The organism is Ramlibacter pinisoli (assembly GCF_009758015.1).
Taxonomy (GTDB): Bacteria; Pseudomonadota; Gammaproteobacteria; order Burkholderiales; family Burkholderiaceae_C; genus Ramlibacter; species Ramlibacter pinisoli.
In genome coordinates this window covers 1336482-1392173 of the sequence record NZ_WSEL01000009.1, presented here as the reverse complement: position 1 = coordinate 1392173, position 55692 = coordinate 1336482, and the positions used below count along the sequence as shown (strand labels likewise).

General features: G+C 71.7%; 51 protein-coding genes and 2 pseudogenes (2 of these 53 running past the window's edge). 32 read left to right on the top strand and 21 right to left on the bottom strand.

Going from position 1 to position 55692, the window contains the following annotated elements; all coding sequences use genetic code 11:
• Positions 1-1353, top strand: partial view of an MFS transporter gene (locus GON04_RS21045; protein WP_157399950.1) — the 3' portion only. 231 nt of this gene lie to the left of the window's left edge; the window shows 1353 of its 1584 coding nt (coding positions 232-1584); the start codon falls outside the window, past its left edge; the stop codon is at positions 1351-1353.
• 34 nt (positions 1354-1387) lie between these two features.
• On the opposite strand, the gene GON04_RS21040 is transcribed toward GON04_RS21045, so the two are convergent.
• From GON04_RS21040 to GON04_RS21025, 4 genes are all read right to left on the bottom strand, one after another.
• Entirely contained in the window at positions 1388-2050 is a 663-nt protein-coding gene (locus GON04_RS21040) for a phosphoribosyltransferase (RefSeq protein ID WP_157399949.1), read from the bottom strand.
• A gap of 22 nt (positions 2051-2072) precedes the next feature.
• Positions 2073-3317, bottom strand: a complete 1245-nt coding sequence (gene serA / locus GON04_RS21035) for a phosphoglycerate dehydrogenase (RefSeq protein WP_157399948.1) — start codon at positions 3315-3317, stop codon at positions 2073-2075.
• Positions 3314-3592 carry a hypothetical protein gene (locus GON04_RS21030; RefSeq protein WP_157399947.1) on the bottom strand — a complete coding sequence of 93 codons (279 nt, stop codon included), beginning with the start codon at positions 3590-3592 and terminating at the stop codon, positions 3314-3316. Before GON04_RS21030 ends, serA begins: the two co-directional genes overlap by 4 nt.
• A 166-nt stretch (positions 3593-3758) precedes the next feature.
• On the bottom strand, positions 3759-4199 hold the full coding sequence (locus GON04_RS21025; RefSeq protein ID WP_157399946.1) for a hemerythrin domain-containing protein: 441 nt from the start codon (positions 4197-4199) through the stop codon (positions 3759-3761).
• Between the two features lie 657 nt (positions 4200-4856).
• Between GON04_RS21025 and GON04_RS21020 the strand changes: the two genes are divergently transcribed.
• Together GON04_RS21020 and GON04_RS21015 are read left to right on the top strand one after the other, a co-directional pair.
• Positions 4857-5717: an HTD2 family dehydratase gene (locus tag GON04_RS21020; RefSeq protein ID WP_157399945.1), complete on the top strand. Its 861-nt coding sequence runs from the start codon at positions 4857-4859 to the stop codon at positions 5715-5717.
• A 95-nt stretch (positions 5718-5812) separates the two neighbouring features.
• Entirely contained in the window at positions 5813-7159 is a 1347-nt protein-coding gene (locus GON04_RS21015; RefSeq protein ID WP_157399944.1) for a class-II fumarase/aspartase family protein, read from the top strand.
• Between the two features lie 25 nt (positions 7160-7184).
• On the opposite strand, the gene GON04_RS21010 is transcribed toward GON04_RS21015, so the two are convergent.
• Entirely contained in the window at positions 7185-8219 is a 1035-nt protein-coding gene (locus GON04_RS21010) for a D-2-hydroxyacid dehydrogenase family protein (protein WP_157399943.1), read from the bottom strand.
• Between the two features lie 108 nt (positions 8220-8327).
• Between GON04_RS21010 and GON04_RS21005 the strand changes: the two genes are divergently transcribed.
• The 11 genes from GON04_RS21005 (at position 8328) to GON04_RS20955 (ending at position 18816) form a co-directional block, all read left to right on the top strand.
• Positions 8328-9041 (top strand): RraA family protein, encoded by a 714-nt coding sequence (locus GON04_RS21005; RefSeq protein ID WP_198349367.1) that lies wholly within the window; start codon positions 8328-8330, stop codon positions 9039-9041.
• Entirely contained in the window at positions 9038-10012 is a 975-nt protein-coding gene (locus GON04_RS21000; RefSeq protein WP_157399941.1) for a tripartite tricarboxylate transporter substrate-binding protein, read from the top strand. The genes GON04_RS21005 and GON04_RS21000 overlap by 4 nt, the downstream gene beginning before the upstream one ends.
• A 20-nt stretch (positions 10013-10032) precedes the next feature.
• On the top strand, positions 10033-10983 hold the full coding sequence (locus tag GON04_RS20995; protein WP_157399940.1) for a TauD/TfdA dioxygenase family protein: 951 nt from the start codon (positions 10033-10035) through the stop codon (positions 10981-10983).
• A 33-nt stretch (positions 10984-11016) separates the two neighbouring features.
• Entirely contained in the window at positions 11017-11922 is a 906-nt protein-coding gene (locus GON04_RS20990; protein WP_157399939.1) for a TauD/TfdA dioxygenase family protein, read from the top strand.
• 17 nt (positions 11923-11939) lie between these two features.
• The gene (locus GON04_RS20985) at positions 11940-12920 is read left to right on the top strand and encodes a Bug family tripartite tricarboxylate transporter substrate binding protein (RefSeq protein WP_157399938.1); all 981 of its coding nucleotides are present in this window, start codon (positions 11940-11942) and stop codon (positions 12918-12920) included.
• A 22-nt stretch (positions 12921-12942) separates the two neighbouring features.
• Entirely contained in the window at positions 12943-13851 is a 909-nt protein-coding gene (locus tag GON04_RS20980; RefSeq protein WP_157399937.1) for a TauD/TfdA family dioxygenase, read from the top strand.
• 26 nt (positions 13852-13877) lie between these two features.
• Positions 13878-14861: a LysR family transcriptional regulator gene (locus GON04_RS20975; protein WP_157399936.1), complete on the top strand. Its 984-nt coding sequence runs from the start codon at positions 13878-13880 to the stop codon at positions 14859-14861.
• A 43-nt stretch (positions 14862-14904) separates the two neighbouring features.
• Positions 14905-15759, top strand: a complete 855-nt coding sequence (locus GON04_RS20970) for a TauD/TfdA dioxygenase family protein (protein ID WP_157399935.1) — start codon at positions 14905-14907, stop codon at positions 15757-15759.
• A 1-nt stretch (position 15760) separates the two neighbouring features.
• Complete coding sequence (locus GON04_RS20965) at positions 15761-16753, top strand: tripartite tricarboxylate transporter substrate-binding protein (protein WP_157399934.1); 993 nt, start codon at positions 15761-15763, stop codon at positions 16751-16753.
• Positions 16754-16779: 26 nt separating this feature from the next.
• Positions 16780-17748: a Bug family tripartite tricarboxylate transporter substrate binding protein gene (locus tag GON04_RS20960; protein WP_157399933.1), complete on the top strand. Its 969-nt coding sequence runs from the start codon at positions 16780-16782 to the stop codon at positions 17746-17748.
• A 141-nt stretch (positions 17749-17889) separates the two neighbouring features.
• On the top strand, positions 17890-18816 hold the full coding sequence (locus GON04_RS20955; protein WP_157399932.1) for a hypothetical protein: 927 nt from the start codon (positions 17890-17892) through the stop codon (positions 18814-18816).
• 9 nt (positions 18817-18825) lie between these two features.
• On the opposite strand, the gene GON04_RS20950 is transcribed toward GON04_RS20955, so the two are convergent.
• Entirely contained in the window at positions 18826-19641 is an 816-nt protein-coding gene (locus GON04_RS20950; RefSeq protein WP_157399931.1) for an IclR family transcriptional regulator, read from the bottom strand.
• A gap of 8 nt (positions 19642-19649) precedes the next feature.
• Positions 19650-20519, bottom strand: a complete 870-nt coding sequence (locus GON04_RS20945) for a carbon-nitrogen hydrolase family protein (protein ID WP_157399930.1) — start codon at positions 20517-20519, stop codon at positions 19650-19652.
• A gap of 119 nt (positions 20520-20638) precedes the next feature.
• On the opposite strand from GON04_RS20945, the gene GON04_RS20940 reads away from it, so the two are divergent.
• The 5 genes from GON04_RS20940 (at position 20639) to GON04_RS20920 (ending at position 25904) form a co-directional block, all read left to right on the top strand.
• Positions 20639-21610, top strand: a complete 972-nt coding sequence (locus GON04_RS20940) for a Bug family tripartite tricarboxylate transporter substrate binding protein (protein WP_157399929.1) — start codon at positions 20639-20641, stop codon at positions 21608-21610.
• Between the two features lie 20 nt (positions 21611-21630).
• Positions 21631-22848: an amidohydrolase family protein gene (locus tag GON04_RS20935; RefSeq protein ID WP_157399928.1), complete on the top strand. Its 1218-nt coding sequence runs from the start codon at positions 21631-21633 to the stop codon at positions 22846-22848.
• Complete coding sequence (locus tag GON04_RS20930) at positions 22848-24104, top strand: NAD(P)/FAD-dependent oxidoreductase (protein WP_157399927.1); 1257 nt, start codon at positions 22848-22850, stop codon at positions 24102-24104. Before GON04_RS20935 ends, GON04_RS20930 begins: the two co-directional genes overlap by 1 nt.
• 28 nt (positions 24105-24132) lie before the next feature.
• Positions 24133-25104, top strand: a complete 972-nt coding sequence (locus GON04_RS20925) for a Bug family tripartite tricarboxylate transporter substrate binding protein (RefSeq protein WP_157399926.1) — start codon at positions 24133-24135, stop codon at positions 25102-25104.
• A gap of 437 nt (positions 25105-25541) precedes the next feature.
• A complete protein-coding gene (locus GON04_RS20920) occupies positions 25542-25904 on the top strand; it encodes a hypothetical protein (protein WP_181653692.1) in 363 nt (120 codons plus the stop codon).
• 3 nt (positions 25905-25907) lie between these two features.
• Here the strand turns inward: GON04_RS20920 and GON04_RS20915 are convergent, their stop codons facing one another.
• The 4 genes and pseudogenes from GON04_RS20915 to GON04_RS26895 all read right to left on the bottom strand — a co-directional run.
• Positions 25908-26837 carry an AEC family transporter gene (locus GON04_RS20915; RefSeq protein ID WP_157399924.1) on the bottom strand — a complete coding sequence of 310 codons (930 nt, stop codon included), beginning with the start codon at positions 26835-26837 and terminating at the stop codon, positions 25908-25910.
• Between the two features lie 475 nt (positions 26838-27312).
• Entirely contained in the window at positions 27313-28977 is a 1665-nt protein-coding gene (locus GON04_RS20910) for a hypothetical protein (RefSeq protein ID WP_157399923.1), read from the bottom strand.
• A 494-nt stretch (positions 28978-29471) separates the two neighbouring features.
• Complete coding sequence (locus GON04_RS20905) at positions 29472-30494, bottom strand: Bug family tripartite tricarboxylate transporter substrate binding protein (protein ID WP_157399922.1); 1023 nt, start codon at positions 30492-30494, stop codon at positions 29472-29474.
• A gap of 229 nt (positions 30495-30723) precedes the next feature.
• A pseudogene (locus GON04_RS26895) lies at positions 30724-31107 on the bottom strand (carboxymuconolactone decarboxylase family protein); the annotation flags it as partial.
• A gap of 549 nt (positions 31108-31656) precedes the next feature.
• Between GON04_RS26895 and GON04_RS20895 the strand changes: the two are divergent.
• A complete protein-coding gene (locus tag GON04_RS20895; protein ID WP_157399920.1) occupies positions 31657-32646 on the top strand; it encodes an LLM class flavin-dependent oxidoreductase in 990 nt (329 codons plus the stop codon).
• A 126-nt stretch (positions 32647-32772) separates the two neighbouring features.
• On the top strand, positions 32773-32979 hold the full coding sequence (locus tag GON04_RS20890) for a hypothetical protein (RefSeq protein WP_157399919.1): 207 nt from the start codon (positions 32773-32775) through the stop codon (positions 32977-32979).
• 218 nt (positions 32980-33197) lie between these two features.
• On the opposite strand, the gene pncB is transcribed toward GON04_RS20890, so the two are convergent.
• The gene (pncB, locus tag GON04_RS20885) at positions 33198-34394 is read right to left on the bottom strand and encodes a nicotinate phosphoribosyltransferase (RefSeq protein WP_157399918.1); all 1197 of its coding nucleotides are present in this window, start codon (positions 34392-34394) and stop codon (positions 33198-33200) included.
• A 436-nt stretch (positions 34395-34830) separates the two neighbouring features.
• Between pncB and GON04_RS20880 the strand changes: the two genes are divergently transcribed.
• On the top strand, positions 34831-35421 hold the full coding sequence (locus GON04_RS20880; RefSeq protein WP_157399917.1) for a cupin domain-containing protein: 591 nt from the start codon (positions 34831-34833) through the stop codon (positions 35419-35421).
• Between the two features lie 9 nt (positions 35422-35430).
• On the opposite strand, the gene GON04_RS27330 is transcribed toward GON04_RS20880, so the two are convergent.
• Positions 35431-35895 carry a sensor histidine kinase gene (locus GON04_RS27330; RefSeq protein ID WP_458334852.1) on the bottom strand — a complete coding sequence of 155 codons (465 nt, stop codon included), beginning with the start codon at positions 35893-35895 and terminating at the stop codon, positions 35431-35433.
• Positions 35896-35904: 9 nt separating this feature from the next.
• Positions 35905-36930 (bottom strand): annotated as a pseudogene (locus tag GON04_RS20875) (PAS domain-containing sensor histidine kinase); the annotation flags it as partial.
• 188 nt (positions 36931-37118) lie between these two features.
• Between GON04_RS20875 and GON04_RS20870 the strand changes: the two are divergent.
• Positions 37119-38315 (top strand): DNA topoisomerase IB, encoded by a 1197-nt coding sequence (locus GON04_RS20870; RefSeq protein WP_157399915.1) that lies wholly within the window; start codon positions 37119-37121, stop codon positions 38313-38315.
• 15 nt (positions 38316-38330) lie between these two features.
• On the opposite strand, the gene GON04_RS20865 is transcribed toward GON04_RS20870, so the two are convergent.
• The 5 genes from GON04_RS20865 to GON04_RS20845 all read right to left on the bottom strand — a co-directional run bounded on the left by GON04_RS20865 (position 38331) and on the right by GON04_RS20845 (position 44707).
• Positions 38331-39782, bottom strand: a complete 1452-nt coding sequence (locus GON04_RS20865; protein ID WP_157399914.1) for a Do family serine endopeptidase — start codon at positions 39780-39782, stop codon at positions 38331-38333.
• A gap of 419 nt (positions 39783-40201) precedes the next feature.
• Positions 40202-41512, bottom strand: coding sequence for an ATP-binding protein (locus GON04_RS20860; protein WP_157399913.1), 1311 nt, complete (start codon positions 41510-41512; stop codon positions 40202-40204).
• The gene (locus tag GON04_RS20855; protein WP_157399912.1) at positions 41509-42168 is read right to left on the bottom strand and encodes a response regulator; all 660 of its coding nucleotides are present in this window, start codon (positions 42166-42168) and stop codon (positions 41509-41511) included. Before GON04_RS20855 ends, GON04_RS20860 begins: the two co-directional genes overlap by 4 nt.
• 102 nt (positions 42169-42270) lie before the next feature.
• Positions 42271-43743 (bottom strand): anion permease, encoded by a 1473-nt coding sequence (locus tag GON04_RS20850; protein ID WP_157399911.1) that lies wholly within the window; start codon positions 43741-43743, stop codon positions 42271-42273.
• Between the two features lie 19 nt (positions 43744-43762).
• Complete coding sequence (locus GON04_RS20845; protein ID WP_157399910.1) at positions 43763-44707, bottom strand: lactate/malate family dehydrogenase; 945 nt, start codon at positions 44705-44707, stop codon at positions 43763-43765.
• A gap of 252 nt (positions 44708-44959) precedes the next feature.
• Between GON04_RS20845 and GON04_RS20840 the strand changes: the two genes are divergently transcribed.
• The 4 genes from GON04_RS20840 to GON04_RS20825 all read left to right on the top strand — a co-directional run bounded on the left by GON04_RS20840 (position 44960) and on the right by GON04_RS20825 (position 48463).
• Positions 44960-45439 carry an acyl-CoA thioesterase gene (locus GON04_RS20840; RefSeq protein ID WP_157399909.1) on the top strand — a complete coding sequence of 160 codons (480 nt, stop codon included), beginning with the start codon at positions 44960-44962 and terminating at the stop codon, positions 45437-45439.
• 14 nt (positions 45440-45453) lie between these two features.
• A complete protein-coding gene (otnK, locus tag GON04_RS20835; RefSeq protein ID WP_157399908.1) occupies positions 45454-46716 on the top strand; it encodes a 3-oxo-tetronate kinase in 1263 nt (420 codons plus the stop codon).
• A complete protein-coding gene (locus GON04_RS20830) occupies positions 46713-47378 on the top strand; it encodes a class II aldolase/adducin family protein (RefSeq protein ID WP_157399907.1) in 666 nt (221 codons plus the stop codon). Before otnK ends, GON04_RS20830 begins: the two co-directional genes overlap by 4 nt.
• 428 nt (positions 47379-47806) lie before the next feature.
• The gene (locus GON04_RS20825) at positions 47807-48463 is read left to right on the top strand and encodes a DUF4136 domain-containing protein (protein ID WP_157399906.1); all 657 of its coding nucleotides are present in this window, start codon (positions 47807-47809) and stop codon (positions 48461-48463) included.
• A 347-nt stretch (positions 48464-48810) separates the two neighbouring features.
• Here the strand turns inward: GON04_RS20825 and GON04_RS20820 are convergent, their stop codons facing one another.
• Positions 48811-49617 carry an IclR family transcriptional regulator domain-containing protein gene (locus GON04_RS20820; RefSeq protein WP_157399905.1) on the bottom strand — a complete coding sequence of 269 codons (807 nt, stop codon included), beginning with the start codon at positions 49615-49617 and terminating at the stop codon, positions 48811-48813.
• 77 nt (positions 49618-49694) lie between these two features.
• On the opposite strand from GON04_RS20820, the gene GON04_RS20815 reads away from it, so the two are divergent.
• From GON04_RS20815 to GON04_RS20795, 5 genes are read left to right on the top strand one after another with little or no spacing between them, the layout of a single operon-like run.
• On the top strand, positions 49695-50669 hold the full coding sequence (locus GON04_RS20815) for a Bug family tripartite tricarboxylate transporter substrate binding protein (protein WP_157399904.1): 975 nt from the start codon (positions 49695-49697) through the stop codon (positions 50667-50669).
• Position 50670: 1 nt separating this feature from the next.
• Positions 50671-51915: an aromatic ring-hydroxylating dioxygenase subunit alpha gene (locus GON04_RS20810; RefSeq protein ID WP_157399903.1), complete on the top strand. Its 1245-nt coding sequence runs from the start codon at positions 50671-50673 to the stop codon at positions 51913-51915.
• A complete protein-coding gene (locus GON04_RS20805; RefSeq protein ID WP_157399902.1) occupies positions 51912-52376 on the top strand; it encodes an aromatic-ring-hydroxylating dioxygenase subunit beta in 465 nt (154 codons plus the stop codon). The genes GON04_RS20810 and GON04_RS20805 overlap by 4 nt, the downstream gene beginning before the upstream one ends.
• A gap of 13 nt (positions 52377-52389) precedes the next feature.
• Complete coding sequence (locus tag GON04_RS20800) at positions 52390-53334, top strand: PdxA family dehydrogenase (RefSeq protein WP_157399901.1); 945 nt, start codon at positions 52390-52392, stop codon at positions 53332-53334.
• Positions 53335-53342: 8 nt separating this feature from the next.
• A complete protein-coding gene (locus GON04_RS20795; protein WP_157399900.1) occupies positions 53343-54344 on the top strand; it encodes a 2Fe-2S iron-sulfur cluster-binding protein in 1002 nt (333 codons plus the stop codon).
• Between the two features lie 475 nt (positions 54345-54819).
• On the opposite strand, the gene GON04_RS20790 is transcribed toward GON04_RS20795, so the two are convergent.
• Positions 54820-55692, bottom strand: the 3' portion of a protein-coding gene (locus tag GON04_RS20790; RefSeq protein WP_157399899.1) for an MFS transporter. The gene runs 348 nt beyond the window's last position; only the last 873 of its 1221 coding nucleotides appear in the window; its start codon lies beyond the right edge, outside the window; its stop codon occupies positions 54820-54822.

Genomic DNA, 55692 nt, shown 5'->3' with positions numbered 1-55692 from the left:
CTGGCCGCGTTGCTGCTGCTGGGCGGTGCACTGAGTGACCGGCTGGGACGGCGGCGCGTGTTCATCGCCGGCGTGCTGCTGTTCGCGGCCGGCTCGGCGGCCTGCGCGTTCGCCGCCAGCGTGGGCCAGCTGATCGCGGCGCGCGCGCTGCAGGGGGCCGGTGCGGCGCTGCTGGTGCCCGGCAGCATGGCGCTGATCAGCGCCAACTTCCCGCAGGCCGAACGCGGCCGCGCCTTCGGGTTGTGGACCGGCATCAGCGGCGTGACCTCCGCCCTCGGCCCGCTGCTGGGCGGCTGGCTGGTCGACCAGTTCTCCTGGCGCTGGGCGTTCGCGGTCAACCTGCCGGTGGCCGCCGCGGTGGTCGCGATCGCCTGGTGGCGCGTGCCCGAGAGTCCGCCGCCAGCCGCCACCACGCGACTGGACATCGGCGGCGCGGCGCTGGCCACGCTGGCCCTCGGCGGCGCCGCCTTCGCGTTCACCGAGGCGCCCACCCGCGGCTGGACCGCGCCCGAAGTGCTGGGAGCGCTGCTGCTGGCGGTCGCCGCGCTGCCGGCCTTCGTCGCCGTCGAACGCCGCCATCCGGCGCCCATGGTGCCGCTGGGCCTGCTGCGCAACCGCACCTTCGCCGGCGCCAATGCGCTCACGCTGCTGCTGTACGCCGGCCTGGGCGGCGGGCTGTTCTTCCTGCCGCTCAACCTGGTGCAGGTGCAGGGCTACTCGGCCACCGCCGCCGGCGCGGCCCTGCTGCCCTTCATCCTGATCCTGTTCGTGCTCTCGCGCTGGGCCGGCGGCCTGGTCGAGCGCCACGGCGCGCGCGGCCCGCTGGTGGTGGGCCCGCTCATCGCCGCCGGCGGCTTCGCGCTGCTGGCCCTGCCGGGCCGCGCGGCCGACTACTGGAGCGGCTTCCTGCCCGGTGTGGCCGTGCTCGGGCTGGGCATGGCGATCACCATCGCGCCGCTCACCACCACCGTGATGAACGCGGTGGACGCGCAGGCCGCCGGCGTCGCGTCCGGCGTCAACAACGCGGTCTCGCGCGTGGCCGGCCTGCTGGCCGTGGCGGTGTTCGGCTGGGTGATGGGGCTGGTGTTCGGGCCGGCCCTGCAGCAGGGCCTGCGCGACGCCGCACTGGCGCCGGCGCTGGTCGAGGCGGCCTGGGCCCAGCGCGACCGCTGGGGCGCGCTGCGGCTGGACGGCCTGGATGCGCCGGCGGCGCAGGCCGTGCAGGCGGCCGTGCAGCAGGCCTTCGTCGCCGGCTACCGCTGGATCATGTCGGCCAGCGCCGTGCTGGCCATGCTGGGCGCCCTCGTCGCGGCGTCGACCCTGGCGCGCCACCAGCCCGCCGCGGCGCGCTGAGGACGCGCGCGGAAGGGAGGCGAGGCGATGCGGGTCAGCGGCCCGCTTGCACGGGGGCGGCGAGTTCGCGCAGCAGGTCCTGCACTTCCTCGTCGGCCGTCTGCGGGAACTCGCGGTAGAACTGGCTGACGGCGTGGAAGGGCTCGGGCATGGCCGGGCAGACCAGGTCGTCGACCAGCGGGCGCAGGTGGTCGCAGCTGCTGCGCGCGCCCACCGGCACCGCGACGCACAGGCGCTGCGGCGTGCCGTGGCGCGCGGACAGGATGGCCGCTTCAAGGGTCGAGCCGGTGGCCAGGCCGTCGTCGACCAGGACCACGGTGCGGCTGGCCAGAACGGGGGCCGGGCGGCCGGCGCGGTACGCCTGCTCGCGCCGCAGCAGCTCGTCCTGTTCGCGCAGCACCACCCGGGCCACGTCCTCGTCCGTCACCGGCACGCCGGGCAGCGGCCGCAGCACGCGCACGCCGCCGGGCCCGATGGCGCCCATGGCGTACTCTTCGTGCCCCGGGTAGCCGAGCTTGCGGACGACCAGGACGTCGAGCGGCGCCGCCAGGGCCCGCGCGACCTCGGCCGCGACCGGGACGCCGCCGCGTGGCAGCCCCAGCACCAACAGCCCCGGCGCACCGCGCAGGAACTCGAGGTGGGCGGCGAGCCGCTGGCCGGCTTCGCGCCGGTCGCGGTAGGGCAGGTCGGAATGCATGGCCGGTCTCCTCGCGGCACCTTCAGTACAGGACCCGGCAACGGATCGTGCCGGGGATGCCGCACAGGTGGTCGAGCGCTTCCTGCGGCGCGGTGCCGTCGACGTCGATCACGACGTAGCCCACCTCCTCGTTGGTGCGCAGGTACTGGCCAGCGATGTTGATGCCGGCCGACGAGAAGCGCTCGTTGATGCGGGCCAGGATGCCGGGCACGTTGCGGTGGATGTGCAGCAGCCGGCTGCGGCCGGTGTGTTCGGGCAGCGCCACCTCGGGGAAGTTCACGGCCGTCACCGTCGAGCCGTTGTCGGAGTAGCGCACCAGCTTGGCGGCCACCTCGCGGCCGATGTTCTCCTGCGCCTCCTGGGTCGAGCCGCCGATGTGCGGCGTGAGCAGCACGTTGTCGAATTCGACCAGCGGCGAGGCGAAGCGGGCATCGTTGCCCTTCGGCTCGGCCGGGAAGACGTCGATGGCGGCGCCGGCGACGTGGCCGCTGCGCAGCGCCTGCGCCAGCGCGTCGATGTCGACCACCTTGCCGCGCGAGGCATTGATCAGGTGGCTGCCCGGCCGCATGCGGGCCAGCGCGGCAGCGTCGACCATGCCGCGCGTGGCGTCCGTGTCGGGCACGTGCAGCGTCACCACGTCGGCGGCGTCCAGCACTGCCGCCAGCGAGGGCAGCTGCCGTGCATTGCCCAGCGGCAGCCGGGTCTCGATGTCGGCGAACACCACCTGCATGCCCAGGTGCTCGGCCAGCACGCCGACCTGGGTGCCGATGTGGCCGTAGCCCACGATGCCCAGCGTCTTGCCGCGCACCTCGCGCGACCCCTCGGCGCTCTTGACCCAGCCGCCGCGGTGCAGCACCGCGTTCTTGTACGGGATGCCGCGCATCAGCATCACGATCTCGGCCAGCACGAGCTCGGCCACGCTGCGCGTGTTGGAGAACGGCGCGTTGAACACCGGGATGCCGCGCCGCATCGCGGCCGCCAGGTCGACCTGGTCGGTGCCGATGCAGAACGCGCCGACGGCCACCAGCCGGGGCGCGTGCTCCAGCACCTCGGCCGTGAGCTGCGTGCGCGAACGGATGCCGACGAAATGCGCATCGGCGATGGCGTCCACCAGGTCGGCGCCGGCCAGCGCCCGCGGCACGGCGGCGATCTGCGTGTAGCCCTCGGTGCGCAGCAGGTCCAGCGCCGACGGGTGGATGCCTTCGAGCAGGACGACGCGGATCCTGTCCTTGGGCAAGGACACGCGGCCGGGCGGGCGATCGGTCATGCAGCGGCCTGGCGTCCCGACCCCCGGTTGTGGCGCGTGGCCTCGACGCAGCGCGACAGGGTCGGGCCGTGCGGCGGGTCGTAGAAGCCCTGGTGCAGGTGACGGATGAACCGGCTGGTCCAGCCCTCCAGCGGGTAGTACGCGGCAGCGGTGCTGTTGCGAACGGCAATGGAGGCGTCCGCCAGGACGAAGGCCTCGTAGCCGTGCGCGTCGCGTCCGGTCAGTCGAACGAGGTTCTGGACAAGCTTGCTGACGTCGGGTGATGGGTTCTTCATGGCGCCCTTGCAGGGGGCGAGCACGCGCCGCCCGGCCACCCTGGCCGCGGTGTCGCTTCGAGTCCGCCCTTGTTGATCTGCGCTCCATGGTGGGGCGCGACCGGTGCGTCGCCAATAGGACGCGTCCTACGCCAAATGGCCGACCGGCCCGGCTGGGCCAAGTGCCTCAGGCCGGGTGCCCGGCCAGCAGCTCGGACTTGCGCTGTTCCAGCTGCTGGCCCAGCTGCAGCAGGTCGAGCCCGCGGGTCTTGCGCGCCTGCGGGAACATCTTCTGGCGTTCGTCGCCGATGTGGTGCGCGATCGCGCCCTCCAGCTCCAGCATCACGCGGTCGTCGACCTGCTTGGCCTCCAGCTTCGCGATCAGCTCGCGGGCCTCGCGGTGTTCGCGCTCGGCGTCCTGCAGTAGGGCGTCGTTCCCGGTCGCCTGGCGGAAGGCGGGGTAGAAGATCTCTTCCTCGATCCGGGTGTGCACCGACAGCTCGTGGCAGATCCGCTGGGTCAGCATGCGCTTGGCGGTGGCATCGCCTGCGGACTTGTACTGGGCGAAGAGGCGTTCGACCTGGATGTGGTCGTCCTCGAGCAGGGTCACTGCGTCCTGTTGGGCCATGGCGGTCTCCTGGGGGCAAAGGTCCACGGTAGGCTGGCCGGGCGAAAGCGGAAGCTGCCCGGGGCGCCGATTCCTGTAGTCGCGAACCTACCCGCCGGGTGTCGCTGGCGACCGTGGGCACGCGGGGCGCACCTTGCAGACTCGTCATGCCGGGCTCGACCCGGCATCCATGCCCGCAACGAGGCCGCACCCGAACCGCAGTTGGGAGATGGATTGCGGGTCAAGCCCGCAATGACGGGGGAGGGTGAGCGGGTTGCGGGCCAGGAGCTTGCACTCCTTGATCCAGCAGAGCCTGCCCACGCGGCAGGTGGTGCCTGGCGGGGACGATTTGTGGGACGGCGGAGACGGACCGGGCCGGGCGGAGCGCGCGCCAGCGCGCATCGTGAACTGGCTCCGGCGCCTTGTCTGAACGGAGCGCGTAGCGCGCAGTGAGTTGGAGCCGGCAAGCCCGGCCCGGTGCTAGGCGGAGCGCAGTCGCGGCGAGCGAAGCAAAGCCGCGACCGGCCCACCATGAGGCCCTGCCAGGCACCACCTGCCGCGCACCCGAAGGCGTTGCAGCCCTCTAGCAACAATCCCTCGCTCAGGCTGGAAATGGGCCGTCGGCAAATGCGGCAGACTCTCGCCCACGGCGCCCCGCCCGGCGCCACGGGAGCCCCGATGACTGGAGACAAGGACGACTGGGCCGCCTGGATCGGCCGCACCGAGACGGTGGCGGAGACCATGGGGCCCACCCCCGCGCTGGCGCTCAATGCCACGCTCGACCACGAACCGGTCGACGCCCGGCCCGGCATGCCGCTGCCGCCGCTGTGGCACTGGCTGTATTTCCTGCCGCGCCACCGGCAGTCGGAGATCGGCCCCGACGGCCATGCCAGGCGCGGCGGCTTCCTGCCGCCGGTGCCGCTGCCGCGCCGCATGTGGGCCGGCAGCCAGTTCGAGTTCCGCTCGCCGGTGCGCATCGGCGACGCCGTCGAGCGCACCTCGACGATCGAGGACATCACGTCCAAGTCGGGCCGCACCGGCGAGCTGGTGTTCGTCAAGGTGCGGCACGAGCTGCGCTGCAACGGCGTAGCGGACCCGGCGCTGGTGGAGTTCCACGACATCGTCTACCGGCCGCTGAAGCAGCCGGGCGAAGCCGAGCTGGCGCCCAGGCGGCCGGACGGCCAGGCGCAGTGGCGGCGCGAGATCGTGCCCGACGACGTGCTGCTGTTCCGCTACTCGGCGCTCACCTTCAACGGCCACCGCATCCACTACGACCGCCGCTACGTCACCGAGGTCGAGGGCTACCCGGGCCTGGTGGTGCACGGGCCGCTGATCGCCACGCTGCTGATGGACCTGCTGCGGCGCCAGTGGCCGCAGGCCGACGTGGCCAGCTTCCGCTTCCGTGCCGTGCGGCCCACCTTCGACGGCCATCCGTTCCAGGTCTGCGGTGCCCCCGCCGCCGACGGCCGCAGCGTCCAGCTCTGGGCGCAGGACCACGACGGCTGGCTGACCATGGACGCCACCGCCGCGCTGCGCTGAGGGCCGCCGGACGACGCGCGGCCCACGGCCGGCGCGATCCGGAGCCCGGCCTTCCTTTCCGATCCATCGAACAAGAGACACCAGAGAGACAACCCATGCCCGCTTCCATCATCGACTCGTCCATCTTCGGCAACATCTTCGCCACCGACGCCATGCGCCGCGTCTGGTCCGACGAGAACCGGACCCAGAAGTACCTGGACATCGAACGCGCGCTGGCCATCGTGCAGGGCCGCCTCGGCCTGATCCCGCAGGAGGCCGCCGACGAGATCGTGAGCCACTGCCGGCTCGAGCAGATCGACATGGACAAGCTGCGCCAGCAGACCGAGCGCATCGGCTACCCGGTGCTGGGGGTGGTCTCGCAGCTCAACGCGCTGTGCCGCGACAAGCTGGGCGAGTACTGCCACTGGGGCGCCACCACCCAGGACATCACCGACACCGCCACCGTGCTGCAGATCCGCGAGGGGCTGGAGATCGTCGACGCGGAGCTGGCTGCGATCTCGGCCGCGATGGCGCGCCATGCCAGGGCGCACCGCGACACGCCGATGATCGGGCGCAGCAACCTGCAGCAGGCCATCCCGCTGACCTTCGGCTACAAGATGGCCGGCCTGCTCAGCGCCATCGAGCGCCACCGCGAACGGCTGGCGCAGCTGCGCGAGCGGGTGCTGGTGGGCGAGTTCGCCGGTGCGGCCGGCACCCTGGCCTCGCTGGAGCGGGGCGCGATGGAGACCCAGGCCGGCCTGTGCGCCGAGCTGGGCCTGAAGCAGCCGCTGATCGCCTGGCACACCATCCGCGACAACATCGCCGAGGTCGGCGCCTTCATGGGGCTGGTGGGCGGCACGCTCGGCAAGCTGAGCATGGACGTCAAGCTGATGATGCAGACCGAGGTGGGCGAGGTCTACGAGCCGTTCGCCCACGGCCGCGGCAGCAGCAGCACCATGCCGCAGAAGCGCAATCCCATCTCCAGCTGCTACATCCATGCGTCCATCTCGGTGTTGCGCCAGCATGCGGCGGCGCTGATGGACGCCATGGTGGCCGACCACGAGCGCTCCACCGGCCCGTGGGAAATCGAGTGGATCGTGCTGCCCGAGGCGTTCTGCCTGCTGGCCGGCGCGCTCAGGCAGTCACGCTTCGTGCTGGAAGGCCTGGAGGTCGACGCGCAGGCGATGCGCCGCAACATCGACCTCACGCACGGGCTGGTGATGAGCGAGGCCGTGATGATGGGCCTGGGCCCCTACATCGGCCGCGAGTATGCGCACGACCTGGTGTACGACATCTGCCGCCAGGCGGTGCAGCAGCGCCGGCCCCTGCTGGACCTGCTGGCGGAGCACCCCGAGATCAACAAGCACCTCGACCGCGACGCGCTGGCCAGGCTGTGCGACCCGTCCAACTACCTCGGGCAGTCGGGCGTGATGGTGGACCGGGTGCTGGCGTCGCTGGCGTGAGAACGGGGGCGTCGCTGGCCCGGCGTCACGCGGGCCGACCGGCAACGGCCGCGGCCTCGGGATTCGCGAACGTCAGCGCCTCGCCCCGCAGCCATGCCAGCGCCGCCTCGACGCCCGGCGCCACGATCCACTCGTAGCCCTCCGGCGTGAACGCGCCGAGGTGCGGCTGCAGCAGCACCTTGTCGTGCCGGCGCACCCAGTGGTCCTGGGGCAGCGGCTCGTCCCAGAACACGTCCAGGCCGGCGCCCGCCAGTGGCCCCGCGTCGAGTGCGCGCCGCAGCGCCTGCTCGTCGACGAGGGCGGCGCGGGCGGTGTTCACCAGGATCGCGCCTGGCTTCATCCTGGCGAACTCCGCATCGCCGAGCATGGAGCGGCTCTGCGCCGTGACGTTCGCGTGCAGGCTCACCACGTCCGACGAGCCAAGCAGTTCCTCCAGCGTCACGGCCTCGATGCCTTGCCCGGCCGCCTTCTCCGCCGTGAGGCGGGGACTCCAGGCGATGACGCGCATGCCGAAGGCGAGGCCCAGGCGCGCGACGATGGAGCCGACCTTGCCCGTGCTGCCGATGACGCCGAGCGTCTTGCCCACCAGCCCGACGCCGGCGACGGTCTGCCAGCCGCCGGCGCGCAGCACCGCCTGGTTGTGCACCACGTTGCGGGCCAGCCCGAGGATGAGCGTCCAGGCCAGTTCGGCCGTCGCATGGTGCGGGACGCTCGACAGCGAGTTCGGGGGCGCGCAACAGACCAGCACGCCCGCGCGCGTGGCCGCGTCGAGGTCGACGTGCGGCTGCAGGCGCGGACCGCAGACCGACAGCAGTTCCAGTTCCTGCACCCGCGCGAAGACATCGCTGTCGAACAGGACCCGATCGCGGATGGTGATGGCGGCGCGCGCCCCGGCCAGCCGCTGCAGGAGCTCGTCCTTGCTGCGCGCCTTGTCCGTGTAGATGGCCAGGTCGGTGTGCCGCGCGAGTTCCTGCACGCAGGGCATGGTGCGCGCCTGGTCCAGGTAGTCCTCCATCAGGACCACCCGGGGGCGCGGGGACGGGGCGGGTGTGCGACTCATGGTTTTCCTGGCATTGCGATCGGACACGGATGGATCTTATACTTAGAATAAGTAAATTCACCGGCCCCCGGGGTCGGTGGCCGCTCAACCGCCCGGAGGTCTCTCGCGATGTCCCAGCCGATGATCTACCTGCGAGTCAACCGTGTCGCGCCCGGGCTGTGTGCGCGTGCGCGGCGGGTGACGGTCGCGGACCTGCACGAGAACACCGCCCATCTCGCGTACGCGGGCCTGATGTCCCCGCGCATGCGGCGCGTCACGCGCGGAAACGCCGTCGGGCCCGCCATCACCGCGCTGTGCCGGGCCGGCGACAACCTCATGATGCATCGGGCCCTGAGCCTGGCGGAGCCGGGCGACGTGCTCGTCGTGGTGAGCCAGGGGGAGACATCCGCCGCGCAATGGGGCGACATCGCGACGCGCTTTGCCATCAAGCGAGGCCTTGCCGGCGTGGTCGTGCAGGGCAGCGTGCGCGACGTCGATGCCGTCGACCAGCTCGGCTTTCCCGTGTGGGCCACCGAGGTGTCGCCGGCGCACGCCGACAAGGGCAAGCTCGGCGGCGTGAACGTCCCGGTCGTGTGCGGCGGCGTCGTGGTCCGGCCGGGCGACCTCGTGGCGGCCGACGGCGACGGCGTCATCGTGGTCGAGCGCCGGCACGCGGAAGCCGTGGTCGGCGGGGCGGAAGGCAAGATGCGGCGCGAGGAGGACGTCGCGGCGCGCATCGCCGGCGGCGAGATGCTGTGGAACATCACCGGGTCGTCCGCCGCGTTCCAGCGGCTGGTCGCGGTCGAGTTCGACGCCGCGTTCGACGACGGGGAGGCGGCGTGAGGCGCAAGCAGTTCCTCGGCCTGTGCGCCGCCGTGGGCGGCGCCATCCTGGCGCCTGCCTACGCGCAGCAGCGCTACCCGCAGAAGGTCGTGCGCATCGTCGTGCCCTACGTGGCAGGCGGCAACCTCGACGTCACGGCGCGGCTATTCGCACAGCACCTGACGGAGGATCTGGGCCAGCCGTTCGTCATCGAGAACCGCCCCGGCGCCAACGGCAACACCGGAACCGAGCAGATCGTGCGATCGGCTGCCGACGGCTACTCGCTGGCAATGGTGTCGGCCGGCACCCTGGGCATCAATCCCGCGCTGTACGCGAACATGCCGTTCGACCCGGAGAAGGACCTCACCCACATCTCGATCGTGGCCACCGGCCCGATGGTGCTGCAGGTGACGCCCAGCCTGCCCGTGCGCACCATGCAGGAGCTGGTCGACCTGGCGCGCGCGCAGCCGGGCAAGCTCAATTTCGGCAGCGGCGGCAACGGCACGCTGGCCCACCTGTCGCTGGAGATGCTCAAGCTGCGGGCCGGCGTCGACATCGTGCACGTCGCCTACAAGGGCACGTCGCTGGCGACCACCGATGTCATGGCGGGCCACATCCAGGGGATGTTCGACACGCTGAGCACGGCGGCACCGCTGATCCAGCAGGGCAAGGTGCGGGCGCTGGCCGTCACGTCCGCGCGCCGCTCCGCCGCCTTCCCGAACGTCCCGACCGTCGCCGAAGCCGGCGTGCGCGACTACGCGGCCGAGACCTGGGCCGGCCTCGTCGGCCCGCCGGGCCTGCCGCGCGATGTCGTCGAGCGCCTCCAGGCCGCCGTCGCCAGGATCGCGGCGCGGCCGGACGTGCAGCAGCGGTTGGCCGGCGTCGGCAGCGAGGCCGTGGGCGGCACGCCGGAGCAGTTCCGGCTGCAGCTCGCGAGCGAGCGCGTCCGCTGGGCCGAGGTCGTCAAGGTGTCGGGCGCGAAGGCCGAGTAGCGCATCGACAAGGAGTTCCCATGGACATCAGGCAGCTTTCCTACCCTCTCGGGGCCGAGATCCGCGGCATCGACCTGCGCGAGGCGCTGGACGACGCCACCGTCGCCGCCATCCGGCAGGCCTGGATCGACCATCTCGTCCTGTGCTTCCCGGGCCAGTCGCTGTCGCCGCAGCAGCAGATCGCCTTCTGCTCGCGCTTCGGCACGCTGGACGACCACCGCAACCGCCCGCTGTGGAACCGGCCGGACTTCCCGGAAGTGAACATCGTCTCGAACAAGCCGCAGACGATCGGCGGCAAGAAGCTGATGACGCTGGTGGCCGACAAGTGGCACACCGACATGTCGTTCTCGAACCGGTCGGCCACCGCGAGCTGGCTGCATGCGCTGCAGCTGCCCTCCATCGGCGGCGACACGATGTTCGCCAACATGTACCGGGCCTACGAGGCGCTGTCGCCGGCGATGCGGGCGCTGGCCGGGCAACTGCAGGGCGTGCACGACGTGAGCGGCGCGCCCGACTTCCACCGCTACACGCCGGAAGTGCAGGCCGAGCGCCGGCGCAACTATCCGCCCGTCGTCCACCCGGTGGTGCGCACGCACCCGGAGTCGGGCCGCCAGCACCTGTTCGTCGGCGGCTTCCTGAAGCACTTCGTCGGCTACACGGAACGCGAGAGCCGGCCCCTCATCGACTTCTTCAACGAGTTCGCCTCGGGCCCCGAGTTCGTCTACCGCCACCGGTGGACGACGGGCGACATGCTGATGTGGGACAACCGGTGCCTGCTGCACTACGCCGTGCAGGACTACGACCCCACCGAACTGCGCGTGCTGCAACGGTGCACGCTGTTCGCGCCGGTCAGCGGCCACTACCACGACCCCCAGGAGCCGGACGGCATCCGCAAGACCCCGTGGTCGCGCGAGCCCGTCGAGGCCGTCCCCGGCGCGCCGCGCGAACCGGTCGCACCGGCGGCCATGTAAGGCATGCGCATGTCCATTCTTCAAGGAGCCACCATGCAAGCTTCAGCAGGCCGGGGCGCGGCCGCGGGCCAGGCGCCCGCGGCCATCCCGATGCAGGCACCGATCGGCGCGGAGATCGTCGGCATCGACGTCGGGGCGGGAGCGACCGACGCCGACTACGAGTTCCTGCGCGATGCGTTGCACGAGTACTCGGTGATCGTGCTGCGCGGGCAGGGCATCACGCCGGCGCAGCAGCAGGCGTTCGCCGGGCAGTTCGGCGACCTGCGCACCTCGTTCTACAACCGCTATGCGGTGCCCGGCACGCCCGCCCTCACGGTGGTGTCCAACATCCGCCGGGACGACGGCGAGCTGATCGGCATCGCCGATGCGGGCATGCTGTGGCACACCGACGGTTCGTACCTCAAGACGCCCGACATGTACACGCTGCTGTACGGCATCGAGATCCCGCAGCAGGACGGCCGCGTGCTGGGCGACACGGTCTTCGCCAGCGCCTGGAGCGCCTACGACGCGTTGCCGTCCGACCTGAAAGGGCGCGTCGACGGGCTGCGCGCGACCCACAGCTTCACGGCGCACATCGCCAAGAAGGAGGCCAAGGGCCAGCTGAAGCGGGCGCCGCTCAGCGCCGAGCAGAGGAATGCGCTGCCGGACGTCGACCACCCGGTGGTGCGCACGCATCCTGTCAACGGGCGCAAGTGCCTCTTCGTGACCGAAGGCCACACGAGCGACATCGTCGGGCTCGAGCCCGGCGAGTCGGCCGAGCTGCTGGCGTTCCTCACCGAGCACATCAAGAAGCCGCAGTTCCAGTACCGCCACAGCTGGCGCAAGGGTGACCTGCTGGTCTGGGACAACTGCGCCCTGCAGCACCTGGCCGTGTTCGACTACGGGCAGATCCCGCGCCGGCTGCACCGCGCCGGCATTGCCGGTCCGGTGCCCGTCTGAACCCGCGGGAGACGATCATGAACCACGTGAATTCCAGCCGTCGCCGGCTCCTCGCGGCTGCCGCCCTGGCGCTCGCGGCCGCCCCGCCAGCCTTCGCGCAGGCGACGTATCCGACCAAGCCGATCCGGCTGGTGGTGGCGTACCCGCCGGGCGGGCCCCTGGACGTGCTGGCGCGCTCGCTGGCCCAGCCGCTGGGCGACGCGCTCGGCCAGCCGATCGTCGTCGACAACCGCGCCGGCGCCGGCGGCGTCATCGGATCGGACTTCGTCGCCAAGGCGGCACCGGACGGCTACACGCTGCTGTTCGGGTCCACCCCGCTGTCGATCCAGGAGACGCTGCTGCCCAAGCTGCCGTACTCGGTCTACAAGGACTTCACCCCGATCGCCAACATGGCCGTGGGCCCGCAGGCCCTGGTCGTCGGCAACTCGGTTCCCGTGAGCAACGTCCAGGAGCTGATCGACTACGGCAAGGCGCAGAACGGCCGCCTGAACTACGCCTCGCCGAGCGCCGGCGGCTCCAACCACCTCGCGGCCGAGATGTTCAAGAGCATGGCGGGCTTCAGCGCCACGCACGTGCCCTACAAGGGCGGCGCCCCGGCGGAAATCGACCTGATCGCCGGGCAGGTCACGTTCATGTTCGGCGCCTTCAGCAGCTCGCTGGCGCAGGCCGAGAAGGGCCGCCTGAAGGTGCTGGGCGTGTCGTCGAAGAAGCGCATGGCCAAGGCGCCCAACGTGCCCACCATCGCCGAGACGCTGCCGGGCTTCGAGGTGGAGTCCTGGTACGGGGTGCTCGGCCCCCCGGGCCTTCCGCCCGCGATCGCGGCGCGCCTGAACGCGGAGGTGAACAAAATCCTCGGCTCCGACGACATGAAGAAGCGGTTCACCGCGATGGACCTGGAGGCCACGCCCTGGACCCCGCAGCAGTTCTCCGACTACATCCGGCAGAACACCGCGATGTGGGCCAAGGTCATCAAGGACGCCAACGTCAAGCCCGAATGAGCGGCGCAACCGGGAGAGGCATGTGAGCACCGAAGCAACGATCGAGCAACGCAGCGGCGCCGCCGCCTTCGAGGTCGTCCCGAGCGGCCGGCCCGCGGGCGCCGAGATCCGCGGGGTCGACATCTCGCGCGGCGTGGCCGACGGGGTGATGGCGAGGATCCGCGACGCGCTGCACCGCTGGAAGGTGGTGGTGCTGCGCAACCAGCGCATCACGCCCGAGCAGCAGATCGCGTTCAGCCGCTACTTCGGCCGGCTGGAGCGGCACGTGATCCCCGAGTACCTCGTGCCGGGCTACCACGACCTGGTGCGCGTGTCGAACGTCCTGGACGACCACGGCAAGCCGATCGGCCTGGTCGATGCGGGCCGCGTGTGGCACACCGACGGCCACTTCCTGCCCCAGCCCAACCTGTACTCGATGCTGTACGCGATCGAGATCCCGCACGACACCAACGGCGCACCGCTCGGTCCCACGCTGTTCGCCAACAGCGCGCACGCCTACGAACAGCTGCCGGCCTCGACGAAGGCGCGCCTGCAGGGCCTGCGCGGGGCCAACTCGCTGGCCAACGTGTATGCCCGCATGCACGCGGAGAACGCCGCCAAGAACCGCCCGCCGCTCACCGAGGCGCAGAAGCGGGAAGCCGTGCATCCGGTCGTGCGCACGCATCCGTTCACCGGCGAGAAGTGCCTGTACGTCAGCCGCGCGGCCACCGGGCGCATCGTCGACATGGAGCCGCAGGAAGGCGACGCGCTGATCGGCGAGTTGTCCGACTGGATCGTGCGCGACGAGAACGTCTACACGCACCGCTGGCAGGTGGGCGACCTGCTGCTGTGGGACAACTGCTCCAGCCAGCACCTCGCGGTGGGCGACTACGCGCTGCCGCAGCGCCGGCTCCTCCACCGCACCACGGTGGCGGGCCTGGACACGTTCTGAAGCGCACCCGCCCGGAGAACCCTGCGATGGCAGCACCTGCTCCCCGGCCCAGCCCGCGCCTGCTGGAGATCTTCCTGGCCGTCGTCGAGGACGGCACCATGAGCGCGGCCGGCAGCCGTCTGGGCATGAGCCAGGCCGCCGTGTCGCAGGCGGTGACGCAGCTGGAGGACATCCTCGGCACCACGCTGTTCGACCGCAGCGTGCGGCCGCCTGCGCTCACCCTGGTCGGCAACTCGGTGCTGCGGTCGGCCCGCGGGGTGATGGCCAGCCTGCGCGAGCTGGAGGATGCGGCACGCCACGGCGCGAGCGGGCGCGTCCCGTTCCTGCGGCTGGGCATGCTGGACAGCTTCACGTCGACCGCGGGCGCCAGCATGCTGCTGCACCTGAAGGACGTGGCGGGCGAGTGGACGGTGACGTCGGGCTTCCGCAGCACCAGCGTGCAGGCCCTGCTCGACCGCCAGGCCGACGTGATCATCACCTCCGAGGAGCGTGCCGCCCCGGGCATCGTGGCGCAGCCGCTGCTGACCGAATCGTTCGTCCTGTGCGCGCCGAAGTCGTACAAGGGTGCGCTCGACGACATCGGCGCCCTGGCCGCGGAGGTCCCGTTCATCCGTTACGGCCGCGATTCGCACATGGGCGCGGTGATCCAGGGCTACCTGTCGCGCGCGGGCACCGACGCCCGGGTGCGCTACCAGTTCGACACCACCGACGCGGCGCTGCGCATGGTGGCCGCCGGCTTCGGCTGGACCATCATGACGCCGCTGATCTACCTGAAGTCACTGGTGGCGCCCAATGCCGTGCGCGTCGCGCCGGTGCCCGGCAAGGTCATCCAGCGCACGCTGGTCGTGGCGATGCGGGTCAATGAAGCGCAGGAGCTCCTGCCGCGCATCCACGCCGGCGCGATCGCGGCTTTGCGCGAGGTCGTGCAGCCGCAGGTCGAGCAGTTGCTGCCCAATTGCGTGCAGCAGTTCCAGATCGCGGGACGCCCGGCCACGCGCAAGCGCGCCTGAGTGCGTCGTCATCCAGGCAACCGATTCCGAGAGAGAGGTTCGAATGGCCATCACGATCACACCACTGAGGCCCAGCATCGGCGCCGAGGTCCGCGGGCTGGACCTGACCGGCCCCATCGGCGACGGGGATTTCGCGAAGATCCGGCAGGCGTTCTACGACCACGACCTGCTCGTGGTGCGTGGCGGACCGTTCAGCGACGACGACCACATCCGCTTCAGCAGCCGGTTCGGCGAGCTCAAGAAGCTGGCCTACGACGCCTACCTCGGCGACCGCCGGCCCGAGATCTTCGTCGTCTCGAACATCAAGGAAGGCGAACGCTACATCGGCGCCCACGACGCCGGGATGTTCTGGCACAGCGACGGTCCGTTCCTGCCCAAGCCGCACGGCCCCTCGGCGCTGCACGCGATCGAGGTCCCGGTGCAGGACGGGCGCGTCCTGGGCGACACGCATTTCGCCAGCACGGCGGCGGCCTACGACGCGCTGCCCCAGTCGATGAAGCGCCGGCTGGAGGGCCTGCAGGCCGTCAACAGCATGCTGCGCCGGTTCGAACTCGCGGCGCGCAGCGGCGTGCAGGACAGCGCGGCGACGAAGCACTCGAAGGCGCAGGAGCAGGAGGCGGTGCATCCGGTCGTGCGCGTGCACCCGGTCACCGGCCGCAAGTGCCTGTTCGTGAGCGACGGCTACACCACGCGCATCCTCGGCCTGCCGGAGGACGAGAGCAAGGCGCTGATCGAGGAGCTGACGCAGCACATCGTCCAGCCCCAGTTCTGCTACACGCACTCGTGGCAGCTGAACGACCTCGTGATGTGGGACAACTGTTCCACCCAGCACAAGGCCACCTTCGACTACAAGCTGCCGCAGCGGCGGCTGATGCACCGCACGACGCTGGTGGGCTGACGTGGCCGACGTTCCGATGCGCCGCAGGACGGCACTGGCCACGGCCGGCGGGGCCGCGTTGCTCGCCGTGCCGGCGTTCCACGCTGCCGCGCAGCAGTACCCGGCCAGGCCGGTGAAGATCCTCGTGCCGTATGCGCCCGGCGGCGCCGTCGACATCTTCGCCCGCCTGCTGGCCAAGGAATTCGCCACCCTGAACGGCCAGGCCTACGTGGTGGAGAACAAGGGCGGGGCGGGCGGCGCGATCGCCGCGGCGGAAGTGGCCCGCTCCACGCCGGACGGCTACACGGTGCTGTTCGGCGCCACCGGTCCGAACGCGATCGTGCCCGCGGTCTACGGGCCTGCCACCGGCTTCGATCCCGTGAAGGACCTGGTGCCCGTCACCTTGCTGGCCAGCATGCCGTACGTGCTGGTGGTCCATCCTGCGCTGCCGGTGCGCGGGGTCGCGGACCTGGTGGCCTACGCCCGGGCCAACCCGGGCAAGCTGAACTATGCGTCGTCCGGCAACGGCGGGCCCGACCACCTCGCCGGCGAATTGTTCAAGCTGCTCGGCAACCTGAACGTGGTGCACGTCCCGTACAAGGGCTCCGGGCCGGCGCTGGCCGACCTGGCCGGCGGCCAGGTGCAGTACCTGTTCACCAGCCCGCTGGTCGCGATGCCGCTGGTCGACTCGGGCAAGGTGCGCGTGATCGGGATGACCGGCCTGCAGCGCAACGCGTCGCTGGCCAACCTGCCCGCCATCGCCGAGACCCTGCCGGGCTTCGAACTCTCGTCCTGGTACGGCCTGTTCGTGCCGGCGGGCACGCCCGCCGCCGTCGTGGCCCGGCTCAACGCGGATGCGCGCCGGATCACGGCTTCCGACGAGTTCCGTGACGCGGTCAGGAAGCGCGGAGTCGACGCGCAGGCCAGCTCGCCCGAGGAATTCGGTGCCTACGTCCGGGCGGAACTGGCGAAATGGTCCCGGGTGGTCAAGGACGCGGGCATCCGGTCCGAGTGAGTGCGACGGGCGATGGAGGTGTTCCCATGAAACGACGGCTGGCCGCGCTGCTCGCGGCGCTGACTCTCGCGATCGGTCCCGGCGCGTTCGCGCAGGACGCGTTCCCCACCAAGCCGGTGAAGATCATCCTGCCGTATGCCGCGGGCGGCGGCGGTGACCAGTTCACGCGCATGTTCGCGCAGGCGCTGGGCGACCTGTGGCAGCAGCCGGTGGTGGTGGAGAACCGGCCCGGCGCCGGCGCCACGATCGGCACCGACGCGGTGGCCAAGTCACCGCCCGACGGCTACACGCTGCTGATGATCTCCAGCACGATCGCCGTCACGCCCGCGGCTTACCCCAAGCTGCCGTACGACGTCTTCAAGGACCTCACGCCGATCGGGCTGCTCGCGCAGTCGCCGTTCATCCTGACGGTGAACCCGAACGTGCCGGCCCAGACGTTCGAGGAGTTCGTCCGCTATGGGCGCGCCAACCCGGGCAAGCTCAATTTCGGCCACGCCGGCAACGGGACCATGGCGCACCTGAGCTACGAGCTGCTGAAGGCGCGCACCGGCTTGCAGGCGACGGTGGTCGCCTACCGTGGCAGCAACCCCGCCATGCTGGATGCGCTGACCGGCCAGGTGGACTTCATCGTCGACACACCCGCCGCCATCCGGCAGCACGTCGCGGCGGGCAAGTTGCGGCCGGTGGCTGCCACGACGGCGCGCCGGGCCGCGGCCATGCCGTCGCTGCCGACGATCGCCGAGTCCGGTGTGCCGGGGTTCGACGTGTCCGTCTGGTTCGGCCTCATGGGACCGGGCGGCATGCCGCCGGGCCTGGTGCAGAAGATCAATGCCGATGCACTGAAAGCGTTCGCGGCAGCGGGCCTGGGGCCCAGGCTGGCGGTTCTCGGCATGGAGCCGTTCCCATCCAGTCCGGGCGAATTCGGCGACCTGCTGCGGCAGGAGGTCGCGAAGTGGGGACAGGTGGTCAAGGCCGCCAACATCAAGTTCGATTGACCGGGCGTCCGGCCGTCGCCGGAGCCGCCACCCACCGCGCCCGTGCAGTTCTTCAACTTCGCGCGGCGCAGCCGCAACAATGTCACAGGCGCCGCCGCCGGCCTTGGGTAGCATGGTCTGCACCAGAGGAGGAAAGGGCGCATGGCGCAGGTGCAGGTGTATCGGAGCAGCAAGGTCCTGGGTGCGGCGGCGGTGGCGGCATGCGCCACGGTGGCGGTGCTGGGGGGCGCGGTCCTGGAGCAGCAACCGCTGCTGGGCTGGGTCCTGGTCGTGTCGTTCGTCGCCGGCGGGCTGGCCGCGCTGGCGGCCCAAGTGGCCGGTGGCACGACGCTGAGCCTGGGGCGCAAGGGCCTGGAGATCGCCTCGCTGTACACGCACCGGCGCATCCTCTGGGACGACATCCAGCCGCCGGCGCTGGTGGACCTGGGCAAGGCCCGCTTCATCGGCATCCGCTGGCGGCCCGGCCGCGGCAAGCCCGGCGTGTTGCGCGCCCTGCTGGGCGTCGACCTGGCCATCGCCCCGGTCTACGGCGTCCCGCTGGCCGCCGTGTGCGAGCGCATGAACACCTGCCGGATCCGCGCGCTGGCGACCGGCCTGGGCGCCGACAGCATGCCGGCCACGTCCATCCCGGCGGCCCCCAGGACCGCCGTGGCCGCCACTCCGGCAAGGGCCACCGGTGCATCCCGGCCGGTGCGCCCCTACCCGGTCGCGCTCGGCGCCGCCCTGCTGGTGTTCGGCCTGAACATCGTGGGCCGGCTGGCGCTGCAACTGCACGGCATGCCCGTCACCATCGCGATGGCCATCGGCGCCGCCGCACTGGTGGCGATCTGGTTCGGCTGGTCGGTGGGGCGTCCTCCCACCCCGCAGGAGCGCACGCGTTTCCTGTGGGGCTACGGCGCGCTGATCGCGCTGCCCATGCTGGCGCTGTACGGCGCGGCGGCCATCAGCCGCGGCTTCGACGGCGCCGAGCTCGCCCTCCTGGCCCTGCACGCCATTGCCTACCCGGCCGCGGCGCAGTTCTTCCTGGCCGACAAGCGCATCGCCGGGCTGGTGCACCGGGGCGCCTGAGGGCCCCGGCTAGAAGTAGCGCAGCTCCTTGCCGATGGCCGCGGCGGTCTTGAGCAGCGGCGGCACCAGGCGCGCCAGCACCTCGTCCAGGTGCCAGCGCGGCGACGGCACTGCGATGTTGACGGCGGCCAGGGGACGGCCCGCGCGGTCGAGCAGCGGGGCGGCCACCGAGATGTCGCCGATGAAGGCCTCCTGGTCGTTCAGCGCGTAGCCCTGCTCGCGCGCAACCTGCAGCGCCTTGCGCAGGCCGGGCAGGTCGGTCACGGTGTGGCGCGTCATGGCCGTGCGGCGCGCCGCCTTCAGCCGTGCCAGGGCGTCCTGCGGCTCCATGTGCGACAGGATGGCGCGGCCGGCGGCGGTGCAGTAGGCCGGCAGCCGCGAGCCCACGTGCAGGTCGACGCTGACGGCGTGCACGCTGGGAAAGCGCGAGACGTAGACGATCTCCTCGCCCTCCAGCTCCATCAGGTTCACGGTCTCGGAGGTGCGCCGGTTCAGCGCCTCCAGGTGCGGCTGCGCGCGCTCGCGCACCGCGTTGGTGGCCAGCACGGTGTGGCCGAACTCCAGCATGCGGCCGGACAGCCGGAAGGCCTTGGTGGCCGGGTCCTGCCGCAGGTAGCCCAGCACCTTCAGCGTGTGCGTGATGCGCTGCACGCCGCTGCGGTCCAGGGCGGCGAGCTGGGCCAGCTCGGTCAGGCCCACCGCGCGGCCGGCGGTGTTGAGCGCCTCCAGCACCTGGAAGCACTTGGCCAGCGAGCCCATGAACAGCGGGCTGTCGGCGGCGGCGGCGCCGCGTGGGCGGCGGACCGGGGCGGAGCCGGTGGCCATCGCCAGCGTCAGGCGTCGCCGACCAGCGGGCCGTACAGGTCGGGGCGGCGGTCGCGCCACCAGGGGAACTTCTTGCGTGCCGCCGGCACCGCGTCGAGGTCGACCTGCACCGTGAGCAGCTCGGGCGCCTCGGTGCCGGCCTCCGTCACGATCATCCCGCGCGGGTCGACCACCATGCTGCGGCCCAGGTGGTGGCGCGGCCCCTCGGTGCCCACGCGGTTGCAGGCCAGCACGAAGACGCCGTTCTCGTAGGCCCGGGCACGCAACGGGATTTCCCAGATCGAGCTGCGCTGCGCCGGGTCGGCGTAGGTGGAGAAGGCGATCGGCATCACGATCAGCTCGGCTCCCTGCAGCGCGAGGGCGCGCGAGGCCTCGGGATACAGCCGGTCGTTGCAGATCTGCACGCCGATGCGGGTGCCGGCGACGGCGTAGGTCTCCAGCCGGGCGCCGGGCGTGAAGTAGAACTTCTCGTAGCTGCCGGTGCCGCCCGGCCCCTCGGTCGGGAAGTAGGCCGGGATGTGGGTCTTGCGGTAGCGGCCGGCCTCGCGGCCGTCGCCGTCGTACACGAACGCGCTGTTGTAGTAGCCGTCGCGGGCGCGCTCGGCGAACGGCAGCACCAGCGCGATGCCGTGGCGGCGCGCCTTCTCGCGCAGCCCGAGCAGCACCGGGTGGGCGTCGTGCAGGAACCAGCGGTCGAAGTCCTCCACCAGCTGGTTGGCGAAGAAGGGCGTGAGGAACAGCTCGCCGAACGTGAGCAGCTGCACCTGCTGGCGCGCCGCCTCGTCGAGCATGGCCTGGGCGGCGGCCTCGATGCCGCGCAGGTCGCCGTCGTCGACGCTGCCGGTCTGGGCCGCCGCGAGCACGAGGGATCGGGCCATGAAATTTCTCCTGGGTGGTTATCGCATGCCGATACTCTCATATTGCGTCCCGATACCGCAGGCACATAAAGTGCATCGGTCCCGCCGCCGGCCGCTGCGGCCCGACTGGAGAACCCTGCATGCAACGTCGTACTTTCCTGCTCACTTCGGCCGCCGCCGCGGTCCAAGGCATGGCCCATGCGCAGGCCGGCCCCTGGCCCGCGCGGCCGGTGAAGATCGTCATCGCCTACCCGCCCGGCGGCAGCACCGACGTGGCGGGCCGCCTGCTGGCCCAGCAGCTGGGCAACCGCTTCGGCCAGCAGGTCGTGGTGGAGAACCGCGCCGGCGCGGGCGGCACGCTGGGTGCCAACAGCGTGGTGCGCTCCGAGCCCGACGGCTACACGCTGCTGCTGGCCGCGTCGCCCGAGGTGTCGATCGCGCCCATCACCATGAAGGCCATGCCGTACGACCCGGTGCGCGACCTGCAGCCGATCACCGGCGTCGGCCAGGTGCCGTTCTTCCTGGTGGTCAACCCGGCGGTGCCGGCCCACACGCTGGAGGAGTTCATCGCCTACGGCAAGGCCAACCCCGGCAAGCTGAGCTACTCCTCCTTCGGCAACAACACCTCCAACCACTTGGCCGGCGAACTGTTCAAGTCCCTCACCGGCATCCGCAGCGTCCACATCCCGTACCGCGGCAGCGGCCCGTCCATCGTCGACCTCATCGCCGGCCAGGTCCAGTACACCTTCGACACGCCGCCGGCCGTGCTGGAGCACGTGCGGGCCGGCAAGCTGCGCGCGCTGGCGGTGGCCACGCGCCAGCGGCTGGCCAGCGCGCCGCAGGTGCCCACCTTCGCCGAGGCCGGCCTGCCATCGTTCTCCGGCGGCACCTGGTTCGGGCTGTTCGCGCCGGCCAGGACGCCGCGTGCCGTCATCGACCGCATCAACGCCGACAGCGTGGCCCTGCTGCACGCGCCCGAGCTGTCCAAGGCGTTCGCCGACCGCGGCATCGTCGCCTCGCCGCAGACGCCCGAGGAGTTCGCCCGCTTCGTGCAGGCCGAGGTGGCCAAGTGGAAGGACCTGGCAGGCAAGGTCGGCATCGTCGCCGAGTGAGCCCGCCGCAACGAGACCCCATGAGAACCCTGCTGACCCATGCGACGCTGATCGACTGCGTCGACCCGCAAGCCCGCCCCGACTGCGCCGTCCTGCTCGAGGACGGCCGCATCCGCGACATCTTCCCGGCCGGCAGCGCGCCGGCCGTCGGCGATGCCGAGGTCGTCGACCTGAAGGGCGCCTACCTGCTACCCGGCCTGTGGGACGTGCACATCCACCCCGACTACTTCCAGTCGCTCACCGACATGCCGCTGCCCGAGCAGGTGACCCTGTTCGGCCACCGGTTGCAGCAGGCGCTGCTCGAGTCGGGCATCGTCGGCCTGCGCTGCGCCGGCGCGCACCACTACATGGACGTGGCCTGGAAACGCGCGTTCGACTCCGGCCAGCACCTGGGCCCGCGCCTGTTCGCGGCCGGCCACTTCCTCACCACCACCGGCGGCCACTTCCTCACCTCGGGCCATGCGCTGGAAGTCGACGGTCCGTACGGCTGGGTGACGGCGATCCGCGAGCAGATCAAGAACGGCGTCGACCACATCAAGCTCAACCTCTCGGGCGGCATCATGGGCCCGGCCTGGGACCTGCACCGGCACTCGTTCCTGCTGCCCGACGAACTGAAGGCGGCGTTCGACATCTGCAAGCTGCGCGAGTTCAAGGTGATGGCGCACGCCACCAACCCGGCCGCGGTCAAGGCCGCCATCCTGGCCGGCGCGCACAGCATCGAGCACGGCTACATCCTCGACGACGAGTGCATCGAGCTGTTCCTCGAGCACGACGCCTGGTACGTGCCCACGCTGTCCATCAGCCACCTCACGCCTGGCCAGGCCAGCAACGACTGGGAAAAGCGCTGGGTGAAGAACCGCAACCTGGCGCAGTCGCTGTGCTGCCGTGCCGACGCGGCGTCCGACGTGCACCAGCACGGCTTCATCAAGGCCCTGAAGGCGGGCGTGAAGATGGCGCTGGGCTCGGACATCCGGCCGCTCAAGGACGCCGCGCTGCTCGAGCTCGGGCTGTGGGTGCGCGACGGCGCGACGCCCTGGCAGGCCCTGGTGGCCGCCACCCGCAACGGGGCCGCGATCTGCGGCATGGGCGAGCAGCTGGGCACGGTGGAGAAGGGCAAGATCGCCGACCTCATCGTGGTGGGCGCCAACCCGCTCGAGGACATCAACAACGTGCGCCGGCTGCAGCTGGTGCTCAAGGACGGCCGCATCGTGGCCGACAAGCGCGGGACGGCGCGCTGATGGCCGCCGCCGCACCCGGCGCTGCCGGCACCCGGCGCATCGCGGTCGTCGGCGCCGGCATCGTCGGCACCAGCATCGCGCTGGCGCTGCGCCGGCGCGGCGCCGACGTCACCCTGGTCGACCGCGACGAGCCAGGGCGCGGCTGCAGCTACGGCAACTCCGGCGCGGTGAGCCCGGCCTCGGTGGCGCCGCTGGCCATGCCCGGCGTGCTGGCCTCGGTGCCGGGCATGCTGTTCGACGACGAGAGCCCGCTCTACCTGCCGCTGCGCTACCTGCCGCAGGCGCTGCCCTGGCTGCTGCGCTTCGTCGCCTCGGCGCGGCCGGCGGCGGTCGAGGCTGCGGCGGCCCGGCTGGCCGCCATCCACGCCGGGGCGCTGGACGCCCACGAGGCCATGACGCGCGAGCTCGGCGTGCCCGAGCTGTTCCTGCGCCGCGGCCACCTGCACCTGTACCCCGATGCCAGGGCACTGGCCAAGGACGCCGGCGGCTGGCGCCTGCGCGAGGCCTACGGCTACCGCGTCGAGCGGCTGGACCGCGGCGGCATCGAGGCGCTGGAGCCCGGCGTGTCGGCCCGCTACCAGATCGGCATGTACCTGGCCGACCACGCCACCATCCTCAACCCGTTCCGCTACGTGCAGGCGATGGCCAAGGCCTATGCCGATGCCGGCGGCCGCATCGTGCGCGCCGGCGTCGCGGCCCTGCTGGCGCAGGACGGCCGCTGGCACCTGCCGGGCACTGGCGAGCCGGCCTTCGACGACGCCGTGGTCGCCGCCGGTGCCTGGTCGCGGACGCTGGTCGCGCCGCTGGGCGTCCAGCTGGCGCTGGAGAGCCAGCGTGGCTACCACCTGCAGTTCGAGGGCGGGCGCGACGTGGTCTCGCGCACCGTGGTGCTGGCCGACCGCAAGGTCTTCGTCACGCCGATGGAGGAAGGCCTGCGCGTCGGTGGCACGGTGGAGATCGGCGGCCTGCAGGCGCCCCCCGACGCGCGCCGCGCCGCCGTGCTCGGCCGCATCGCACGCGAGACCTTCCGCGGCCTGGACGACCTGACCACCCGCACCTGGATGGGCCACCGTCCCTGCATGCCCGACTCGGTGCCGGTGGTCGGCCCCGTCGCCGGGCGTCCCGGCCTGTGGCTGGCCACCGGCCACGGCCACCTGGGCCTGACCGATTCCCTGAACACGGCGCAGCGCATCGCCGACGCGCTGCTCGGTGCGGCGCCGCACACCGCGTCCCGTCCGGAAATGGCCGCGGCCTGAGCGCCGATCGTTTCTGCAGGAGTTGCCCATGCCCTTGTCCCGCCGCACCCTCGTCGCCGTCGCCGTCCTCGCGCTCGCCACCGGGTCCGCCTTCGCGCAGGCCTGGCCTGCCAAGCCGATCCGGCTGGTGGTCCCGTTCCCGGCCGGCGGCTCCACCGACATCGTGGGCCGCCTGGTGGCCGACAAGCTGGCGCAGTCGCTCGGGCAGGCGGTGGTGGTCGACAACCGCGCCGGCGCCGGCGGCACCAGCGGCTCCGACGTGGCCGCCAAGGCGCCGCCGGACGGCTACACCCTGCTGCTGGGCACGAGCAGCACGCACGCCATCGCGCCGGCGCTGTACCCCAAGCTGCCCTACGACGCCACGCGCGACTTCGTGCCGGTGTCGCTGCTGGGCACCGCCACCATCTTGATGGTGGTGCACCCCTCGGTGCCGGCCAAGTCGGTGGCCGAATTCATCGCGCTCGCCAAGGCCAGGCCGGGGCAGCTGATGTTCGGCTCCACCGGCAACGGCAGCGTGTCGCACCTGACGGCGGAGTACTTCAAGTCGCTGGCCGGCGTCGACCTGCAGCATGTGCCGTACAAGGGCGACTCGCCGATGACGCTGGACCTGGTCGCCGGCCGGGTGCAGGTGGCGTTCGGTACCGCGGTGGCCTTCCTGCCCTACGTGCAGGCCGGCAAGCTGCACGCGCTGGCGGTCACCGACGCCAAGGCGTCGCCGGTGGCGCCCCAGCTGCCCACGGTGGCGGCGTCGGGCCTGCCCGGCTTCGAGGCCCTGCAGTGGTTCGGCCTGCTCGCCCCGGCCGGGACCCCGCGCGAGATCGTGGCGCGCGTCAACGCCGAGGTCACCAAGGCCCTGCAACTGCCCGAGGTGCAGGAGAAGCTGCAGGGCCTGGGCATGCAGATCGTCGGCGGCACCCCCGAGCAGTTCGGCGCCTTCCAGCGCGCCGAGGCCGGCAAGTGGGCCCGGATCGTGAAGGACTCGGGCGCGAAGGTGGACTGAGGGGCGCGCTGCTCCCGCTCTCCTCTCGAAGTCGTCATCCCCGACATCGTCACGCCGGGCTTGACCCGGCATCCATCTCCGGAACGCGGCCGCGCCCGAGCCTTGATTGGGAGATGGATTGCGGGTCGAGCCCGCAATGACGGGGACGGCATCTGTGCCCGGCTCACCCCCGATTTCGTCATGCCGGGCTCGACCCCCGACACCGTCATGCCGGGCTCGACCCGGCATCCATCTCCGGGACGCGACGCCGCACCTGACTCACGATCGGGAGATGGATTGCGGGTCGAGCCCGCAATGACGGAGACGCACCCGAACCGCTGCAATGGCCCCAGCGGTCAACTGCCGGGTTCACGAGGCTTCTCCACGGTCGGCCTCCTGCCCGCTGGGGCAGTGCAAAACGGCCTGCGCGCGAGCCCCCCGTGTCCTACCATGGACCGATGCGAGGACCGTTCCACAAGCCGTTGTGGGTGGACGGACGCCCACCCATCGGGCTGCTGCTGGCAGCCGTCGTCCTCGCGTTGCTCGCCGCCGGCATGCTCCAGCTGGCGAGCCAGCCGCCGGTTGGACGGTTCCTCGCCCAGGTCGCCCCCAGAACCCAGCAGGGTGCGCGCGCGCAGTGCGTCGAAGGGGTCCTGCTGTCCCACGACGTGCGATGGGCCGAGGCCTGCGCCCGGCTGGAATCCAGCGGCCAGACCGATGGCCATGCCGACTGCGAGCTGCCCGACGCCGAGGCGGAGCGGCTCAACCGCCTGCTGCAGCGCGAGGAACGCGATTGCCGGCCGGCAGCTTCCGCCCGCTGAGCCTCAGCGGCCCGGTGCCAGCAGAGCCAGGGCGATGGCGATCGAGACCACGGCAGTGAAGGTGGAGACGGCGACGGCCGCGGTCACCTGGTCCTGCACCACGCCGTAGCGCTGCGAGAACAGGAACACGTTGGCGCCGATCGGCAGGCAGGCGGCCAGCACCATCACGGCGAAGGCCTGGCCCGAGAGCCCGAGTGCCAGCCCGATGCCCAGCACCAGCAGCGGGTGCACGGCCGTCTTGAGCAGGGCGAGCACCAGGGCACCGCGCCACTGCGGCCCCAGGCGGGTGTTGGCCAGCGACACGCCGACCATCAGCAGCGCCACCGGGCCCAGCGCCTGGCCGAGCAGTTGCAGCGGCTTGTCGACCACCTCCGGGATCGCCCAGCCCGTCTGGCCCCAGGCCAGCCCGGCCAGGATGGGCAGCGGCACCGGATGCCAGATGGCGCTGCGGATCGCCTGCAGCACCGCGCGGGCCGGGTGCAGGCCGGTGGGCGCCGTGCCCGGCGCCAGCTCCAGCGCCAGCGTGGCCAGCGTGAGCAGCACCAGCGAGTGCAGCGAGATCAGCGGGAACAGGTGCGCAAGGCCGGCCTCGCCCCACACCAGCCCCACCAGCGGCACGCCGATCATGAAGTTGTTGCTGAAGACCGCCGCCAGCCCCTGCACCGCCGCCGCGCGGTTCCAGCCGCGCACGGCCAGGGTGCCCAGGAAGATCAGGAGGCAGGCCCCGAAGTAGGTGGCCACCGGCGCCAGTGCGACCTGCCCGGGCTGCACGCCACCCATGGTGCGGAACAGCAGGGCCGGCGTCAGCACCAGGAAGACCAGGTTCGACAGGTCCTTCACCGCCTCGGGCCGGATCCAGCGCAGCCGCCCGGCCACCACGCCCACCGCGGTCAACAGCATCACGGGCAGGAGGGCGGAGGTGACCTGTTGCATGGGCCCGCAGTGTAGGGGCCGGCCGACGAGCCCGGCGTGCCCGCTCCCCTCGTCGCGAGCTGGGCCTGCGCTCCCGTCTGCGGGCCCGACCTGCGTTCCCGTGCGGGCTTGACCTGCGTTCCCGTCATTGCGGGCTCGACCCGCGTCCCCCGTCATTGCGGGCTCGACCCGCAATCCATCTCCCGATCGAGGTTCGGGTGCGGCCTGGTTCCGGGGATGGATGCCGGGTCGAGCCCGGCATGACGTTGTCGTCCCCGTCATTGCGGGCTTGACCCGCAATCCATCTCCCGATCGAGGTTCGGGGGCGGCCTGGTTCCGGCGATGGATGCCGGGTCGAGCCCGGCATGACGATGTCGTCCCCGTCATTGCGGGCTTGACCCGGAATCCATCTCCCGATCGAGGTTCAGGTGCGGCCTGGTTCCGGGGATGGATGCCGGGTCGAGCCCGGCATGACGAGTCTTTGGTGGCCTTGCCCTCAGGGAATCGGAATCGTCGCCGATCCCGTCGCGGGGCAGCCACCAAAGCCCGGGCCGCCGACCTCGCCGAACTCGGAGATCGTCACGCCGAAGCGGTCGCCGGCGGCGTTGGTGGAGAACCAGGCCATGGCGCGGTTCTGCCCGGCCACTGCCAGCGCCATCTCGGTGGCGTTCAGGCCGCTGTAGGTGGCCCGCCACTCGGTGCCGCCGCCGCTGCCCGTGGAGACCAGCAGGCCGCGCGAGTTCGGCACGTTGCCCAGCCGTCCGCCGGCGGTGTCGGCACGGATGTCGCGGCGGCCGATGCGGGTGTCGACGAAGGCGGGATTGATGATGCGCTGCTCCATCAGGGTCAGGGCCAGCGCCCGGCCGGTGCGCGGGTCGACCGAGCGTCCGACGACCTGCACCGTGTTGGAGGAGATGGTGGCGCTCTTGGTCACCCGGGTGTCGATCACCTGCTGCTTCTGCCCGGCGGAGAACGTCAGCGACACGATCGAGAACACGTCGATCCAGTCGCCCGCCACGATGTCGGGCGTCTGCCCGGACCAGCACACACCGCCGGGATGGTTGACCTCGAAGATGCCGCCGGCCGGCACGACGCCGCGTGCCGTACCGACCACCAGCGGGGCAGTCGCCGTGCCACGCCGCACCACCACCTGCAGTTCGGTGCCGGCCGGGAAGCCTTCGATCGACACGAAGTCGCGCTCCGGGAACACGGTGACCAGGGCCGGCTGCGGCGCGGTCGCGTCGAGCAGCTGGGCCGGGACGTAATGCACCGGCGGTTCGGGGGCCGCCGGCGGCACCGCGCCACCAGGACCGGGCGGGCAGCCGCCGATGCCGGGCCCGCCGACCTCGCCGACCTCGTAGATCGTGACGCCGAGGCGGTCGCCGGCCGCCGTGGTCTGCTGCCAGCCCATGATGCGCGTCTGCCCGTTGACCGCGAGCTGGCGCTCGGTGAGGCTCAGGCCGGTGAACACGGCCGTGAAGTTGATGCCGCCGGGGGTGTCGTAGGCCAACTGGCCGCTGCCGCCGGGAACGCCGTCGACCCGGCCACCGGTGCTGTCGGCCCGGATGTCGCGCCGGGTGATCCGGCTCGCCGGCGGGTTGCGGAAATCGGGGTTGATGATGCGCACCTCGAGGTTGGCCAGCGGGATGGGGCTGCCATCGGGCTGCCTGGCGGTTCCCTTGACCACCACCGTCCCGTTGCCCGCATCGAAGGCCTGGCTGGCCGCCACGTCCTTCGTCACCGCGGCCGCCCCGGAGCCCAGGACCACCGCCGGCACGATCGCCTGGTTGTTGGCGGTGGCGCGGTAGGTGGCCTGCACCACGTCGGCCGGGCCGATGTCGGGTGTCACCGTGTTCCAGCACACGCCGCCCGGATGGTTGACCTCGAGCAGGCCGCTGGAGTCGGTGCGGCCCGTCGCCTCGCTCAGCACGCCGCCGCGCAGCACCTGCACGAGCAGGTCGGCATTGGGCGCGAACCCCTCGATCGACACGAAGTCGCGCTGCGGAAAGATCGTGATCGCTTTGGGCAGCAACGGCGGGTTGTCGATGACCTGCGCGGACGCCGGGGCGGCCGCGAGCAGCGTCAGGGAGGTGGCCAGCGCGGCCAGGGCGGACCACGGCGCCCTTCGGCACCGTGGCAAGGAGGGGAAGGTCAGTGGCATGGCGGTTCTCCGTGGTGCACGTCCGCGGTGCGGGCTCGTGTGGTCCGGGTTCATTCGCCCGAAGCGCGGGGCAGTGTGCGATGCGGCCGAATCGTGGTGGCGATCCATTACGCGTGCTTTGCCCTTTCACGCGCGGACACCGAACCTTGCCGCCACCTGATGCAGCGATGGTCAACCGTCGGCAGGCGTGATGCGGCAAGACCCGCCGCCAGCGCGCCGTGCAATGGCAGGCGTGCTGGATGTGCGTGGAGGAGGGGCGCGCCCTCCTCATTTCTGGGGACTGCCCTGCGTGGCGTTTCCGCACGCAGCGGGCGTCGCCGCCAGGGGATTAGTTGCCGGATCTGGTCGGGATTCCCGCCATGCCGCTCACCACCTCGCCGACCGGGGCGGTGTCGTCCTGCGCAGGGTCCCGGCGCCAGGGTGGCGTCGTCGATCGGGCGGCAGGCATCGCTGCCCGCGCAGCTGAGGTTGCTACCGACACGATCCCGGTCGTTCTAGTCGGCCTTGATGTTGGCCGACTTCACCACCGCGCCCCACTTGGTGATCTCGGCGGCGATGTAGGCGGCGAACTGCTCCGGCGTGTCGCCGACCGGGATGGCGCCTTCGCCCACCAGCTTGTCCTCGACGTCCTTCTGCTTGAGGATGTCGACGATCTCGCGGTGCAGGCGGGCGACGATCTCCCGCGGTGTCCCTTTCGGCGCCACCATGCCCACCCACGAGTACGCCTCGTAACCCGGGATGGTCTCGGCGATGGTGGGCACGTTGGGTAGCGACGCGATGCGCTGCGCGCTGCCCACCGCGATGGCGTTGAGCCGGCCCTGCTGCACGTGCTGCATGACCGACGGGATGCTGCTGTACAGCATCTGCACCTGGCCGGCCAGCAGGTCGGCGAGCGCCGGCCCCTGGCCCTTGTACGGCACGTGGGTGATGCTCACCTTGGCCATGCTGTTGAAGAGTTCGCCGGCGAGGTGGCCCGAGTTGCCGCTGCCCGGCGAGGCATAGAACAGCGCGTTCGGCCTGGCCTTCGCCAGTTCCACGAGGTCGCGCACGGTCCTGGCCGGCACGCTGGGGTGGGTGACCAGCAGCAGTGGAAAGTTCACCATGTTGGTGATGGACGCGAAGTCGCGCAGCGGGTCGTACGGCAGCTTCTCGTACAGGCTGGGGTTCACCGCCATGGGGCCGGCGGCGCCCACCGCCAGCGTGTAGCCGTCGGGCGCCGACTGGGCCAGCGCCGCCAGCCCGATGGTGCCGTTGCCGCCGCCGCGGTTGTCGATGACCACCGACTGCCCGAGCCGCTCGCCGAGCTTCTGGCCGACGACGCGCGCGATGACGTCGTTGCCGCCCCCGGGCGGGAAGGGCACGATCAGCCGGACCGGCTTGTTCGGGTAGCCGGCCGGCGCCGCCGACTGCGCCAGCGCGGGCCCTGCAGCCGCCAGGGACAGCCCCGCGGCCAGCAGCTGGCGCCGGTTCGGGCCGCCGGCGGGCGCCGCGGGAGTGGGGGTGGAAGCGACGGGCATGGGCGTCTCCGGGCGGGGAATGGGATCAGGTGGCGTTGCTGCGCGGCGCGCGCTTGCCGGCGGCGCGGGCCTGGTCGGGCGGCGCGATGGTCCCGGCGGCCTTGCGGGCCTTGCCGCCCTTGCCGGCCTTACCGTTCTTCGCAGCCTTGTCGGGCTTGTCGGCCTTGGGGCCCTTGCTGCCCTTGCCGGCCGTTCCGCTGTCCGCGGCCTGGCCCGCCTTGGCGCTCTCTTCGGCGCGGATGGTGGGCAGCAGGGCGCGCACGTTGTTGAAGCCGTCCACCGCCGCGGGGCCGCCGCAGTAGATGAACGCATGCAGCAGCAGCTCGCGGATCTCCTCGTCGGTGCAGCCGTTGCGCACCGCGCCGCGCAGGTGCAGCTTGACCTCGTGCGGCCGGTTCAGCGCGACGCACATGGCCAGCGTGAGCATGCTGCGGGTCTTGAGCGACAGGCCCGGCCGGGTCCAGACGGTGCCCCAGGCGAACTCGGTCAGGATCTCCTGGAACGGTCGGTTGAACTCGTCGGCCTCGGCCAGCGATTTCTCGACGTAGTCGGCGCCGAGGACCTGCTTGCGCATCGCCAGGCCAGCCTGGAACGCGCTCGACTGCTTCTTCATGGATGCCTTTCGTTCGCGCCGCGCCCCGGCCCCCCGGCCGGCCGAGCAGTGCGCGCGGCGCGATCTTGGGTGCCGCGTGGCATGCCACCTAGCGCGGAAACCCGGATGCGGCCTGGCCATCCATTGCTCCCGGCACTGCGGGGTGACCCGCGCTCCCGTCATTGCGGGCTCGATCCGCCAGCCGAACACCCACTCGCCCCGTCATTGCGGGCTTGACCCGCAATCCATCTCCCATCCGTGGTCCAGGTGCGGCCTGGTTCCGGAGATGGATGCCGGGTCGAGCCCGGCATGACGACACTTTGGGGTCGAGCCCGGCTGGACGTCACTTGAGGGTCGAGCCCGGCTGGACGTCACTTGAGGGTCGAGCCCGGCATGACGACGTTGGAGGGCAAGCCCGCCCTGACGACATTGGAGGGCCGAGTCCGCCGTGACGGCACTTGCGTGTCGAGTCCGTCATGACGAGCGGACAAGACTAATCCATCCTTCTTACCTCGCTCCCCCCGCGCCGCCCCAGCTTGCCAATGGCGCCCGCGTCCCCACCTGACCCCGATGCCCACTGCCCTGTCCGTCCTCGACCTCGCCCCCATCACCGAGGGCAGCGATGCCGCCGCCTCGTTCCGCCGTTCGCTCGAGCTCGCGCAGCACGCCGAACGGCTGGGGTACCGCCGCTTCTGGCTGGCCGAGCACCACGGCATGCCCGGCATCGCCAGCGCCGCGACGGCCGTGCTGATCGGACATGTGGCCGGCGGCACCCGCACGATCCGGGTCGGCGCCGGCGGGATCATGTTGCCCAACCATTCGCCGCTGGTGATCGCCGAGCAGTTCGGCACGCTCGAGTCGCTCTACCCGGGCCGCATCGACCTCGGGCTCGGCCGTGCGCCGGGCTCGGACCAGGCCACGGCCCGCGCGCTGCGCCGCGACCTGGCCTCCGATCCCGACGCCTTCCCGCAGGACGTGGTGGAACTGATGGACCTGATGTCCGACCAGCCGCGCCAGACGATCCGCGCGGTGCCGGGGCGGGGGCTGAAGGTGCCGGTGTGGATCCTGGGTTCCAGCCTGTTCGGTGCCCAGCTTGCCGCCATGCTGGGCTTGCCCTATGCGTTCGCGTCGCACTTCGCGCCGGCGCAGATGCTGCAGGCCATCGACATCTACCGCACCACCTTCCGGCCGTCGCCGCAGCTGGCGCGGCCATACGTGATGCTGGGCTTCAACGTGTTCGCCGCCGAGACCGACGAGGAGGCTGAACTGCTCGCTACGTCGATGCAGCAGGCGTTCGTCAACCTGCGCACCGGCCGCCCGAGCCAGCTGCCGCCCCCGGTGCCCGGCTACCTGCAGACCCTGCCGCCGCAGGCCCGGGCCATGCTGGACGACGTGCTCTCGTGCAGCGCCATCGGCTCGCCGGCCACCGTGCGGCGCGGCCTGCAGGCGTTCATCGCGCGCACCGGCGCCGACGAACTGATGGTCACCTCGCAGGTGTTCGACCACCGGGCGCGGCTGCATTCCTACGAGCTGGCGATGCAGGCGCTGCCGCGCGATTGAGCGGCCCTGTCCGGCCACCGATGTTTCAGCGTGGCCCCAAGTGCCGGGCTACGCTTTTGCATCCCGAATCGTCTGCGCCGAGGTCGGTAACACGTTTGACTACGCGGTTGGGCCCAGACTGCCGCCATGCCGAACCAAGCCACCATCGACTCCGTCAAGGAGAAGCTGACGACCGTCCGGGCGGAAGAAGCCGAAGCGCTCCGCCGTGCCCACCACCTACGCGCCATGAGCGACTCCTATGCCGAGATCCGCGCCGCCATGCAGGACGTGAGCCGCATCCACTCGCGGGTGGAAAATCTCCAGCACGAGCTCACGGACCTGAAGCACGGCTGAGGCCGGGCATACCCCGCACTGCGGGCTGAACCTGTAAGAGGCCCCGCGCATGATTCGTGCGCCCCTCGCTGCGCGTCCGCTCGCGCAGTGCTGGCCACCGGGCGCGGCTACGGCACCTTCAAGCTCCGCCCCCTCTCCCCCCCGGGGGAGAGGGTTGGGGTGAGGGGGATCCATGCTTGGGATGACTGCGGGTGCTCCACCAACACCCACATGAAAGCTCAGGGCGTCGGCACGTTGAACACCTGCCTGAGGTACGCCAGGAACGTCTCGTCCTGGCTCTGCACCTTGCCGGGCGCGTCGGACAGCTTGGCCACGGTCTGGCCGTTGGCGACCGCCAGCTTCATCACGATCTGGATCGGCTCGTGGCCGACGTCGTTGGTGAGGTTGGTGCCGATGCCGAAGCCGGTGGGCACGCGGTCGGCGAAGGCGTCGTAGATCTGCAGCACGCGCGGCACGTCCAGGCCGTCGGAGAACACCAGCCGCTTGGTCACCGGCTCGATGCGCAGCTTGCGGTAGTGCGCGAGCGCCTTCTCGCCCCAGGCGATGGGATCGCCCGAGTCGTGCCGCAGGCCGTCGAACAGCTTGGCGAAGTACAGGTCGAAGTCGGCCAGGAAGGCGTCCATGCCCACGACGTCGGTGAGCGCGGTGCCCAGGTCGCCGCGGTATTCCTGCACCCAGCCCTCGAGCGCGGCGCGCTGGAAGTCGCGCAGGCGCACCCCCAGCGCCTGGTAGGTCTGCATGTACTCGTGCGCCATCGTGCCGATGGGAACCAGGCCCAGGTCGCGCGCGAGCAGCACATTGGAGGTGCCCTTGAACACCTGCGGCAGCCGGTCGCGCAGCATGGTCACCACCTCGCGCTGCCAGGCGCCGGAGAAACGCCGGCGCACGCCGAAGTCGAACACCTCGAGCGGGAAGTTGCGCGGCGGCTGGTCGGCCACCGCCTGCAGCGCCGCCATCTTGGCGACCAGCCGCTCGCGCCCGACCTGCACAGCCTCCTCCTGGTCGACGCGGCGGAAGTACAGCTCGTTGACCAGCGACAGCACGTGGATCTCGAAGTCCATCACGTGGACCTGCGGCCCGACCGCCCGGATGCGCAGGTGCTCGCCATCGGCCCAGGCCCGGATGAAGCGGCGCTGGAACTGGAACAGGCGCAGGAAATCGACGAAGTCCGACTTGATGAAGCGCAGGCCCGCCAGGTAGGCCAGTTCGTCCTCCTGGAAGCGCAGCGTGCACAGGTGGTCGAGCTGCTCGTTCACCTCGTCCACCAGGTGGGCCAGCGGGAAGGCCGGCTTCTTGCGGCACATGAACTCGTACTCGGCCGAGGTCTGCGGGAACCGATGCAGCATCGCCTGCCACATGGTGAACTTGTACAGGTCGTTGTCGAGCAGGCTCGTGATGATGGGACGGAAGGCCATGTGCCGATGCTAACGCCCGGCTGCGGGGCTGCTGCCGAGGCCGGATCCTCGGAGCCGTCATGCCGGGCTCGACGCGGCATCCACCTCCGGAACGAGGCCACACCCGGCCCACGGATGGGAGATGGATTGCGGGTCGAGCCCGCAATGACGGGGTCGGGGGAGGCCGTGCTCCTCCCTGAAAGTCGTCATGCCGGGCCCGACCCTATGAGTCGTCATGCCGGGCCGACCCTGTGAGTCGTCATGCCGGGCCGACCCTGTGAGTCGTCATGCCGGGCTCGACCCGGCATCCATCTCCGGAACGAGGCCACGCCCGGACCACGGACAGCAGATGGATTGCGGGTCGAGCCCGCAATGACGGGTTGGAAGGTAGGCCGGGCCCCGTATGCTGGGCGGATCTGCCAGGGGCGCCAGGCGCCCGACCGTGGAGTGCTCCCACATGGCTGCCAGCCCGTTTCCGCCCATCCACCGCGTCGTCACCGGCCACGATGCGGACGGCAAGGCCGTCGTCGCGCAGCAGGGCCCGCTGCCCACCGTCGTCGAGGTGGCCGCCGTGCCGGGCACCGTGTTCCACGAGGTCTGGAGCACGGCCGGCGCCCCGGCCCCGGTCGGCCGCGCCGGGGCCGATCCGACTCTCGGGCCGCTGGTGTTGCCGCCGCCGCGCCACGGCACCCGCATCCGCTTCGTCGACATCCCGCCCGAGACGCCGGCCTCGCTGGCCGCGATGGCGGCGCACGCGAAGCGCGCGTTCGCCGAGATCGGTGATGCCCAGGCATCGACCACCGCTGCCGGCGCGCCGCACCCGCTGATGCACCGCACCGAGACGGTGGACTACGGCGTGGTGATCGAGGGCGAGATCACGCTGGTGCTGGACGACGCCGAGGTGGCGCTGCGGCCCGGCAGCGTGGTCGTGCAGCGCGGCACCAACCATGCGTGGGCCAACCGGTCGGGGCGGCCCGCCCGCATGCTGTTCGTCCTGGTCGACGGCGCCTACGAGGCCGAGCTGCAGGCCAGGCTGGGCGCCGCCTGAGCCGCTGGTTCAGCCGCGCGGCGCCGGCAGCCGGAATGAGAACTCGGCGCCCTGGCCGGCGCCGGCGCTGTCCACCCGCATCGTGCCCCCGTGCAGTTGCACGATGCCGCGCGCCAGCGCCAGGCCGACGCCCAGGCCGCTGTCGGTGGCCGAGGCCAGGCCCGCCACGCCCTGGGCGAACAGGTCGAAGATGCGCTCGATCTCCTCGCGCGGGATGCCGCGCCCGTTGTCGGCCACCCGCACCACCACGTGCCTGCCCTCGCGCTGCGCCGCGATGCGCAGGCGCCCGCCGTCGGGCGTGTACTTGGCCGCGTTGACCAGCAGGTTCTGCACCACCTGCGCCAGCCGGGTGCTGTCGCCGTCGACGTCGAGCGGGTCGTCCTGCGGCAGGTCCACCTCCAGTGCATGGCGGCGCTGCTCGATCAGCGGCCGCACGGTCTCGATGCTGCGCTCGACCACCTGGGCGACGCGCACCCGCTCCAGGCGCAGCTTGATCTTGCCGGTGGTCAGCCGGGACACGTCCAGCAGGTCGTCGACCAGGCGGGTCAGCTGCGTGAGCTGCCGGTCGATGACGTCGCGCACCCGCACCGCGGTGGGCGAGGCCGTCTTGTCCAGCTGGAGCAGGGTGACCGAGTTGCGGATCGGCGCCAGCGGGTTGCGCAGCTCGTGCGCCAGCATCGCGAGGAATTCGTTCATGCGCTGGGTGGAGCGCTCCAGTTCCTCGAGCTTGCGCCGCTGGGTGAGGTCCTGCGTGACCTTGGCGTAGCCCACCAGGTCGCCCGTGCGGCCGTACACGGCGGTCACCACCACCTTGGCCCAGAAGCGGCTGCCGTCCTGCCGCACGCGCCAGCCTTCCTCCTCGGTGCGGCCGTGGGCGCGGGCGGCGACGAGTTCGGCGGCCGGCTTGCCGGCCTCGCGATCCGGGTCAGTGAAGAACACGCCGAAGTGGCGGCCCAGGATGTCGTCGACCGAATAGCCGAGGATGGCCTCGGCGCCGGTGTTCCAGCTGCGCACCAGGCCGGTGGGGTCGAGGATGAAGATGGCGTGGTCGCGGATGCTGTCCACCAGCAGCCGGAACCGCTCCTCGCTGGTGCGCAGGGCCTCCTCGTGCTGGCGGCGCTCGGTCAGGTCGCGGGTGACCTTGGCGAAGCCGGTCAGCTCGCCGGTGGACGGCTCGTGCAGCGCGGTGAGGACGATGTTGGCCCAGAAGCGGCTGCCGTCCTTGCGCACCCGCCAGCCCTCGTCCTCGAAGCGGCCGTCGCGTGCGGCCCGGCGCAGTTCCTCCTGCGGCCAGCCGGTGGCGTTGACCTCGGGCGGGTAGAACACCGAGAAGTGGCGGCCGACGATCTCGTCGCGCGTGTAGCCCTTGAGCTTCTGGGCGCCGCTGTTCCACGACACCACGTTGCCGTCCAGGTCGAGCAGGAAGATGCCGTAGTCGACAACAGCTTCGATGAGCAGTTGCAGGCGATGCTCGACGGGCGTCTTCGAAGGAGGGCGTTGTTCGGTCAAGTCGAGTGGCGGGTCGTGGTCGCAGGTGCTGGCAAGTCCGTGGTGCGCGCATGCACATTATCGGCCGCGCTCGGGCGGCGGTGCAGCACGACAGTGGCTTGTCGGCATCGCCGCCGGGCCATCCCCGTCCGCGTCCTACGGCTCAACAAGGCGGACTGCCGCACCATGGCGCTCCACGCAGGCAACCCATGGGCGCCACCGACCAGGACACGAGCAACGCGACGGCCGATGATCCCGAGGAAACGGCGCGGGCCGCGGGCCTGCGCCACGTCACGGATGAGCAGCCCGGCATCGCCCGCACCGCGCGTGGCGACGGTTTTGCCTATCGCAAGCCGGACGGCGACGCGGTGGCGGACGAGCGCACGCTGGAGCGCATCCGCAAGCTGGCCATTCCGCCGGCCTGGACCGACGTCTGGATCTGCACCTCGGCCAACGGCCACCTGCAGGCCACCGGCCGCGACGCCCGCGGCCGCAAGCAGTACCGCTACCACCCGCGCTTCCGCGAGGTGCGCGAGGAGACCAAGTACGAGCACATGCTGGCGTTCGCGCAGGCCCTGCCCGCGCTGCGCGCGGCGATCGCCCGCCACATGGCGCTGCGCGGACTGCCGCGCGAGAAGGTGCTGGCCGCGGTGGTGCACCTGCTGGAGACCACGCTCATCCGCGTGGGCAACGACGACTACGCCCGCGAGAACAAGAGCTACGGCCTGACGACCTTGCGCAACCGGCACGTCGCGGTCGAGGGCGCCCAGCTGCGCTTCGAGTTCAAGGGCAAGAGCGGCAAGGCCTGGAGGCTGCAGCTGAGGGATCGGCGCGTGGCCAAGGTGGTGCGGGCCTGCCAGGAACTGCCCGGCCAGCGCCTGTTCCAGTACCGCGACGACGACGGCGAACTGCGCGAGGTCACCTCGTCCGACGTCAATGCCTACCTGCGCGAGATCAGCGGCCGCGACATCACGGCCAAGGACTTCCGCACCTGGGCCGGCACCGTCATGGCCGCGCTGGCCCTGCAGGAAGTCGAGCGGGTCGAGACCCAGGCGGGGCTGAAGAAAAACGTGCGCGAGGCGATCGAGAAGGTCGCGGCACGGCTGGGCAACACGCCGGCGATCTGCCGCAAGTGCTACGTGCATCCGGAGGTGCTGCAGGCCTACGCGGAAGGTGAGCTGCTGCTGCACATCCGCGACGAGGTGGCCGATGCCCTGGCCGACGAAGGCGCGCTGCGCCTGCAGGAGGCCGCCGTGCTGGCGCTGCTGCAGGGCCGGCTGGAGCGCACGCTGGAAGGCCAGCTGGCCGGCAGCCTGGTCGCCCTGGACCCAAAGAAAAAGGGCCGCAAGCGCGGCCCTCGTCGCGAGACCGGGACCGCCCGCCCGCGCGAGCCGGCTCCGGCCTGAGCGGCGCGGCTGGCGTCAGCCCAGCCGCACCGGCACGAACAGCCGGTCCTCGCCGCGCTGGATCAGCAGCGCGACCGACTTTTCGGACTTGGCCACGGCCGAGCGCACCTGGTCGACCGAGGTGGCCGGGCTGCCGTTGATGGCCAGCACCACGTCGCCGGGCTGGACACCGGCGCGCGCGGCGGCGCCCGCCACGTCCTGTACCAGCAGGCCGGCCTGGCCGACCTCGCGCTGCTCGTCACGGTCGAGCGGACGCAGCGCCAGGCCGAGGCGGCCCTGCGCCGCCGGTCCCTGCGCCTCGGCCGCGGCGGCCACCTTCTCGTTGGCCGCCGCCAGGGTCGCCGTGACGTCGACCTGCTGGCCCTGGCGCAGCACCTGCAGCTTGACCTTGTCGCCCGGGTTGGCGGTGCCCAGCGCCGCCGGCAGGTCGCCCGAGGCGACCACCGGCTGGCCGTTGACCGTGCGCACCACGTCGCCCGGCTTCAGGCCGGCCTTGTCGGCCGGGCCGCCCTTCTCGACGCCGGCGATCAGCGCGCCTTCGGGCTTGTCGAGCTTGAACGAGTCGGCGAGCGCCTGGTTCACCTCCTGCACCGTCACGCCCAGCCGTGCGTGCTGCACCTTGCCGGTCGCCACGATCTGCTGCTGCACCCGCTGGGCGAGATCGATCGGGATCGCGAACGACACGCCCTGGTAGCCGCCGGAGCGGCTGTAGATCTGCGAGTTGATGCCGACCACCTCGCCGCGCGAGTTGAACAGCGGACCGCCCGAGTTGCCGGGGTTGACGGCCACGTCGGTCTGGATGAAGGGCACCGCGCTGTCGCTGGGCAGCGTGCGGCCCTTGGCGCTCACCACGCCGGCGGTGACGGTGTTCTCGAAGCCGAACGGCGAGCCGATGGCAGCCACCCACTCGCCGGCGCGCAGCGCCTTCACGTCGCCCAGCTGTACCACCGGCAGGTTGCTGGCGTCGATCTTGAGCACGGCCACGTCGGTGCGGGCGTCGCTGCCCAGCACCTTGGCGCGGAACTCGCGCCGGTCGGTGAGCTTGACGGTCACTTCGCTGGCGTCCTGCACCACGTGCGCGTTGGTCAGGACCAGGCCGTCGGCGCTGACGATGAAGCCCGAGCCCAGGCCGGCCACCGGCACGCTGCGCTGGCCGCCGCGCGGTCCCTGCTGGAAGCGGCGCAGGAAGTCGGCCGGGTCGTCGTCGTCGCCCAGGTCGGCGGCCGAGGCCTTGCGCATGCCGCTGACGCTGATGTTGACCACGGCCGGGCCGTAGCGCTCGGTGATGCGGGCGAAGTCGGGCAGGGTGTTGGCGGCGGCCACGGGCGCGACCGGCGCCGCAGGGGCGGTGGCGGCCGGGACGGCGGCGTTGGCGTGGTGCTGCAGCAGCGCGTTGCCCGCGGCGCCACCGAAACCGGCGGCGGCCAGGGCGAGGACGAGCGGGGCGGCTTTGAGGGAGATGTTCATGTGGTCCTCTGGGAGGGATTGGGGTTAAATGGAATATCGTGTCTCGTGCTTAGGGGGGGCTTAAGACCCGAGCAGGGAACCCCCTCACCCCAACCCTCTCCCCCGAGGGGGAGAGGGGGCGGAGCTTCACGGGGTGAAGGCCGCGGCCCGTGGGGCGGGCGTGCTTGCGGCCGAAGCCGTTGGCGAATCCTTTCCGGGCGTCGTCATTGCGGGCTTGACCCGCAATCCATTTCCGGTTCGCGGTCCGTGTCCGATCCGGGTTCAGGAGATGGATGCCGGGTCGAGCCCGGCATGACAACTCCTGGGACGCCCGGCACGACTCCTGGGACGCGGCATGACCCCTGGAGCGACCGGCGTGACGCCTGGAGCGCCCGACATGTCGATCGTGCGTGCGCCGCCGCGCCGGACGACGGCGGCCGTCAGGCGGCCGGGAACCGCACCTCGACCCGTAATCCCCCCAGCCGCTCGGACCGCCCCAGGTCCACCGTGGCGCCGTGGCGTTCCGCCACCGTCCGCACGATGGCCAGGCCCAGGCCGCTGCCGGGGCCGGTGGCGTCGGGGGTGCGGTAGAAGCGGTCGAACACGCGGGCGCGCTCCGCCTCGGCGATGCCGGGCCCGTTGTCCTCGACCACCAGCGCGACGCCGCCGCCGGCCGCGGGTTCGATGGCGATGTCGACCCGGCCGCCCTCGGGCGCGTACTTGACCGCGTTCTCCAGCAGGTTGCGCAGCAGCACCAGCAGCGCATCGTGGCGGCCGCGCACCTGCGCCTCGCGTTCGGTGGCCAGGCCGACGTCGATGCGGCGCTCGTGGGCCTGCGGCAGCACCTCGGCGACGGCCTCGCGCGCCAGCTGCTGCAGTTCCACCGGCCGGGCGTCGCCCGGCGCGTCGGCCTCGGCGCGCGCCAGCACCAGCATCTGGGTCACCAGCCGGATCGAGCGCTCGATGCCGCTCTCCAGCCGCTGCACGGCGGCGTCGCGGCTGGCGTCGTCGGCGCCGCGCCGCACCGCCTGCGCCTGCAGCTTGAGCGCCGCCAGCGGCGAGCGCAGTTCGTGCGCGGCGTCGGCGACGAAGTGGCGCTGGGCGTCGAAGGCGCCCCGCACCCGCTCGAACAGCAGGTTCAGCTCGCGCACCAGCGGCAGCACCTCCTCCGGCAGGCCGGCCTCGGGCAGGGCCGACAGGTCGTCGGCCGGCCGCGCGGCGACCTGGCGGCGCATGCGTTCCACCGGCGACAGCGCCTGGTTGATCAACCACCAGACGGCCGCCATCAGCAGCGGCGTGAGCAGCGCCACCGGCAGCACCGCGCGCCAGGCCAGGCCGCGTGCCACGGCCTGGCGTGCGTCGCGGTTCTGCGCCACCTGGATGGTGTGTTCGGGCGTCTGCAGCGCGTAGACGCGGTAGTGGGTGCCCTCGACCTCGATGTCGGAAAAGCCCAGCAGCGCCTGCGCCGGCAGCACCGGCCCGACCGAGCGGAACACCTGCACGCCGTCCGGCGTCCAGATCTGCACCTGCAGGTCGACCGAGGGCGCCCGCGAGCCGGGGAACAGCGGCACGCCGTACTGGACCGACCGGGCCAGCTCGCGCAGGTGCTCGTCGAACATCGCATCGGCCTGCGCCAGCGCATTGCGGTAGGCCGTGCCGGCCTGCAGCACCGAGACCAGGGCGATGGCCGCCAGCACCAGCCAGAGCAGCTGGCGCCGCAGCGAGGGGGCGGGCCGCAGCGCGACGCTCATCGGCGCGGCACCACGTAGCCCAGCCCGCGCACGGTCTCGATCAGGTCGGCACCCAGCTTCTTGCGCAGGCCGTGCACGTAGACCTCGACGGCGTTGCTGCTCACGTCGTCCTTCCACCCGTACAGCTTCTCTTCCAGCTGGGCGCGCGAGAACACCGCGCCGGGCCGCGCAAGCATGGGCTCGAGCACGGCCCATTCGCGCGCCGACAGCTTGACCGGCTCGCCGTGCACGGTGGCTTCGCGCGTGGCCGGATCCAGCGTCACGCCCTTGTGGCTGTAGACCGGTTCGCCGCGGCCGGCGCTGCGCCGGATCAGGGCCCGGATTCGGGCCAGCAGCTCGTCGGTGTCGTAGGGCTTGACGACGTAGTCATCGGCGCCGGCATCCAGGCCGGCGATGCGGTCGCCGACGGCGTCGCGCGCGGTGGCCACCAGCACCGGGGTGGTGAGGCGCCGGGCGCGCAGGCCGCGCAGCACCTCCAGCCCGTCGCGGCGCGGTAGCCCGAGGTCGAGCAGGACCAGGTCGTAGCTGGCGGTGGCCAGCGCGGTCTCGGCCATGGCGCCGTCGCGCACCCAATCGACGGCGTAGTGCTCGGCGCGCAAGGCGTCGAGCACGGCCTCGCCGATCATGGTGTCGTCTTCGACCAGCAGCAATCGCATCGCCGTGCATTGTGCGACGGCGCTGCTTAAGCAGACCTTAGGGCGGCCGGGCCGGCCGCGGGGGACGCGGGGCGCGCGGCCCCGCGCCCGGGAGGGCTCACCTCAGATGTAGCCCAGCAGCTTCCACCAGAGCGGACCCACCGTCGTCCAGACGACGAGGTACAGCACGCTCATGATGAAGCCCGCCTTCCACCACTCTTTCTGCGTCACGTAGCCGGCGCCGAACATCACCGGCCCCGAGCCGATGCCGTACTGCGTCAGGCAGCCGTTCAGGTTGCTCAGCACGCCCAGGCCGATCGCCGCCGGCAGCGCGGGCACGCCGCCGCCGATCATCAGAGCCAGCGCCAGCGGGAACAGGGCGCTGATGTGGGCGGTGGCACTGGCGAAGAAATAGTGGATGTAGAGGTAGACGGCGGCCACCACCATGAAGATGGCCAGGCCCGGCATGCCCTGCAGGTGGGAGCTGAATTCCTTGCCGAACCAGCTGACCATGCCGTAGCTGTTCAGCTTGCCGGCCAGCATGATCAGCAGGCCGATCCAGATCATGGTGTCCCACGCGGATTTCTCCTCCAGGGCGTCCTGCCAGGTCAGCACGCGCAACAGGAACATCAGCCCCAGCCCGAGGGCGGCCGCCAGCGAGGCACCGATGTCGATCTCCTCGCCGAACACCCACAGCACGAGCAGCCCCACGAAGATCAGCGCCATCTTGATCTCGTTGGCGGACATCGGTCCCATGGCCTGCAGCTCGCGCTGGGCCAGCGTGGTGGCATCGGGCGTCTCCCGGATGTCTGGTCGCGCGACCCACATCAGGACCAACGGGATGAGTGCCATGCACAGCAGGCCTGGCACCAGCGCTGCCACCGCCCAGGTCGTCCAGCTGATCTCCACGCCCTGGTCTGCGGCCAGCTTGACGCTCAGCGGGTTGCCGGCCATGGCGGTCACGAACATGGCGGCGCTGACGATGTTGGCATGGAAGGCGCACAGGATCAGGTAGTTGCCGACCTTGGTGCGCGAGGCGTCGTCCGGCGTGCTGCCGAGCACCTCCGAGATGGCGCGCGTGATCGGCAGCAGCACGCCGCCGGCGCGGGCGGTGATGCTGGGCATCGCCGGTGCCACGATCAGTTCGGTCAGCGCCAGCCCGTAGCCCAGCCCGATGGTGCGCTTGCCCATCAGCCGCATGAACTGCAACGCCACCCGGCGGCCCAGGCCGGTCTTGATCACCCCGCGCGAGATGAAGAAGGCCAGCAGCACCAGCCAGACCAGGTCGGTGCCGGTGGACTTGACCACGTCGTCGAAGCTGATCACGCCGACCAGCGCACCCACTGTCGCGCCGATGATGGCGACGGCCGACATGGGCAGCGGCGCGGTGATGATGGCGGCGATGGTCGCGACGAACAGCGCGAACATCTGCCAGGCCTTGGGCGCCAGCCCGTCGGGCGGCGGCACCAGCCACAGCGCGATGCCGATGGCGACCGGGATGGCGATCTTCCAGAGCGTGCCGTTGAGCCCTTTCGAGGGCGGCGCGGGGGCAACGGCTTGCGGTTGGGCGGCGGGGTGGGTTGCCTGGGCGGTCATGGTGGTTCCCTTCGCGTGTTCAACCGGCCGTGATGCTGTCCGTCACGTCCTTGACGATGCGGGCGCTGCGCTGCAGGGCCTCGGCTTCGGCGCTGTCGAGTTGCGGGTAGGCCAGCAGGTGGGCGCCGCCGGCATGGACCAGCATGGGCAGCGACACGCAGACCTCCGGCACGCCCTCGACTTCGGGCTGCACCACGCCCACCGACAGCACCAGGTGGCTGTCGTGGACGATGGCCTGGCAGATGCGGCCGACGGCGCTGGCGATCCCGTAGTGGGTGGCGCTCTTGCCTTCCTTGATCAGCTTGGCGGCCTGGTGCACCGAGTCCAGCAGCAGGGCGCGGCTGGCACTCCCGAGGTCCTTGCCGGTGCGGGCCAGGAACAGCTCCAGCGGCATGCCCGCCACCGACGCCCCCGACCAGTGGATCAGCGCGGAGTCGCCGTGCTCGCCCAGCACGTAGGCGTCGATCGCCGGCGCCACCACGCCCAGGCGCTGCGAGAGCAGGGCCCGCAGGCGGGCGGTGTCCAGCGAGGTGCCGGTGCTGATCACCCGCTCGCGCGCGCAGCCCAGTCGCTTGCAGGCATAGGCGGCCAGCGCATCGCAGGGATTGGTGGCGATGACGTAGATCGCGTCCGGCGCCCGCGGCGCGAGCCGGTCGACGATGCCGCCCAGGATGGCGGCGTTGGTCTGGATGAGATCCAGGCGGGTCTGCCCCGGTTTGACGCCGACCCCGGCGGTGATGACCACGATGTCGGCGCCATCGGCATCCTCGTCGTCGCCGGCCTGGATGCGGTCGTGGCCCCAGAAGGCGGTCGCATGGGCGAGGTCCAGCGCCTGGGCCTCGGCCCGCACGCGCTCGATGTCCAGGATCACGACCCGGGCGCCGGGCATGGCCACCGCGCAGAACAGCGCCGCCGAGCCGCCGACGAGGCCGGCGCCGACGATCACGATCTTGGGCTGGCGCATGGAAACTCCGCATCCATCGGGAACTGCCACATGGCACCAGGCACCTCGTTGCCGAGGGGATGGAGCAGGGCGCTTGCGGTGGCAGGGGCGCGAAGACGCGTGGCTGCTTCCAATGCCGACGCCATCATGGGCGCGCCGGCCGGTTCCCCGCCATGGGACCTTGGTCCCACGGCCCGGCAGCCGGCCCGGGGCGCGCGTCCCCGCGCGGGGCTAAGGTAGATTCGTCCCCCCCGATCCCCCGACCGCACTGCCATGGACCTTTCCAGCCACCAGCTCACGATGACCGTGCTGATGACGCCCGACACCGCCAACTTCAGTGGCAACGTCCACGGCGGCACCATCCTCAAACTGCTCGACCAGGTGGCCTATGCCTGTGCCAGCCGCTATGCCGGCCGCTACGTGGTGACGCTGTCGGTCGACCAGGTGACGTTCCGCCAGCCGATCCACGTCGGCGAGCTGGTGACCTTCCTGGCCTCGGTCAACCACACCGGCACCTCGTCCATGGAGATCGGCATCAAGGTGGTGGCCGAGGACATCCGCACCCAGGCGGTGCGGCACGTCAACAGCTGCTTCTTCACCATGGTGGCGGTCGGCGACGACCGCAAGCCGGTCGCCGTGCCGGCGCTGGAGCTGGTCACGCCGGACCAGCAGCGGCGCTGGGCCGCCGCCGTCGCCCGCAAGGAGCTGCGGCGCGAGATGGAGGCGCGCTCGCAGGAGGTGCGGGCCGGCTGAAGGAGAATCGGCCGATGACTGCGCTCGCCCTCGGCTGCATCGCCGACGACTTCACCGGGGCCACCGACCTGGCCAACAACCTCGTGCGCGCCGGCATGCGCGCCGTGCAGACCATCGGCGTGCCCGAGGGGCCGCTCGACGCCGCCGCCGACGCGGTGGTCGTGGCGCTGAAATCGCGCACCAACCCGCCGCAGGAGGCGGTGGCGCAGTCGCTGCAGGCGCTGCGCTGGCTGCGCGAGCAGGGCGCCCGGCAGATCTACTTCAAGTACTGCTCCACCTTCGACAGCACGCCGCAGGGCAACATCGGCCCGGTGGCCGAGGCGCTGATGGACGCGCTGGGCACCGACTTCACCATCGCCACGCCGGCCTTCCCCGACAACGGCCGCACCGTGTTCAAGGGCCACCTGTTCGTCGGCGACGTGCTGCTCAGCGACTCGGGCATGCGCGACCACCCGCTCACGCCGATGCGCGATGCCAACCTGGTGCGCGTGCTGCAGGCCCAGTGCCGGCGCCGCGTCGGCCTGGTCGACCACCGCGTGGTGGCCCAGGGCCCGCAGGCGATCCGGGCCCGCTTCGACGCACTGCGCGCCGAGGGCGTGGGCCTCGCCGTCGTCGATGCGGTGTCCAACGACGACCTGCTGCGGCTGGGCCCGGCGCTGGCCGACCTGCCGCTGGTGACGGCCGGCTCCGGCGTCGCCATCGGGCTGCCGGCCAACTTCGGCCTGGCCCCCTCGCCGGCGGCGGCGGTCCTGCCACCGGCCGGCGGCCTGCGCGCCATCGTCTCGGGCAGCTGCTCGGTGGCCACCAACGCCCAGGTCAAGGCCTTCGTTGCCGCGGGCGGGGCCGCCTGGGCGGTCGACCCGCTGCGCGTCGCGGCCGGTGAAGACGTCGCCGGCGCGGCCCTGCGCTGGGCGGACGAGCGGCTCGCGGCCGGCCCGGTGCTGGTCTACGCCACCGCCGAACCGGGCGCGGTGCGCGCCGTGCAGGAGCAGCTGGGCGTGGCGGAGGCCGGCGCGCTGGTCGAGCGCACCCTGGCCGCGGTGGCGCGCGGGCTGGTCGAGCGCGGCGTGCGCCAGCTGGTGGTGGCGGGCGGCGAGACCTCCGGTGCCTGCGTGCAGGCGCTCGGCATCCGCCAGCTGCAGATCGGCGCCCAGATCGACCCCGGCGTGCCCTGGTGCCACGCCCGCGTGGCCGGTGGCGGCCTGCACCTGGCGCTGAAGTCCGGCAACTTCGGCGGCTCCGATTTCTTCACGCGCGCCTTCGAGGTGCTGGCATGACCGAGTCGCAGGCCCGCGAGGCCATCTGCCGCGCCGGCCGCAGCCTGTTCGAGCGCGGCTACGTGCATGCGACGGCCGGCAACATCAGCGTGCGGCTGGACGACGGCAGCTGGCTGATCACGCCCACCGACGCCAGCCTGGGCTTCCTGGAGCCGCAGGCGCTGGCCCGGGTCGACGCCGAGGGCAACCACCTCGCCGGCGACCGGCCGAGCAAGACGCTGGCGCTGCACCGGCGCATCGTGCAGGAGGCCGCCCGCTTCGATGCCGGCACCCGCTGCGTGCTGCACACCCACAGCACGCACTGCGTGGCGCTCAGCCTGCAGGGACAGGCCGGCGACGAACTGCTGCCGCCGCTGACGCCCTACTTCGTCATGAAGGTCGGCCGCGTGCCGCACGTGCCGTACGGCCGCCCCGGCGCGCCGGAGGTGGCCGCGGCGGTGGGCGAGACCATCGCCCGCTATGGCCAGGCCGGCCGGCCCATCCGCGCCGTGATGCTGGAGCGGCTGGGCCCGGTGGTCTGGCACGACTCGCCGGCGACCGCGATGGCGGTGCTGGAGGAACTGGAGGAGACCGCCCGGCTGCGGCTGCTGGCGGGCGAGCAGGCGCCGCTGCCCGAGGCGGCCATCGCCGAACTGCGGCAGGTGTTCGGCGCGCGCTGGTGAGGGCGGCGCCGCCGCGCGGCATCCTGCGCGTCGTCATCACGGGCTCGGCCCAGAAGGGTCAGACCCCGAAGGTCGTCATGCGGGGCTCGACCCGACATCCATCCCCGGAACGAGGCTGCATCTGTGCCACGGTCGGGAGATGGATTGCGGGTCAAGCCCGCAATGACGGGGGGTGTCATGCCCTTATCCCTGAGACAAGCCCGCAAATGGCGGGGGGTGACATACCCCTATCCCTGAGAGTCGTCATGCCGGGCTCGACCCGGCATCCATCTCCGGAACGAAACCGCACCTGAGCCAGGGTCGGGAGACGGGGCCCGCCCTGACCGGGAGGCCTGTCGTTTCGGGGCCGTTCCTACCGCGAGGAGCGCCGCGCTCCCACACGGCCCGGCCAGCAGCCATCCCGACAATGGGCCCAGCCGGAGATCGCCATGCGTTCCCTGTCCTGCCTCGCCGCTGTCGCCATCGTGGCCGCCACGCTGGGCGGCTGCGCCTCGAGCTACCGCCTCGACAGCACCGTGCAGACCTTCTCCAGCCTGGTCACCCTGCCTCCGCAACCCACCTATCGCTTCGAGCGGCTGCCCTCGCAGGCCAACACGGTCGAGCAGGCGCGGGCGGAAGCGCTGGCCGACCCGGTTCTCCGTCGCGCGGGCCTGCGGCGCGACGATGCGGCACCACGGTTTTCGGTGCAGGTCGTCGCCCGCACCCAGCCCGTGCTGTCCGCCTCGCCGCTGGGCGGAGGGTCCGGCTGGGGTTGGTGGGGCTACTGGCCTCCGATCCAGACCGCCGCGAACACTGCTTACCAGCGCGAGGTCGACGTGGTCGTGCGCGAGATTGCCGGTGGCCGGGTCGTGTTCGAGAGCAAGGCCTGGAGCGAGAACTTCTACCTGAACAGCGACGAGGTGCACGGCGCCCTGTTCGAGGCCGCGCTCACCGGCTTCCCCAACCCGCCGCCCGGGCCGCGGCTCGTGAACCTGCAGGTCCACCCCGTCGCGCTACCGCCCGGGCCGGTGCAGCCGGCGCCCGTTGCTGCGCCGTCCTCGGCCCCCCCGCCCATGGTCCAGCCCGCCGCACCGGTGACGCGGTAGCCGTGGTTCCGGGGTCGACGCCGGAAGTCGTCATCGGGAGGACCACGAGGGGCGTCATGCCGGACTTGCCCCCGAGCGTCGTCAGGCCGGACTTGAGCGTCGTCATGCCTGCCTCGACCCGAGAAAGGCGGTGCTCGCCCCAGAGACTCGTCATGCCGGGCTTGACCCGGCATCCATCCCCGGAACGAGGCCGCACCTGAACCGCGATGGGGAGATGGATTGCGGGTCAGGCCCGCAATGACGGGAGCTCGGTCAAGCCCAAAATGACGGGAGATGGTTCAAGCCCGAGAGGTGGGGCAAGCCCGCAATGACGGAAGCGCGCGGCAACATGGACCAGCCCCTCCGCCCTATTCCTTCACCAACCGCTCCGCCAACCGGTCCCGCGCCTTCAGCAGCACCGGCAGGAAGGCGTCGCGGAATTCGGCCATGGTCATGCGTTCGGCACGCACCGAGATGCTGAGCGCGCCGATGGTGGTGCCGTCGCGGTCGAAGGCGGGCACGGCCATCGAGCGCACGCCCAGCTCCAGCTCGCCGTCGCTGGCCGACCAGCCCTGGCGGCGGCCCAGCGCCACGCACTCGAGCACCCCGCGCACGTCGTGGACGGTGCGCGGCGTCAGCGGTGCGCGCTCCATGGCCCGCACGCGGCGCTCGGCCTCGGCCGGCGGCAGGCTGGCCAGCAGCGCGCGGCCGATCGCCGAGCAATAGGCCGGCAGCCGCGAACCGATGCCCAGGCCGGTCGACAGGCTGCGCCGCGCCGTCGAGCGGGCGATGATCAGCACGTCGTCGCCGACCAGCTTGCCCAGCGTGGCCGACTGGCGCGTGCGCTCGGACAGCGCGTCCAGCAGCGGCTGGGCCAGCTGCGGTGTCGGGCGTGACGACAGGTAGGCGTGGGCCACCAGCAGCGCGCGCGGGCCGACCCAGAAGCGCTTGCCGTCCGACTCGAGGTAGTCGAGCGCATGCAGGGTGTACAGCGAGCGCCGCGCCGACGCCGGCGAACTGCCGGTCAGGCGCGCCACCTCCGACAGCGTGAGCTTGCTGGCCTGGCGCGAGAAGCAGGTCAGCACCTCCAGGCCCTTGCCCAGCGAGGCGACGAAGTTCCGGTCGCGCTCGCTGTCAAGCGCGGATGTCAGGGCGGGCGGCGATTTCTTGCGCATGGCGCAATTCTGGCTTGGCGCGGCCCACCGGACGCCGCACACTGCGGGTTCGGATTCCAAGCACTCCTGGAGACACCATGACCCTGAACCGCCGCGCCGCCCTGGCGCTGACGGCCGCCACGCTCGGCGCCCCCTTCGGCGCCGCCCCCGCGCTGGCCCAGACTTCCAAGCCGCTGAGGCTCGTCGTGCCATTCCCGGCCGGCGGCACGGCCGACATCCTGCCGCGCGTGCTGGCCGAGAAGGCCAAGGACGCCTACCCGGCCGGCATCGTGGTGGAGAACAAGTCGGGTGCCGGCGGCAACATCGGCGCCGAGTTCGTCTCCCGGTCCGATCCCGACGGCAGCACCTTCCTGGTGTCGCCGCCGGGCCCGATCGCGATCAACCACCACCTGTACAAGTCGCTCACGTTCGATCCCACCCGGTGGGTGCCGGTGACGGTGATCGCCACCGTGCCCAACGTGCTGGATGTCAGCACCAAGCTGCCGGTGAACAACCTGGCCGAGTTCATCGCCTACCTGAAGGCCAACCCGCGCAAGGTGAGCTACGCCTCCCAGGGCAATGGCTCCACCTCCCACCTGACGGCCGAACTGTTCATGCAGGCGACCGGCACCGAGATGGTCCACGTGCCGTACAAGGGCACGGCGCCGGCGCTGGTCGACATCGTCGGCGGCGTGGTCGACGTGTTCTTCGACAACCTGAGCTCCTCGGTCGCGTTCCACAACGGCGGCAAGCTGCGCATCCTGGCGGTGGCCGACCAGAAGCGCTCGCCGCTGCTGCCGGCGGTGCCGACCTTCGTCGAGTCCCGGCTGCCGGAGATGGTGGCCGTCACCTTCTTCTCCATCGTGGCCCCGCCCGGCACGCCGCGCGAGGTGGTCGAGCACGCGCACAAGGTGTTCTCGGCCGCGGTGCAGGCGCCCGACACGCAGAAGAAGTTCGCCGAGCAGGGCGCCACGCCGGCGGGCTGGAGCCCGGCGCAGTCGGGCGAGTTCATCCGGGCCGAGTCGGCCCGCTGGAGCCGCGTCATCAAGGGCGCCAACGTCAAGGTCGAATGACATGAGCGAACAAGTCATCCAGTGGCACGGCGCGGGGCTCACCCGCGTGCCGTACGCCGTCTACACCGACGCCGCCATGGCGCGCGTGGAGCAGGAGCGCGTGTTCCGCGGCGCGACCTGGAACTACCTGTGCCTGGACGTCGACCTGCCCGAAGGCGGCAGCTACCGCACCACCGCCGTGGGCGAGACGCCGGTCATCGTGGTCAAGGACGACGACGGCGAGATCTACGCCTTCGAGAACCGCTGCGCCCACCGCGGCGCGCTGCTCGCGCTGGAGAAGTCCGGCACGGTGAAGGACTTCCAGTGCGTTTACCACGCCTGGAGCTACAACCGCCAGGGCGACCTGGTCGGCGTCGCCTTCGAGAAGGGCGTCAAGGGGCAGGGCGGCATGCCGGCCTCGTTCTGCAAGGAGGAGCACGGGCCGCGCAAGCTGCGCGTGGCGGTCTTCTGCGGGCTGGTGTTCGGCAGTTTCAGCGAGGACGTGCCGCCGATCGAGGAATACCTGGGCGAGGAGATCTGCGCCCGCATCGAGCGCGTGCTGCACAAGCCGGTGCAGGTCATCGGCCGCTTCACCCAGGCCCTGCCGAACAACTGGAAGCTGTATGTGGAGAACGTCCGGGACAGCTACCACGCCAGCCTGCTGCACCTGTTCTTCACCACCTTCGAGCTGAACCGGCTGTCGCAGAAGGGCGGGGTCATCGTCGACGAGAGCGGCGGCCACCACGTGAGCTTCTCGATGATCGACCCGGCCGCGGCCGACGCCTCGTACAAGGAGCAGGGCCTGCGCTCCGACCACGACCGCTACCGCCTGAAGGACCCCACGGTGCTGGCCGGCTTCACCGAGTACGACGACGGCATCACGCTGCAGATCCTGTCGGTGTTCCCCGGCTTCGTGCTGCAGCAGATCCAGAATTGCCTGGCCGTGCGGCAGGTGCTGCCCACCGGCCAGGACCGGACCGAGCTGAACTGGACCTACCTCGGCTACGCCGACGACACCCCCGAGCAGCGCGGCATGCGGCTGAAACAGTTGAACCTGGTGGGGCCGGCCGGCTTCATCTCGATGGAGGACGGGGCCGTCGGCGGCTTCGTGCAGCGCGGCATCGCCGGCGCCCAGGAGCTGGAGGCCATCGTCGAGATGGGCGGCGACGGCACGGAGTCCAGCGAGGGCCGGGCCACCGAGACCTCGGTGCGCGGCTTCTGGAAGGCCTACCGCGCCCACATGGGCATCGATGGGGGCACGGCATGATCGACCTGCTGCGCCTGTGCGCCTTCAACGCGGCCTACGCCCAGGCCATCGACAACGACGAGCTGGAGCGCTGGCCGTCCTTCTTCGCCGAGCGCTGCCTGTACCGGATCACCAACGTGGAGAACGAACGCGAGGGGCTGCCGGCGGGCATCGTCTACGCCGATTCGCGCGCCATGCTGGAAGACCGCATCGCCGCGCTGCGCGAGGCCAACATCTACGAGCGGCAACGCTACCGCCACCTGCTGGGCATCCCGGTGGTGGCGTCGGCCGATGCCGGCGGGGCCGTCGCGACCACGCCGTTCCTGGTGGCGCGCATCATGGCCACCGGCGAGACCATGGTGTTCGCCAGCGGCGAATACCGCGACCGCTTCGTGCTGGCCGGCGACCAGCTCCTGCTGGCCGAGCGCGTGGCGGTGTGCGACAGCACCGTGACCGACACGCTGCTCGCGCTGCCGCTGTGAGGACGGATCGACGATGACCCGCCGCATCGCCATCACGCTGGGCGACCCCAACGGCATCGGGCCGGAGATCGTGTTGCGGGCCTTGGCCGCGCTGGGGGACGACCCCCGGGTGCGCGCCGCCGTGTTCGGCCCGCCCGAGGTGCTCGCGCGCGCCGCCGCCGTCACCGGCCTGCAGGCGCTGCTGGCGCGGCTGGACGTGCGGCCCGCCGGCGCCATCGATCCGTCCGCCGCCCGTTTCGGCGAGGTGAACGCGCAGGCCGGCGTCAGCGCGGTCGCCTCCGCCACCGCCGCCATCCAGGCCTGCCGCGCCGGCGAGTTCGACGCCGTCGTCGCGGGCCCGCACCACGAGACCGCGATCGCACTGGCCGGCATCCCGTTCAGCGGCTACCCGTCGCTGGTGGCGCGCGTGTGCGGCCAGCCCGAAGGCAGCGTGTTCCTGCTGCTGGTGGGCGGCGGGCTGCGCATCGTGCACGTCACCCTGCACGAGAGCGTGGCCACCGCGCTGGCGCGCATCACGCCCGAGCTGGTGGAGGCGGCGACGCTGGCCGGCGTGCGGGCCTGCCGCCTTCTGGGCCTGCAGGCGCCGCGGGTGGCGCTGTTCGGCATCAACCCGCATGCGTCGGAAGGCACCCTGTTCGGTCCCGAGGACCAGCAACTGGTGCTGCCGGCGGCCGACCGCCTGCGCGCGGCCGGGCTGGACGTCACCGGACCGCAGGGCGCCGACGTGCTGCTGGCCGGCCGCGCCCACGACCTGTACGTGGCGATGCTGCACGACCAGGGGCACATCCCGGTCAAGCTGCTGGCGCCGCAGGGCGCCAGTGCGCTGTCGATCGGCGCCGACGTGGTGCTGGGCTCCACGGGGCACGGCAGCGCGATGGACATCGCCGGCACCGGTACCGCGCGGCCCGACGCCCTGCTGCGCAGCCTGCGCCTGCTGGCCGGCCTGGCCGGGGAGTGACAGCCACCATGGGACACCAGATCCGCATCGCCGGCAGCGACGTGCAGTTCGCCTGCGCGCCCGGCCAGACCATCCTCGACGCCGCGCTGGGCGCCGGCATCGAGATGCCCTATTCCTGCCGCAAGGGCGTGTGCGGCAACTGCGCCGGCACCGTCACCCGCGGCGAGGTGGCGGGGCCGCCGCCCAACGACGCTACCCCGCCCGGCCAGCAGCTGTTCTGCCAGTGCACGCCGTGCAGCGACCTCGAGATCGTGCCCGAGGCCTGGCAGCGCATCGATCCGACGGCGCGCAAGACCTTCACCGCCAAGGTGTTCCGCAACACGCTGGTGGCGCCCGACGTCAGCCTGCTGCAGCTGCGGCTGCCGGCCGGCAAGCGCGCCCGATTCAAGGCCGGGCAGTACCTGCAGGTGCAGTTGCCCGACGGCACCCGCCGCTCGTATTCGATGGCGAACCCGCCGCACGAGAGCGACACGCTGCAGCTGCACGTGCGCCACGTGCCGGGCGGCCGCTTCTCGCAGCAGGTGGTGCTGCTGCAGCCGGGCGACACGCTGGACGTCGAGCTGCCCTACGGCACCTTCGAACTGCGCGAGGCCTCGGCCGCGCCGATGCTGTGCGTGGTGGGCGGCACCGGTTTCGCGCCGGTGAAGTCGCTGCTGGACGACCTGGCCAGGCGCCGCATCGACCGCGAGGTGACGCTGGTCTGGGGCGGCCGCGACGCCGGCGGCCTGTACCTGCTGCCGGCCGTCGAGCGCTGGCGCAAGGTGCTGCCGCGCTTCCGCTTCCTGCCGGCGCTGGAAGACGCCGCGGCGGCGCAGTCGCTGCAGGGCTTCCACGGCCGGGTCGACGAGGCGGTGCGGCGCGAGTGCCCGCCGCTGGCCGGCCACGAGGTGTACTGCTGCGGCTCGCCGGCCATGGTGGCGGCGGTGAAGAAGGCCTGTGTGAACGACAAGGGGCTGGACCCGCACCACTTCTTCAGCGATGTGTTCGTCGATGGGCCGGCAACGCCCTGAGGCAGCCGGGACGGCGCCTACCCTGGTCTCGTCATGCCGGGCTCGACCCGGCATCCATCTCCGGAACGAGGCCATCCCTGAACCGCGCTTGGGAGTTGGATTGCGGGTCCCGCAATGACGGCGAGGGGGCATGCCGGGCTCACCCCTGGATTCGCCACGCCGGGCCTGACCCTAGTCTCGTCATGCCGGGCTCGACCCGGCATCCATCTCCGGAACGAGGCCCACCCGAACCGCGATTGGGAGATGGATTGCGGGTCAAGCCCGCAATGACGAGGAAGGGGGCATGCCGGGCTCACCCCTGGACTCGTCATGCCGGGCCTGACCTTGGACTCGTCATGCCGGGCTCGACCCGGCATCCATCCCCGGAACGAGGCCGCACCCGAACCGCGATTGGGAGATGGATTGCGGGTCAAGCCCGCAATGACGGGGAAAAGTGAGCATGCCGGGCTCGAAACCTGGCACCCACCCCGGTCACCTAAACCGGCGTGCCGCCGCCCCGCCGGCCGCGCCACAGCGCCGCCGCGCACACCGCCAGTGGAACGGCCAGCGCGATGAAGCTGGCGCGGTAGCCGCCGAACGCGCCCGACAGGCCGCCGAACAGCGGCGGGCCGAGCACGTTGCCCAGGAAGGTGATGGCCAGGGTGCCGCCGGTCGCCATGCCGGCCTTGCCGGGCGGTGACTGGCGCGCCACCTCGGCCAGGTAGATGCCGTTCCAGCCGATCGCCGAGGCGCCGAACACGAACAGGATCGCCATCACCAGCAGGTGCGGGGCCCCGGCCGGCAGGAAGGCCGTGGCCAGCGCCGATGCCGCCATCAGCCCGCCCAGGAAGGCCAGCGTGGGGCGGGCCCCGGTCCAGCGGTCGGCGACCCAGCCCCACCAGACCCGGCCCAGCACGCCGCCGAGCTGCGAGATCGACAGCAGCGCGCCCGCCGCGACGAGGCCGTAGGCGAGGCTGTCGGTGAGGAAGGTCACCAGGTAGGTGGTGAGCGACAGCTGCGCGACCGAGAACACGAGCGAGCACCAGGCCAGCATGCGCAGCATGGGCTCGCCCAGCACCAGCCGCACCGGCTCCAGGATGTTGCCCAGGGCCAGCGGCCGCGCCGGGTTGCGGTCGTCGTCGAAGCCGGCGCGCAACGACTGCGCCACCAGCGCGCACGCGATGCAGGCGGCGCCGACCAGCAGCAGCGCCAGCTGCCAGCCGAACCGCAATTGCAGCGTCGGCACGATGGCGCCGGCCAGGGCGCCCCCCAGCGGCACGCCGGTCTGCTTGATCGAGAACACCAGCGACATGCGGTGGGCCGGCGTGGTGCGCGCCAGCAGGTGCGAGCTGGCCGGCGTGATCGGGCC

Excerpts from the sequence above, each read along its gene's own strand:
- GON04_RS20970 (WP_157399935.1), top strand. The coding sequence starts at position 14,905 with ATGGCCATCACGATCACACCACTGAGGCCCAGCATCGGCGCCGAGGTC.
- GON04_RS20815 (WP_157399904.1), top strand. The coding sequence starts at position 49,695 with ATGACCCTGAACCGCCGCGCCGCCCTGGCGCTGACGGCCGCCACGCTC.
- GON04_RS20945 (WP_157399930.1), bottom strand. The coding sequence starts at position 20,519 with ATGGCCCGATCCCTCGTGCTCGCGGCGGCCCAGACCGGCAGCGTCGAC.
- GON04_RS20870 (WP_157399915.1), top strand. The coding sequence starts at position 37,119 with ATGGGCGCCACCGACCAGGACACGAGCAACGCGACGGCCGATGATCCC.
- GON04_RS20830 (WP_157399907.1), top strand. The coding sequence starts at position 46,713 with ATGACCGAGTCGCAGGCCCGCGAGGCCATCTGCCGCGCCGGCCGCAGC.
- GON04_RS20905 (WP_157399922.1), bottom strand. The coding sequence starts at position 30,494 with ATGCCCGTCGCTTCCACCCCCACTCCCGCGGCGCCCGCCGGCGGCCCG.
- otnK (WP_157399908.1), top strand. The coding sequence starts at position 45,454 with ATGACTGCGCTCGCCCTCGGCTGCATCGCCGACGACTTCACCGGGGCC.
- GON04_RS20810 (WP_157399903.1), top strand. The coding sequence starts at position 50,671 with ATGAGCGAACAAGTCATCCAGTGGCACGGCGCGGGGCTCACCCGCGTG.
- GON04_RS21015 (WP_157399944.1), top strand. The coding sequence starts at position 5,813 with ATGCCCGCTTCCATCATCGACTCGTCCATCTTCGGCAACATCTTCGCC.
- GON04_RS20940 (WP_157399929.1), top strand. The coding sequence starts at position 20,639 with ATGCAACGTCGTACTTTCCTGCTCACTTCGGCCGCCGCCGCGGTCCAA.
- GON04_RS20995 (WP_157399940.1), top strand. The coding sequence starts at position 10,033 with ATGGACATCAGGCAGCTTTCCTACCCTCTCGGGGCCGAGATCCGCGGC.
- GON04_RS21025 (WP_157399946.1), bottom strand. The coding sequence starts at position 4,199 with ATGGCCCAACAGGACGCAGTGACCCTGCTCGAGGACGACCACATCCAG.
- GON04_RS21020 (WP_157399945.1), top strand. The coding sequence starts at position 4,857 with ATGACTGGAGACAAGGACGACTGGGCCGCCTGGATCGGCCGCACCGAG.
- GON04_RS21040 (WP_157399949.1), bottom strand. The coding sequence starts at position 2,050 with ATGCATTCCGACCTGCCCTACCGCGACCGGCGCGAAGCCGGCCAGCGG.
- GON04_RS20925 (WP_157399926.1), top strand. The coding sequence starts at position 24,133 with ATGCCCTTGTCCCGCCGCACCCTCGTCGCCGTCGCCGTCCTCGCGCTC.
- GON04_RS21005 (WP_198349367.1), top strand. The coding sequence starts at position 8,328 with ATGTCCCAGCCGATGATCTACCTGCGAGTCAACCGTGTCGCGCCCGGG.
- GON04_RS20855 (WP_157399912.1), bottom strand. The coding sequence starts at position 42,168 with ATGCGATTGCTGCTGGTCGAAGACGACACCATGATCGGCGAGGCCGTG.
- serA (WP_157399948.1), bottom strand. The coding sequence starts at position 3,317 with ATGACCGATCGCCCGCCCGGCCGCGTGTCCTTGCCCAAGGACAGGATC.
- GON04_RS20840 (WP_157399909.1), top strand. The coding sequence starts at position 44,960 with ATGGACCTTTCCAGCCACCAGCTCACGATGACCGTGCTGATGACGCCC.
- GON04_RS20920 (WP_181653692.1), top strand. The coding sequence starts at position 25,542 with ATGCGAGGACCGTTCCACAAGCCGTTGTGGGTGGACGGACGCCCACCC.
- GON04_RS20805 (WP_157399902.1), top strand. The coding sequence starts at position 51,912 with ATGATCGACCTGCTGCGCCTGTGCGCCTTCAACGCGGCCTACGCCCAG.
- GON04_RS20950 (WP_157399931.1), bottom strand. The coding sequence starts at position 19,641 with ATGGCCACCGGCTCCGCCCCGGTCCGCCGCCCACGCGGCGCCGCCGCC.
- GON04_RS20935 (WP_157399928.1), top strand. The coding sequence starts at position 21,631 with ATGAGAACCCTGCTGACCCATGCGACGCTGATCGACTGCGTCGACCCG.
- GON04_RS20985 (WP_157399938.1), top strand. The coding sequence starts at position 11,940 with ATGAACCACGTGAATTCCAGCCGTCGCCGGCTCCTCGCGGCTGCCGCC.
- GON04_RS20990 (WP_157399939.1), top strand. The coding sequence starts at position 11,017 with ATGCAAGCTTCAGCAGGCCGGGGCGCGGCCGCGGGCCAGGCGCCCGCG.
- GON04_RS20795 (WP_157399900.1), top strand. The coding sequence starts at position 53,343 with ATGGGACACCAGATCCGCATCGCCGGCAGCGACGTGCAGTTCGCCTGC.
- GON04_RS20800 (WP_157399901.1), top strand. The coding sequence starts at position 52,390 with ATGACCCGCCGCATCGCCATCACGCTGGGCGACCCCAACGGCATCGGG.
- GON04_RS20825 (WP_157399906.1), top strand. The coding sequence starts at position 47,807 with ATGCGTTCCCTGTCCTGCCTCGCCGCTGTCGCCATCGTGGCCGCCACG.
- GON04_RS20845 (WP_157399910.1), bottom strand. The coding sequence starts at position 44,707 with ATGCGCCAGCCCAAGATCGTGATCGTCGGCGCCGGCCTCGTCGGCGGC.
- GON04_RS21030 (WP_157399947.1), bottom strand. The coding sequence starts at position 3,592 with ATGAAGAACCCATCACCCGACGTCAGCAAGCTTGTCCAGAACCTCGTT.
- GON04_RS20850 (WP_157399911.1), bottom strand. The coding sequence starts at position 43,743 with ATGACCGCCCAGGCAACCCACCCCGCCGCCCAACCGCAAGCCGTTGCC.
- GON04_RS21010 (WP_157399943.1), bottom strand. The coding sequence starts at position 8,219 with ATGAGTCGCACACCCGCCCCGTCCCCGCGCCCCCGGGTGGTCCTGATG.
- GON04_RS20820 (WP_157399905.1), bottom strand. The coding sequence starts at position 49,617 with ATGCGCAAGAAATCGCCGCCCGCCCTGACATCCGCGCTTGACAGCGAG.
- pncB (WP_157399918.1), bottom strand. The coding sequence starts at position 34,394 with ATGGCCTTCCGTCCCATCATCACGAGCCTGCTCGACAACGACCTGTAC.
- GON04_RS20975 (WP_157399936.1), top strand. The coding sequence starts at position 13,878 with ATGGCAGCACCTGCTCCCCGGCCCAGCCCGCGCCTGCTGGAGATCTTC.
- GON04_RS20930 (WP_157399927.1), top strand. The coding sequence starts at position 22,848 with ATGGCCGCCGCCGCACCCGGCGCTGCCGGCACCCGGCGCATCGCGGTC.
- GON04_RS20895 (WP_157399920.1), top strand. The coding sequence starts at position 31,657 with ATGCCCACTGCCCTGTCCGTCCTCGACCTCGCCCCCATCACCGAGGGC.
- GON04_RS20915 (WP_157399924.1), bottom strand. The coding sequence starts at position 26,837 with ATGCAACAGGTCACCTCCGCCCTCCTGCCCGTGATGCTGTTGACCGCG.
- GON04_RS20960 (WP_157399933.1), top strand. The coding sequence starts at position 16,780 with ATGAAACGACGGCTGGCCGCGCTGCTCGCGGCGCTGACTCTCGCGATC.
- GON04_RS20880 (WP_157399917.1), top strand. The coding sequence starts at position 34,831 with ATGGCTGCCAGCCCGTTTCCGCCCATCCACCGCGTCGTCACCGGCCAC.
- GON04_RS20955 (WP_157399932.1), top strand. The coding sequence starts at position 17,890 with ATGGCGCAGGTGCAGGTGTATCGGAGCAGCAAGGTCCTGGGTGCGGCG.
- GON04_RS20890 (WP_157399919.1), top strand. The coding sequence starts at position 32,773 with ATGCCGAACCAAGCCACCATCGACTCCGTCAAGGAGAAGCTGACGACC.
- GON04_RS20910 (WP_157399923.1), bottom strand. The coding sequence starts at position 28,977 with ATGCCACTGACCTTCCCCTCCTTGCCACGGTGCCGAAGGGCGCCGTGG.
- GON04_RS20865 (WP_157399914.1), bottom strand. The coding sequence starts at position 39,782 with ATGAACATCTCCCTCAAAGCCGCCCCGCTCGTCCTCGCCCTGGCCGCC.
- GON04_RS20860 (WP_157399913.1), bottom strand. The coding sequence starts at position 41,512 with ATGAGCGTCGCGCTGCGGCCCGCCCCCTCGCTGCGGCGCCAGCTGCTC.